At 68.7% G+C, this 57,671-nt stretch carries 52 protein-coding genes (2 of these 52 only partly in view); 19 read left to right on the top strand and 33 right to left on the bottom strand.

Features of this window, described 5'->3' with window-relative positions:
• Positions 1–366, top strand: the 3' portion of a protein-coding gene (locus FQ137_RS14065; RefSeq protein ID WP_255584375.1) for a phosphodiesterase. Its footprint begins 363 nt before the window's first position; 366 of the gene's 729 nt are visible here — the last part of the coding sequence; its start codon lies off the left edge, out of view; it ends in the stop codon at positions 364–366.
• Between the two features lie 6 nt (positions 367–372).
• On the opposite strand, the gene FQ137_RS14060 is transcribed toward FQ137_RS14065, so the two are convergent.
• The 6 genes from FQ137_RS14060 to FQ137_RS15610 form a co-directional block, all read right to left on the bottom strand.
• Complete coding sequence (locus FQ137_RS14060; protein WP_149293211.1) at positions 373–1,326, bottom strand: siderophore-interacting protein; 954 nt, start codon at positions 1,324–1,326, stop codon at positions 373–375.
• The gene (locus FQ137_RS14055; protein WP_149293323.1) at positions 1,323–2,159 is read right to left on the bottom strand and encodes an ABC transporter ATP-binding protein; all 837 of its coding nucleotides are present in this window, start codon (positions 2,157–2,159) and stop codon (positions 1,323–1,325) included. Before FQ137_RS14055 ends, FQ137_RS14060 begins: the two co-directional genes overlap by 4 nt.
• A gap of 44 nt (positions 2,160–2,203) precedes the next feature.
• A complete protein-coding gene (locus FQ137_RS14050) occupies positions 2,204–3,280 on the bottom strand; it encodes an iron chelate uptake ABC transporter family permease subunit (RefSeq protein WP_149293210.1) in 1,077 nt (358 codons plus the stop codon).
• Positions 3,277–4,392, bottom strand: a complete 1,116-nt coding sequence (locus FQ137_RS14045) for an iron ABC transporter permease (RefSeq protein ID WP_149293209.1) — start codon at positions 4,390–4,392, stop codon at positions 3,277–3,279. Before FQ137_RS14045 ends, FQ137_RS14050 begins: the two co-directional genes overlap by 4 nt.
• 20 nt (positions 4,393–4,412) lie before the next feature.
• Positions 4,413–5,519 (bottom strand): iron-siderophore ABC transporter substrate-binding protein, encoded by a 1,107-nt coding sequence (locus FQ137_RS14040; RefSeq protein WP_149293208.1) that lies wholly within the window; start codon positions 5,517–5,519, stop codon positions 4,413–4,415.
• 242 nt (positions 5,520–5,761) lie between these two features.
• Positions 5,762–6,016: a hypothetical protein gene (locus tag FQ137_RS15610; protein WP_255584374.1), complete on the bottom strand. Its 255-nt coding sequence runs from the start codon at positions 6,014–6,016 to the stop codon at positions 5,762–5,764.
• On the opposite strand from FQ137_RS15610, the gene FQ137_RS14035 reads away from it, so the two are divergent.
• From FQ137_RS14035 to FQ137_RS14025, 3 genes are read left to right on the top strand one after another with little or no spacing between them, the layout of a single operon-like run.
• Positions 5,927–7,312, top strand: coding sequence for an aspartate aminotransferase family protein (locus tag FQ137_RS14035; RefSeq protein ID WP_370452406.1), 1,386 nt, complete (start codon positions 5,927–5,929; stop codon positions 7,310–7,312). The genes FQ137_RS15610 and FQ137_RS14035 overlap by 90 nt on opposite strands.
• Positions 7,309–8,679, top strand: a complete 1,371-nt coding sequence (locus tag FQ137_RS14030; RefSeq protein ID WP_149293207.1) for a lysine N(6)-hydroxylase/L-ornithine N(5)-oxygenase family protein — start codon at positions 7,309–7,311, stop codon at positions 8,677–8,679. Before FQ137_RS14035 ends, FQ137_RS14030 begins: the two co-directional genes overlap by 4 nt.
• Positions 8,676–9,125, top strand: coding sequence for a GNAT family N-acetyltransferase (locus tag FQ137_RS14025; RefSeq protein ID WP_149293206.1), 450 nt, complete (start codon positions 8,676–8,678; stop codon positions 9,123–9,125). The genes FQ137_RS14030 and FQ137_RS14025 overlap by 4 nt, the downstream gene beginning before the upstream one ends.
• A 74-nt stretch (positions 9,126–9,199) precedes the next feature.
• Here FQ137_RS14025 and FQ137_RS14020 read toward each other — a convergent pair whose 3' ends face one another.
• Complete coding sequence (locus FQ137_RS14020; RefSeq protein WP_149293205.1) at positions 9,200–9,718, bottom strand: hypothetical protein; 519 nt, start codon at positions 9,716–9,718, stop codon at positions 9,200–9,202.
• A 345-nt stretch (positions 9,719–10,063) separates the two neighbouring features.
• Here FQ137_RS14020 and FQ137_RS14015 point away from each other — a divergent pair, with 345 nt between their 5' ends.
• Both FQ137_RS14015 and FQ137_RS14010 read left to right on the top strand, forming a co-directional pair.
• Positions 10,064–11,719 (top strand): HNH endonuclease signature motif containing protein, encoded by a 1,656-nt coding sequence (locus FQ137_RS14015; protein ID WP_149293204.1) that lies wholly within the window; start codon positions 10,064–10,066, stop codon positions 11,717–11,719.
• Between the two features lie 88 nt (positions 11,720–11,807).
• Positions 11,808–12,953 (top strand): alkaline phosphatase family protein, encoded by a 1,146-nt coding sequence (locus FQ137_RS14010; protein ID WP_149293203.1) that lies wholly within the window; start codon positions 11,808–11,810, stop codon positions 12,951–12,953.
• 22 nt (positions 12,954–12,975) lie between these two features.
• On the opposite strand, the gene FQ137_RS15605 is transcribed toward FQ137_RS14010, so the two are convergent.
• Positions 12,976–13,878: a hypothetical protein gene (locus FQ137_RS15605; protein ID WP_255584372.1), complete on the bottom strand. Its 903-nt coding sequence runs from the start codon at positions 13,876–13,878 to the stop codon at positions 12,976–12,978.
• 682 nt (positions 13,879–14,560) lie between these two features.
• On the opposite strand from FQ137_RS15605, the gene FQ137_RS14000 reads away from it, so the two are divergent.
• Positions 14,561–15,742, top strand: a complete 1,182-nt coding sequence (locus FQ137_RS14000) for a zinc-dependent alcohol dehydrogenase (protein ID WP_149293202.1) — start codon at positions 14,561–14,563, stop codon at positions 15,740–15,742.
• A gap of 49 nt (positions 15,743–15,791) precedes the next feature.
• Here the strand turns inward: FQ137_RS14000 and FQ137_RS13995 are convergent, their stop codons facing one another.
• From FQ137_RS13995 to nadA, 3 genes are all read right to left on the bottom strand, one after another.
• A complete protein-coding gene (locus tag FQ137_RS13995) occupies positions 15,792–16,316 on the bottom strand; it encodes a hypothetical protein (protein ID WP_149293201.1) in 525 nt (174 codons plus the stop codon).
• A 64-nt stretch (positions 16,317–16,380) separates the two neighbouring features.
• Complete coding sequence (nadC, locus tag FQ137_RS13990; protein ID WP_370452403.1) at positions 16,381–17,268, bottom strand: carboxylating nicotinate-nucleotide diphosphorylase; 888 nt, start codon at positions 17,266–17,268, stop codon at positions 16,381–16,383.
• Positions 17,265–18,275 carry a quinolinate synthase NadA gene (gene nadA / locus FQ137_RS13985; RefSeq protein WP_188065083.1) on the bottom strand — a complete coding sequence of 337 codons (1,011 nt, stop codon included), beginning with the start codon at positions 18,273–18,275 and terminating at the stop codon, positions 17,265–17,267. The genes nadC and nadA overlap by 4 nt, the downstream gene beginning before the upstream one ends.
• A gap of 182 nt (positions 18,276–18,457) precedes the next feature.
• On the opposite strand from nadA, the gene FQ137_RS13980 reads away from it, so the two are divergent.
• A complete protein-coding gene (locus FQ137_RS13980; RefSeq protein WP_149293199.1) occupies positions 18,458–19,165 on the top strand; it encodes an NUDIX domain-containing protein in 708 nt (235 codons plus the stop codon).
• Between the two features lie 7 nt (positions 19,166–19,172).
• On the opposite strand, the gene FQ137_RS13975 is transcribed toward FQ137_RS13980, so the two are convergent.
• The gene (locus FQ137_RS13975; protein ID WP_149293198.1) at positions 19,173–19,766 is read right to left on the bottom strand and encodes a hypothetical protein; all 594 of its coding nucleotides are present in this window, start codon (positions 19,764–19,766) and stop codon (positions 19,173–19,175) included.
• A gap of 142 nt (positions 19,767–19,908) precedes the next feature.
• Between FQ137_RS13975 and FQ137_RS13970 the strand changes: the two genes are divergently transcribed.
• From FQ137_RS13970 to treY, 3 genes are read left to right on the top strand one after another with little or no spacing between them, the layout of a single operon-like run.
• Positions 19,909–22,068: an acyltransferase family protein gene (locus FQ137_RS13970; protein ID WP_255584369.1), complete on the top strand. Its 2,160-nt coding sequence runs from the start codon at positions 19,909–19,911 to the stop codon at positions 22,066–22,068.
• A gap of 59 nt (positions 22,069–22,127) precedes the next feature.
• Complete coding sequence (glgX, locus tag FQ137_RS13965) at positions 22,128–24,272, top strand: glycogen debranching protein GlgX (RefSeq protein ID WP_255584368.1); 2,145 nt, start codon at positions 22,128–22,130, stop codon at positions 24,270–24,272.
• A 2-nt stretch (positions 24,273–24,274) separates the two neighbouring features.
• Positions 24,275–26,698 (top strand): malto-oligosyltrehalose synthase, encoded by a 2,424-nt coding sequence (gene treY / locus FQ137_RS13960; protein ID WP_149293197.1) that lies wholly within the window; start codon positions 24,275–24,277, stop codon positions 26,696–26,698.
• 44 nt (positions 26,699–26,742) lie between these two features.
• On the opposite strand, the gene FQ137_RS13955 is transcribed toward treY, so the two are convergent.
• Positions 26,743–27,108 (bottom strand): RNA-binding S4 domain-containing protein, encoded by a 366-nt coding sequence (locus FQ137_RS13955; RefSeq protein ID WP_149293196.1) that lies wholly within the window; start codon positions 27,106–27,108, stop codon positions 26,743–26,745.
• A gap of 98 nt (positions 27,109–27,206) precedes the next feature.
• Here FQ137_RS13955 and FQ137_RS13950 point away from each other — a divergent pair, with 98 nt between their 5' ends.
• A complete protein-coding gene (locus FQ137_RS13950; RefSeq protein WP_149293195.1) occupies positions 27,207–27,881 on the top strand; it encodes a nitroreductase in 675 nt (224 codons plus the stop codon).
• A 17-nt stretch (positions 27,882–27,898) separates the two neighbouring features.
• On the opposite strand, the gene FQ137_RS13945 is transcribed toward FQ137_RS13950, so the two are convergent.
• Together FQ137_RS13945 and FQ137_RS13940 are read right to left on the bottom strand one after the other, a co-directional pair.
• Complete coding sequence (locus FQ137_RS13945; RefSeq protein WP_149293194.1) at positions 27,899–28,138, bottom strand: hypothetical protein; 240 nt, start codon at positions 28,136–28,138, stop codon at positions 27,899–27,901.
• Positions 28,139–28,142: 4 nt separating this feature from the next.
• A complete protein-coding gene (locus FQ137_RS13940; RefSeq protein WP_149293193.1) occupies positions 28,143–28,817 on the bottom strand; it encodes a YigZ family protein in 675 nt (224 codons plus the stop codon).
• Positions 28,818–28,898: 81 nt separating this feature from the next.
• Between FQ137_RS13940 and treZ the strand changes: the two genes are divergently transcribed.
• Positions 28,899–30,713: a malto-oligosyltrehalose trehalohydrolase gene (gene treZ / locus FQ137_RS13935; protein WP_149293192.1), complete on the top strand. Its 1,815-nt coding sequence runs from the start codon at positions 28,899–28,901 to the stop codon at positions 30,711–30,713.
• 22 nt (positions 30,714–30,735) lie between these two features.
• On the opposite strand, the gene FQ137_RS13930 is transcribed toward treZ, so the two are convergent.
• Positions 30,736–32,400 carry a hypothetical protein gene (locus FQ137_RS13930; protein ID WP_149293191.1) on the bottom strand — a complete coding sequence of 555 codons (1,665 nt, stop codon included), beginning with the start codon at positions 32,398–32,400 and terminating at the stop codon, positions 30,736–30,738.
• Positions 32,401–32,674: 274 nt separating this feature from the next.
• Here FQ137_RS13930 and FQ137_RS13925 point away from each other — a divergent pair, with 274 nt between their 5' ends.
• From FQ137_RS13925 to FQ137_RS13910, 4 genes are all read left to right on the top strand, one after another.
• Positions 32,675–33,415 carry a hypothetical protein gene (locus FQ137_RS13925; protein WP_149293190.1) on the top strand — a complete coding sequence of 247 codons (741 nt, stop codon included), beginning with the start codon at positions 32,675–32,677 and terminating at the stop codon, positions 33,413–33,415.
• A gap of 44 nt (positions 33,416–33,459) precedes the next feature.
• Positions 33,460–34,164 carry a hypothetical protein gene (locus FQ137_RS13920; protein ID WP_149293189.1) on the top strand — a complete coding sequence of 235 codons (705 nt, stop codon included), beginning with the start codon at positions 33,460–33,462 and terminating at the stop codon, positions 34,162–34,164.
• 149 nt (positions 34,165–34,313) lie between these two features.
• Positions 34,314–34,919, top strand: a complete 606-nt coding sequence (locus tag FQ137_RS13915) for a hypothetical protein (protein WP_149293188.1) — start codon at positions 34,314–34,316, stop codon at positions 34,917–34,919.
• Between the two features lie 355 nt (positions 34,920–35,274).
• The gene (locus tag FQ137_RS13910; RefSeq protein ID WP_149293187.1) at positions 35,275–35,769 is read left to right on the top strand and encodes a hypothetical protein; all 495 of its coding nucleotides are present in this window, start codon (positions 35,275–35,277) and stop codon (positions 35,767–35,769) included.
• A 126-nt stretch (positions 35,770–35,895) separates the two neighbouring features.
• Here FQ137_RS13910 and ilvA read toward each other — a convergent pair whose 3' ends face one another.
• From ilvA to lspA, 6 genes are all read right to left on the bottom strand, one after another.
• Positions 35,896–37,170: a threonine ammonia-lyase IlvA gene (gene ilvA / locus FQ137_RS13905; protein ID WP_149293186.1), complete on the bottom strand. Its 1,275-nt coding sequence runs from the start codon at positions 37,168–37,170 to the stop codon at positions 35,896–35,898.
• A 42-nt stretch (positions 37,171–37,212) separates the two neighbouring features.
• Positions 37,213–40,767 (bottom strand): DNA polymerase III subunit alpha, encoded by a 3,555-nt coding sequence (gene dnaE, locus FQ137_RS13900; RefSeq protein ID WP_149293185.1) that lies wholly within the window; start codon positions 40,765–40,767, stop codon positions 37,213–37,215.
• Positions 40,768–40,800: 33 nt separating this feature from the next.
• The gene (gene rarD / locus FQ137_RS13895; protein WP_149293319.1) at positions 40,801–41,685 is read right to left on the bottom strand and encodes an EamA family transporter RarD; all 885 of its coding nucleotides are present in this window, start codon (positions 41,683–41,685) and stop codon (positions 40,801–40,803) included.
• Between the two features lie 135 nt (positions 41,686–41,820).
• Positions 41,821–42,630: a hypothetical protein gene (locus tag FQ137_RS13890; RefSeq protein WP_255584366.1), complete on the bottom strand. Its 810-nt coding sequence runs from the start codon at positions 42,628–42,630 to the stop codon at positions 41,821–41,823.
• Positions 42,627–43,553 carry an RluA family pseudouridine synthase gene (locus FQ137_RS13880; RefSeq protein WP_149293182.1) on the bottom strand — a complete coding sequence of 309 codons (927 nt, stop codon included), beginning with the start codon at positions 43,551–43,553 and terminating at the stop codon, positions 42,627–42,629. Before FQ137_RS13880 ends, FQ137_RS13890 begins: the two co-directional genes overlap by 4 nt.
• A complete protein-coding gene (lspA, locus tag FQ137_RS13875; protein ID WP_149293181.1) occupies positions 43,546–44,166 on the bottom strand; it encodes a signal peptidase II in 621 nt (206 codons plus the stop codon). Before lspA ends, FQ137_RS13880 begins: the two co-directional genes overlap by 8 nt.
• A 70-nt stretch (positions 44,167–44,236) precedes the next feature.
• Here lspA and FQ137_RS13870 point away from each other — a divergent pair, with 70 nt between their 5' ends.
• Complete coding sequence (locus FQ137_RS13870; protein ID WP_149293180.1) at positions 44,237–45,250, top strand: hypothetical protein; 1,014 nt, start codon at positions 44,237–44,239, stop codon at positions 45,248–45,250.
• Between the two features lie 28 nt (positions 45,251–45,278).
• Here the strand turns inward: FQ137_RS13870 and FQ137_RS13865 are convergent, their stop codons facing one another.
• A complete protein-coding gene (locus FQ137_RS13865; protein ID WP_149293179.1) occupies positions 45,279–45,773 on the bottom strand; it encodes a hypothetical protein in 495 nt (164 codons plus the stop codon).
• Between the two features lie 162 nt (positions 45,774–45,935).
• On the opposite strand from FQ137_RS13865, the gene FQ137_RS13860 reads away from it, so the two are divergent.
• On the top strand, positions 45,936–46,982 hold the full coding sequence (locus FQ137_RS13860; protein WP_255584365.1) for an asparaginase: 1,047 nt from the start codon (positions 45,936–45,938) through the stop codon (positions 46,980–46,982).
• Positions 46,983–47,166: 184 nt separating this feature from the next.
• Here FQ137_RS13860 and FQ137_RS13855 read toward each other — a convergent pair whose 3' ends face one another.
• The 10 genes from FQ137_RS13855 to FQ137_RS13810 all read right to left on the bottom strand — a co-directional run.
• Positions 47,167–48,609 carry a DNA polymerase IV gene (locus FQ137_RS13855; protein ID WP_149293178.1) on the bottom strand — a complete coding sequence of 481 codons (1,443 nt, stop codon included), beginning with the start codon at positions 48,607–48,609 and terminating at the stop codon, positions 47,167–47,169.
• Between the two features lie 13 nt (positions 48,610–48,622).
• Positions 48,623–51,844 carry an isoleucine--tRNA ligase gene (gene ileS, locus FQ137_RS13850; protein ID WP_188065042.1) on the bottom strand — a complete coding sequence of 1,074 codons (3,222 nt, stop codon included), beginning with the start codon at positions 51,842–51,844 and terminating at the stop codon, positions 48,623–48,625.
• 283 nt (positions 51,845–52,127) lie between these two features.
• A complete protein-coding gene (locus FQ137_RS13845; RefSeq protein WP_149293177.1) occupies positions 52,128–52,340 on the bottom strand; it encodes a hypothetical protein in 213 nt (70 codons plus the stop codon).
• A gap of 125 nt (positions 52,341–52,465) precedes the next feature.
• Positions 52,466–53,428 carry a DivIVA domain-containing protein gene (locus FQ137_RS13840; RefSeq protein ID WP_149293176.1) on the bottom strand — a complete coding sequence of 321 codons (963 nt, stop codon included), beginning with the start codon at positions 53,426–53,428 and terminating at the stop codon, positions 52,466–52,468.
• Between the two features lie 131 nt (positions 53,429–53,559).
• Complete coding sequence (locus FQ137_RS13835; protein ID WP_149293175.1) at positions 53,560–53,859, bottom strand: YggT family protein; 300 nt, start codon at positions 53,857–53,859, stop codon at positions 53,560–53,562.
• Between the two features lie 72 nt (positions 53,860–53,931).
• A complete protein-coding gene (locus FQ137_RS13830) occupies positions 53,932–54,627 on the bottom strand; it encodes a cell division protein SepF (protein WP_149293174.1) in 696 nt (231 codons plus the stop codon).
• A gap of 78 nt (positions 54,628–54,705) precedes the next feature.
• Positions 54,706–55,434, bottom strand: coding sequence for a YggS family pyridoxal phosphate-dependent enzyme (locus FQ137_RS13825; protein WP_149293173.1), 729 nt, complete (start codon positions 55,432–55,434; stop codon positions 54,706–54,708).
• A 46-nt stretch (positions 55,435–55,480) separates the two neighbouring features.
• Positions 55,481–56,203 (bottom strand): peptidoglycan editing factor PgeF, encoded by a 723-nt coding sequence (pgeF, locus tag FQ137_RS13820; protein WP_149293172.1) that lies wholly within the window; start codon positions 56,201–56,203, stop codon positions 55,481–55,483.
• A gap of 11 nt (positions 56,204–56,214) precedes the next feature.
• A complete protein-coding gene (gene ftsZ, locus FQ137_RS13815; protein ID WP_149293171.1) occupies positions 56,215–57,420 on the bottom strand; it encodes a cell division protein FtsZ in 1,206 nt (401 codons plus the stop codon).
• Positions 57,421–57,653: 233 nt separating this feature from the next.
• Positions 57,654–57,671: the end of a cell division protein FtsQ/DivIB gene (locus FQ137_RS13810; RefSeq protein WP_149293170.1), read on the bottom strand. It continues 822 nt past the right edge of the window; only the last 18 of its 840 coding nucleotides appear in the window; its start codon lies beyond the right edge, outside the window; its stop codon occupies positions 57,654–57,656.

The raw sequence follows: 57,671 nt of genomic DNA, 5'->3' as shown, positions 1-57,671 counted from the left end.
GCCGACCGGCCGGTGGATATCCTCCTCGCCAGCACCGGCACGGGCCCGCTGAGCCGGTACGTCCTCACCACGGGGTGGCGCACGATGGGCCGCACCATGACGTCCATGTTTCCGGTGCTCATCGCCGGTCGCCCGCTCCTGCTGGCGGCGTTCCCCACGGCAGAGGGCGGCACGTGGACCCTCCAACACGCCACCCCGCTCGGCAAGTGGAAGACGCTGGGCCGGTTGACGGTGGACACGTGGGAGGACGACGACGAGAACCTGCATTTCGATCCCATCGGTAACCGTCTCCCCGGCTCGCACTACCCGCACGTCCTCAGGGCACTGCGGGACCCGTCGTACCCTCCGGCCGACCGTGGCGCCTAGGACCGGTCAGCACTCCGCGACGCCGCGCCGCCAGTAGCCCATGAACGCCACGGCCCCCTTGGGGATTCCGGCGGCGTCCACGGCGAGGCGGCGCATCGCCCGGACCAGCCCCGCCTCCCCGGCGAGGAAGACGTAGGGTTCGCCCGCGGAGACCGCGGTCGCCGGCTGCCACTCGCGCTCTGCGGGTCGGCGCCCACCCAGGACGGTTCGCACACACCCTTCGCCCAGATCCAACACGCCCGCCAGGCGACGGGCCACCGCGGTGCCGGGCTCCCCCTCTCGCGGCAGCACGGTGACGAAGTCGGGGGCGCCCTCTGCCAGTTCCACGGCATCGCGGCGGGTGGGCACCTCCACGATAATCTGCACCTCACGCCGTGTCACCGCCCCGCCCGACACCGAGCCAGCCGCGGACTGTTCCGCGGCGAGTTCCTCGGCGATTGCCAGCAGCGCCGGCGCAGCGGTCTCGTCACCGGCGCACACGACACGCACGGCGCGGCCGGGCGCCCAGGCCGCCCACGGCGGGTGACCGCGGCCGGGGCCGGCGATGTGCACGATGTCGCCCGGCCGTACGGACCGCGCCCAGGCTGATCCCGGCCCCTCGTCGCGACCGGGGTGGACCACTATGTCCACCGTCAGTGCGGGAACGTGTTCCCCGTCCAGCGCGACGGTGTCCGCGCGGCGGACGGTGTAGGTGCGCATCCAGCCGCGTTCACTCTCGGGCAGTGCGAGCCAGTCGCGGATCGCGTCGGCGTCGGGGATCGCGCCGCCGCCGCCCGTCGGGGGCACGATGACCTTGATATAGGCATCACGGACAGTGCCCGGGTCCACCACGTCGGCGGACCACCGCAGTAGCTCGGGCCCGGCCACCACGAGGCGGACATATGACTCACCCAGCGGGCGGGCATCGATGACGCGGGTCTGCGAGACGACGATCGGCGCCTCTACGGATACAGCTGTCATGTGGTCCTCTTCCGTCGTCCCCGTGGGAGTACCACGGGGTGGCCGGTGGCCGGGTCGGTGATGATGTCGGCGTCCAGGTCGAACACGCGACGCAAGGTCTCCTGGGTGATCACCTGGTCGGGTGGGCCCGCGGCAACCACGCCGCCCTCTGCGACCGCCACCAGGTGATCGGCCACCCGCGCGGCTAGGCCGAGTTCGTGCAGTACCGCCACCACGGTGCGGCGGCCGGTACCGTGGTCGCAGTGGCCGGCGGGCAGCGGCAGATCGCGAACGAGATCGAGCACGTCGAGCTGGTGCGCCAGGTCGAGGAACGAGCACGGTTCGTCGAGCAGGAGAGTCGGAGTTTCCTGTGCCAGCACTAGTGCGACCCAGACGCGTTGCCGTTGGCCGCCGGACAACTCGTCGACCCGTCGATGGGCGAATTCGGCGGTGCCGGTCATCGTCAGAGCCTCGGCGACGGCCGTGTCGTCGTCGTCGCCCCTTCCCCACCACCGACGGTGTGGGTGCCGGCCGCGCGCGACAAGCTCGGCCACGGTGAGTCCCTCCGGCACCAGCGGGGACTGCGGCAGGAACGCCACGGACCGCGCGTGCTCGCGGGCGCTGACCTCGGACAGTCTGCGACCGTCAGTCTCGATCGACCCGGATAGCGGGCGCAGCTGTCGCCCCAGGGCGCGCAGGATCGTGGACTTGCCACAGCCGTTGGCCCCGATGAGCACGGTGGTCCGTCCGACGGGGAAGTCCAGGTCGAGGTCCCGGATCACCGGTTCGGCACCGTAGCCCAGGGTCAGGCCGCGCATGCGGAAGGCGGCGTCGGGACCGGGTCCGAGGTCCATGGGCAGGACCGGGGTCACGCACGCGGCGGGCGCGGGAATGCTCATCAGGCCACCTTTCTCGAGCGCAGGAGGATCCACAGCATGGCGGGGGCACCGAGGGCACCGGTCACCACGCCGGTGGGCAGGTCGACGGTGCCGAGGGCTTCGGAGGCGACGATGTCGGCGGCCACGACGATCACGGCGCCGGTCAGGGCGGCCGCCCCGATGTGAGGCCGCCCGCGACCGAGCGCGGCGGCGACAGGGGTGGACAACAAAGCGACGAACGCGAGCGGGCCGGCCACGGCCGTCGCGACGGCGGCGAGCAGGCTCCCCACCCCGAGCGCGGCGGCGCGGGTGGGGATCGGGCGCGATCCGAGTCCGACGGCGAGCTCGGGCCCCAGCTCGGCGGGCCGGAGAGCGGCGTGCAGCCACATGCCCGGCGGGAGCAACACCACCAGCGCGACGGCGAGCCAGGCGATGCGCTCCCCCGACGCCCCGGACAACGACCCGACGGTCCACACGGCCGCTTCCTGCGCTCCGGTCAGCGGTAGCCGAGCGATGAGCTGAGTGACGACGGCGGTGCCGAGCGCTGCCACCGCCACACCACCGAGCAGGAAGCGTTGGCCGACGATGCCGGTGTGCCGTCCCGCGGAGGCCGCCAGGACGACAGCGAGCGCGGCGGCGGACCCGAGCAGCGCGGCGGGCACGACCCCGACCCCGCGCAGTCCCCACAGCGTCATCCCCGCCACGGCCCCCGCCGAGGCCCCGTGCGAGATGCCAAGGATGTCGGGGCTGGCCAGGGGGTTTCCCAGGACGCGACGGAACAGCGCCCCGGACGCGCCGAACGCCAGACCGGCGAGCGCGCCGAGGACCGCGCGCGGCAGCTTGTCCTCCATGACCACGAACGTGGCGCCGGGGATCGTCGCACCGCCGAGGATGGCGACGAAGTCGGGAATGGTCACCGTGTAGCGCCCCAGCAACACGCGCGCCGCCATCACCGCCAGTAGGGTGGCGCCGAGCCCGACGATCACGTGGAGCGCGTGCTTGCGCCGGCGGACCGACAGGTGGCGGACGACCTGCCCGGTCTCGGCGAGCTCCACGCCGGCGGGGTCGGCCGCGCGTTCGAGGACGTCGGGGCTCACGAGCCGCCCACCCCCCGGTTTGCGCGGAGCAGGGCGATGAGGAACGGCACACCGATCGCCACGGTCATGACACCGACGGCGATCTCTCCGGGCGGGGCGACCACACGCCCGACCGTGTCCGCGAACAGCAGGACCACTGGCCCCACGATCACCGACAGGCCCAGAACGACGCGGTTGCCCACCCCCACCAGCCGCCGCAACAGGTGCGGAACCAGCAGTCCGAGGAAGGCGATGGGGCCGGCGATCGCGGTGGCTACCCCGGACAGGACCACCACACCTGCCAGGACGACGGCACGCCCGACGACGGGTCCCACTCCCAGCCCGCGGGCCAGGTCGTCGCCGAGCGCGAGGGCGTCGAGTGTGGCCGCGCCGGCCAGGACGAGGACGAGCCCTAGCAGGATGAACGGCGCGGCGGCACCGATCTCGGGCGCGGACGCGCGGGATACTGAGCCCAGGCCCCAAAAGCGGAACCGGTCGAGAACGCCGGGGAGTGCGATGACCAGGGATGAGGTGACCGCGGTGCATCCCGCGGTGACGGCGGCCCCGGCGAGGACGAGTCCGGTGCCGGAGTCGGCGCCGAGCCGGCCGGCACACACCACCACCATGCCCGCGGCGAGAGAGCCGGCGACCGCGAACAACGCCACAGCTGACGGGCCCGCGGCGGGCACGAGGGCTAGCCCCAGCACGACGCCGAGTGCGGCGCCGGCGGTCAGCCCGAGCAGGCCCGGGTCGCCGAGCGGATTGCGGGTGGCGCCCTGGAGCCCGGCGCCCGCCACCGCTAGCGCGGCGCCGACGAGGATCGCGGTGATCGTGCGGGGAACCCGGGCGGCCACCACAACTTCGTCCATCCCTGTGCCCGACCCGGGGGCGAGGGTGGCCGTGAGGTCACCGGCGAGCACCCGCGAGGGGAGCGCCGCCAACACCGACCACACCACCGCCGGGTCGACGGCTCGCGCTCCCACGAATAACGACAGCGCCACGCCCACGACGAGCAACGTCGACGAGATCACCGCGCCGATCACGACACGGCGGCGCCCCTGCACGGTCGGTACCGCCGGCACCGCCGGCACCGCCGGCCCGCCCGCCGGGAGGGCGAGTGGCGCGGTGCTCATCGCGCAGCTGGTCACGCGCGTCAGGCCCGATCTGCAGCCGCGATGATGTCGGGCACGACGTTCTCCAGCGCCCACGGCAGGCTCAGCGGCGAGGAGGCGGAGATCGAGAGGACCTGCTGCTCATCGGTCTGGACGACCATCCGCCCTGCCTCGACAGCGGGGATGCGTCCGAGCAGCGGGTCCGCCTCGATGGCCCGGCGTACCTCCGGGGACGCGGCGTAGGTGACGAGGATGTCGGAGACCAGCTCGTCGGCGCGCTCGGGCGACCAGGTCACTGCGAACTCGTCGGGCGATCCGCTGGAGGCCTCGGCGATGACAGGTGCCTGCACCATCCCGAGCTGTTCGAGGAAGCGGGGCCGGTTGTCGACGTCGGTGAAGGCGTAGATCTTCTCCGCGGCGTCCGGGTCGACGGTGCCGTAGATGAAGGTCGTGTCGCGGATGCCCGGGCTGTCGGCGACGACCTGCTGGATCTGGCCCTCGACGTCGGCGATGAGCTCATCGGCCGCATCGGAACGCCCGAGGGCCTCGCCGATGAGCCGGGTCGAGTCCTGCCAGGCGGTGCCAAACGCGACGTCACCCTCCGGCATCGCGATGGTGGGAGCGATCTTGGAGAGGGTCTCGTACTCCTCCGCGGTCATTCCCGAGTAGACACCCAGGATTAGGTCGGGCTCGAGGGCCGCGATCGCCTCGGTGTTGATCCCGTCGGTCTCCGAGTAGAGCGTAGGCATGTCACCGCCGACCTCCTCCAGTTCCGCGTCGAACCAGTCGGTGGATCCGTTCGCGTTGGCGCCGAACGAGTTGCGGGGCATACCCACCGGAACCACACCCAGCGCCAAGGAGACGTCGGCGTTGACCCAGGAGATCGTGGCCACCCGCTGAGGCGCCTCGGCGATCTCGGTCTCGCCGTAGGCATGCGAGATGGTGCGGGGGAAATCGCCCTGCCGCTTCACCTCGCCTCCCGCGCCGCCTTCCCCGCTGTCGCCGACTGCGCCGGTCGAGCACCCGAACAGCACGGCCAGGAGCGGTGCGAATGCCGCGAGGACCACGAGGATGGCCCGGGCCCGCGGGCGCGCCGGGTCGTCGGGCCCGTCGAGCGTCAGCCGGGATCGTGCAGCGGGTGCGGTCATGGGGGGCTCCGTCTGGTGTGAATCGTCGCCCGGTATGAAACCAACCCGAGCGACTTAGGCTTGGCTTACCTTAGCGAACGTTACCGTAGCGACACCCGGGCGCCCAGCGCAATAGTTCCGCGGGAGGTTTCCACTCCACTTGCCCCGGAATGTGATTCATCCCACCCCGCTATTGTTTAGGTAAGGCTAACCTGCATAGCGTTCGGCTGCGCCACTGTCCCCGAGTAGGTCGGAGTCCCTGTTTACGATTCATTGCTGAGCAGCCGGAACCGGGAGGACCACGCTGCCGCCCTGGCTGCCGCGGCCGCCGAGGTGAGCCTGTATCTCGACAGTCGGACCGCCCCGCGCTCGTCCGCGTCGCGGTCGACGCTGGCCGCCCAGACGCCGCCGTCGATCTCACTTCGCCACTGGGCACGCTGGACGAGGCACTCGAGGAGGTCCGCGAGCTCTACCTCGACCACGCGGTCGGCTACCACCACCCGCGCTACCTCGCCCACCTCAACTGCCCGATCACCATCCCGGCGGTGGCGGCAGAGGCACTCGCGACGTCTATCAATACAGCTGTGGAGACATGGGACCAGGGCACCTCGGCGTGTCTGATCGAACAGAAGCTCGTCGACTGGGTCACCGACCTCATCGGTTTCGGCGTCACCCCTCGGCACTCCCGCGTCACCTCAAGTTCCGGCCCGGCCGCCCCTCGCCCGGACGGCGTCTTCACCACCGGCGGTACCGCCTCCAACCTGCAGGGCCTGTTCACCGCCCGCGAGGACCGTCTCGCCCGACCGGCCCCCGGGCGCCGGGTTGCAGGTCGGGACACGGACCGCGGCGCCCGACTGTCCCGGATGCGCATCGTCACCGGCGAACACGCGCACCTCAGCGTGATCAAAGCGGCCCGCCTGCTGGGACTCGCCCCGGACGCCGTCATCACCCTGCCCGGCGACGGCGATCGCATGGACCCCGCCACCCTAGACCGGACCCTGTCCGCACTGGCCGACGCCGGGGACGAGGTCGCGGCGGTCGTCGCCGTCGCCGGTACGACCGACCACGGAGCGATTGACCCTCTGCGGGAGGTCGGCGGGATCTGTCGCCGCCACGACGTCTGGCTGCACGTCGACGCGGCCTACGGCGGCGGGCTCCTGGTCTCCCCCACGCGCCGGGACCTGCTCGACGGGATCGAGCTCGCCGACTCGGTGACGGTGGACTTCCACAAGACCTTCTTCCTCCCGGTGGCCGCCTCGGCGCTGCTGTTACGCGACGGTTCGGGCTTCCGCCACTCCACCGTGAGCGCCAACTACCTCAACCCCGCCGACGGCGAGGACCACGCCGTGGACAAGTCCCTGCAGACCACCCGCCGTTTCGACGCTCTCAAACTGTGGATGACGCTGCGGGTGATGGGCGCCGACGGCATCGGGCGCCTGCTGGACGGGGCGATCGACGTCGCCGCCCGGATCGGACGGACGATCGACGCCGACCCGGAACTCGAACTGGTGCGCCGCCCCGACCTGTCGACCGTGCTGTTCCGTCCCCGCCCCGCGGTGACCGCGCCTGACCGTCCCGTTACCGACGACGAGGCCGATGCCCTCGTCCGCCCCGTCCGCGACGCGCTATTCGCGGAGGGGCGCTCGCTCGTCGCATCGACGGTCGTGGACGGCCGGCCCAGTCTCAAGCTGACGGTCCTCGATCCGAACCTGGAGGACGACGACGTGGACGCCGTTCTGGCCGACGTCCGCGACGCCGCGAGCTACCTCGCCGAGGGGATGCGACAGGCCACGACCGCGGGGGTGCTGACATGAGCGCGAGCGCCCCCCGCGCCCGGAGGTCCCGGCACCCCGAGCACGTCCACGACCTGCTCGGCGTCGGTATCGGGCCGTTCAACCTCGGCCTGGCCTGCCTGTCCGAACCACTCGGTCTCGACGCGGTCTTCCTCGATGCCCGCGACGGCTTCGCCTGGCACCACGGGCTCATGTTCGACGATGCCAGCATCCAGGTGCCGTTCCTCGCCGACCTGGTCACGTTGGCCGACCCCACATCGCCGTACTCGTTCCTCGCCTACCTCAAAGAGATTGGGCGCCTATATCCCTTTTACATCCGGGAAGACTTCCAACCACTCCGTGCGGAGTACGACGCCTACTGTCGATGGGCCGCGGACCGGGTCCGCGGCGTGCGATGGGGACGCGAGGTGGTCGATGTCCAAAGGGAGGAGGAGGGCGACGACGAGTCCTCCGTCTACCGGGTCACCGCCATCACCTCCGAGGGCACCGAGAACTATCGCGCCCGGCACCTGGAGCTGGGGATCGGCACCACGCCCTGGACGCCGATCGAGGTGGACCCGCTCGACGGTGGCGGCACTGCGGCTCTCCACGCCTCCGACTACCTCCACCGGCGGGAAGATCTGCTCTCACTCGGGTCGGTGACCGTGGTGGGTAGTGGCCAGTCGGCTGCGGAGATCTACCACGATCTGCTGTTCGCCTCCGGGGCGGCCGGCCCGCGGATCGACTGGGTGACCCGCTCGCCGCGGTTCTTCCCGATGGAGTACACCAAGCTCACGCTCGAGATGACCTCGCCGGAGTACATCGACCACTTCCACGCGCTGCCCCCGGACCGACGAGACCGGATGCTGCGGGAGCAGCGCTCCCTGTACAAAGGCATCGACGCCGAGCTGATTAACCTGATCCACGACCTGCTATACCGCCGCTCGGTGCAGGGCCTGGACACCGGGCTGCTGGCGGCCGCCACCGCCCTCGACGGTGCCAGCCGGGAGGCCGACCCCACCACCGGTGCCGCCCTTCGCCTGGACCTGCACTGCACCGACACAGGCAGGCCGTGGACCCACCACACGGAGGGGCTCGTCCTCGCGACGGGCTACTCCCCCACGCCGCCGCGATTCCTCGACGGGATCGCCGACGAGATCGACCGGGACGAGCGTGGCCGCTACCGCGTGACCCGCGACCACACGGTCGATCGAGCGCACGCGTTCATCCACGTCCAGAACGCCGAGGAGCACACCCACGGGCTCACCGCCCCTGACCTGGGCATGGGCGCCATGCGCAACAGCATCATCCTGCGCGGCATCTGCGGCCGCGAGGTCTACCCGATCGAGTCCTCGATCGGGTTCCAGCAGTTCGGCGCTCCCGCTGCCCGGCATCAGGAGGCACGATGACCACCAACGCACAGACCTATACCGACCTCACCTGCACCAGCTCCACCCGGACCAGCACCTTCCACTCTCCCGCCGGGTTGGTCACTCTCGAGTCCCTGACACTCGACGCCGACACCGTCCACACCCTCCACGCCTGGTTCGATCACCCTGGTTCGGCCTACTGGGGGCTGCGGGGCACGACCCCGACGCAGGTCGAGGCGTCCCTGTCCGACTGGTCGGCGAACCCGCACCGGTCCTTGCACATGGTGCGCATCGACGGCCTGCGCGTGGGCCTGGCGGTGTTCTACGACCCAGCCGTCGTCGAGCTCGTCGGTCGATACCCGCACGAGCCCGGCGATCTCGGGATGCACTTGCTCGTCGCGCCGGCCCGCACCCCGGTACCCGGGACGTCCGAGGCCGTGATGGGTGCGATCGAGCCGCACGCTTTCGGCCGGAGCCAGCGGTAGGTCCAGCCGCGACTGTGTCAGGCCCAGCCGCAGTCGCGATACAAGGCTCCGATACTCGGGAGCCGGGATCGGGGTCAGTTCTGCGGCGACAACGAGGTCTCGGCAAGTGACCCCAGCCGCTCACCCACCGAGCCCTCTACAGACTCCGTGGCGGACCCGGTATCGACCTGGCCCTCGAGCGAGGCGCCAACCAGCGGCACACCCGCGAGCACTGCGCTGACAGACCCCTCGACGTCCCCCTGGAGCAAGGCATCCGCGGACTCAGCGGCCGGGTTCAGAGCCATGCAGATGATGCCGACAGGCACCTGCATTGGCGCCCCCATAACGGTGGCGGCGGCGCCCGCCGCGGAACCGACGTTGCAGATAAGCGTGGCGGCGGACCCCAGCGGCCCGGTGGCGTAGCCGGGCAGAGAACCCGTGACGGAAGCGGGGGCCAATTCTCCGACCTGGCCCAAGAAACCCCCCTTGGATTCCATCGATCCGGGAACAGAGTTCGAGCCGGCGGCTCCTGAACCCTGGGCTGCTGCGCTTCCCGCCGAGACGACGAGAAGTGCGGTAGCGAGTGATCCGGCATACGTGAGGAACTTGGACATGGAACGCCTCCGAGGTTGAACTTCGCGGGGCATCCACCCCAAACCGTTAGGAAGAGTGCATCATACTTCCGGTCGAAGTGGGCGGTGTCTACTCAGGCGTTATAGCCCCATCGACCGTCAAAGCCCACTATGGGCTGACATTAATCTCAGGCGCTGTTCACCCTTGCCGTATCGGACCCCCGCACGTAGAATAGAACACCCATTCGATAGGGCAACGGCGGCACCGGAGGGGCTGGACTCGTGGGAGACAACGTTGATCACGCAACCAGTACCTCGTCCCCCTCGTCGTCGTCGTTCTCGTCGAGTCCATTAGCTGGCCTGCGTGCGGACGTGCGTGCGGGGTGGATGGCGGAGAATCGGGCGGCGGCGCAGCGGTTGGTGGCCTGTTACGAGTTGTTTCGCCAGTGTCAGCGTCAGGAGGAGTCCGGGGTGGGGGCGGGTGAGTGTCGGCCCGGGCATGCGGTGGTCGATCCGGTCGAGGTGGCGGTCGGGTATGTGGTGGCGGTGATGGCGGTCTCGACTAGGCGGGCCGAGGCGATGATCACCTTCGCGTTCGATCTGCATACCCGGTATCCGGCGGTGCTGGCCGCGCTGTCGGCGGGGCGGCTCGATCAGCGTGCCGCGCAGGTGCTGGCCTCGCAGATGGCCACCGTCCACGTCGACGTGCTGGAGTTGGTGCAGCAGCAGGTCGTGGAGGATTACCTCGCCGCGATCGAGGGCGGGATCCGGTTGGGGGAGAAAGCGGTCCGCGGCAACGTTGATGCGATCATCGCCCGCTACGACGCCGACGGTCTGCGCCTGCGCCGCCGGGAGGCCGCGCGCACCCGGGGCGTGCGGTTCCACAAAGGCATCGACGGGATGTCGAGTGTGTCGGCGACACTGGCCACCGAAGAGGCCGCCGTGCTGGCCGAGGCGCTGGACCACCGCGTGGCCGACCACAAGTACGCCGACGCCCAAGCCCGGGCCAACACCGCCGCCAACGTTGATGCGGCCACCGCCGGCGACGACGGCGCCGCCCGCGACAAGGACGAGGACTATTCCCTGGCCGAGCGTCGCGCGGATGCGCTGATGTCCCTGCTCTGTGGCGATACCGGCCTCACCGGTCCCCCCGGCGCTGCCGGTCGACCCGGCGCCGGCGGTGCTGCTGGTGTGGGATTGGTGCCGTTGCGGCCGCAGGTCACCGTCATCGCCACCGGCAATGATGCCCGCGATGAGGGTGGGGTGCGGGTGGAGTTCACCCGCACCGGTCAGGCCGCCCTGCAGGCGTTGCTGGACCTGCTCGCCGCCAGCGACGGCGCCAGCCTCGAGCGCCTCGATCCCGGTATCGGCGCCGCCGACGACGCCCGGGCCGCCCTGACCTACCGGCCCGGCGCCGCGCTGGCCCGCCGGATCCGGTTGCGCGATGGCACCTGCCGCCACCCCGGCTGCGCGGTGCCGGCCGACCACTGCGACCTCGACCATGCCGCCCCGTTCAACCACGCCGACCCCGACCGTGGTGGTCACACCGTCGAAGGCAACCTGGTGTGCCTGTGCCGGCGCCATCACCGGTTCAAAACATTCTCCGACTGGAGCTACACCCTCGCGCCCGACGGCACCCTGCACGTGACCACCCCGGACGGCTCCACCATGCGCACCCGCCCCTGCGGGCCGCTGGCGCAGTACCGGCGCGAGCAGGCCGATGCCGAGACCCAGGCATGGCAACGCCAACAACCCCGCAACCCCGACCCCACCGACACCGACCCCACCGACGCCGAGCCGACCTTCTGGTCCCGCCGCGCCACCCGCCACCGCACCGAACGCGCCCGCACCGAACACGCCCGCACCGCACCCGCGCCCACTTCAGGCACGAGCAACAACGACCCCGCAGCCAACCAGACCAGCCCCAACACCGTCAGTCGCTGGTGGGCCCGCAACACACCCCACCACAGCGACATCGAAAAGGGCATCCGAACCCTCCTCCACGACCACCTCGACGAACTCATCGACCCACCACCATTCTGACCTGACAAGAATCGTGGTTCTCCCCTGTCGACTACCGGCGTCGCCCGAGTCCGGCCCGACGCCACGCTGAATGGAGGATGGTGAAGGGATGACTCAGCTGCCCACCGCACCGACCGCACACTCCCTGGCGGATGTCATGCCCTCCATCGCCTCCGCGCTGGGCACAGACCAACGCAACCCACTGCATATAGCACCGGCGAAAGACGCGGTGCTCGTACTCATCGACGGTTTGGGCGCCGAACTTATCCGCCACTACGCCGACGAGGCTCCCACCCTCGCGGGGATGACCCGCCACATTATCTCTGCGGGTTTTCCCGCGACCACGGCCACGAGCCTGACGAGCCTCGCAGTAGGTGCACCGTGCTCGAAGCACGGGATCGTGGGATACAGCTTCCGCCTCTCGGACGATTCCGGGGGGCCGCCGACGTCGTTCAATCCGCTCCGGTGGACGCTCGAGTCCGCGGGCGGCCCCTCGGCGATGGATCGTTTCCCACCTCGCCAGGTCCAGCAGCAGCCCAGCCTCCTAGAACTGCTCGCCGATGACGGAGTCGACGTGACCTACGTGATGCGAGAGGATTTCCGCGATTCGGGTTTGACCCGTGCAGCCTTCCGAGCCCACGGCGACTACCGACCAGCGAACTCCCTTGACGAGATCCGGCGTGGCGTCCTCGACACCTTCAGCCGACCGTCGCGCAACCGACGGTTTGCTTACGGCTACTTCGGCGACCTCGATCTCATCGGTCATATACACGGTCCTGGATCTTCTCAGTGGCTGCAGTCCCTTCGCGACGTGGACGCATTCGTCGCAGATCTGGCCACTGACCTCCCCCGCGACTGTAGGTTCCTCCTGACAGCGGACCACGGAATGGTCACCGCTGAGACTGTCGTCGATATCGACACGACGCCGGCGCTGCTCGCTGGTGTCGAGTCCGTGGCCGGCGAGGCTCGCGTCCGCCACGTCTACTCCCGGCCGGGATCGACCGGCGACGTCCTTCTGGCGTGGCGTTCTGAGTTGGCCGACCGCGCCCGAGTCATCAGTCGAGACCAGGCCCTGGACGAACATCTCTTCGGCCCCGACCGCGACCACGCCAGCCGCCTCGGAGATGTGATCGCCATCGCTACCGGCGGCGTGATCCTCGCCCGAACGCAGGCCGAGAGAATGGAGTCTTCCCTGCTCGGCCACCACGGAGCCAACACCCCCGCGGAGCAGCACATCCCGCTACTGATCCGCTAACCCCAGACGGCCCGTCGCGGAGTCAGCAGACGACAAGGTCGGACGGGTCGCTCGTGGTGTCAAGCCACCGCCCGTAGGCAGGCGGCCCGGCCGCGCGCACATCACGGCACAACTCCTGGCGTGTGTAACCGGACGGTCGGTAGACCGCATAGATGACGTTCCCGTTCTCGTCCCGCGAACGCAGCGACGGACACGCCATGTCAGTGCGTAGATACGAGGCTCCAGGATTCACGTCCAATGCGGACGCGATCTCCTGTGCGTAGGCCCCCGGTGTGACGGCCGAGAACAGAACAACGATCCCGCGACCATCGCAGGCTGGCCTCGTCATGGGCGTAGACAGTCCCAGGTCTCCCGTCGCTCCCGACAACCGCGGGCACTGATTCAGAAGCGTCAACAGTTCGCCGGGCATACCGTCGCGTTCGGCGTCATCCCTGCAGACGCTCGAAGGAATGCTGGTGTATCGGCTCCACGCCCCATCAAGACGGCTGACGATGTACTGCGTGTCGCCAGCCGGTTCCCCTGGCGGGACGTAGACGTGAGCGAGCGCCCAGTCGCCCAGACACCGGTCGACATTGACGTTTCGCCGGTCGATTCCCGCGTCGTCCGCAATCTCGTCCGGGTCGCATGCGACGCCACCGACCGACCCGACTCGTGCGCTCTCTTCGGACGACCCCGGCGTTGGTGTCTGAGCGTCGGCCGACGGCGCCTCGGTTGACGAGGGTGGCGCGAACGCGGCCGTCGGCTGATCGTCACCGGCCGCGAGGAGATACCCGACGACGCCTGCAAGGGCGATCAGTAGCACCACGATGAGCGCCCCCATCGCCCACACGAGGGAGTTCCGGCGCGGGAGTTGCGCAGGCCCGCCGTACGGGGCCTGCACCCACTCGTCGGCGCCCCAACCGGGCCCGTTGGGAGGACTACTCATGGTCACCAACCATCTACGGGGCCGGGAAACCGACCTATCCGATCTGAATGATAGTTACTTTATCCGGGGTGGAGTCGCAGATTTCTAGCTTTGGCGTGGACCGGAACGGAACCCCCCGGGGGGTTCGTGCGCGTCGCACAACTCGCACGGAACGATCTCACGACGAGATGGCCACCACCGTTGCCAGGCGGGACGGAGACCGACGACGAGTGCAACCACAGCTCAAGCGAGCCCCGACCGGGTGGTCTCAACCGGCGTAATGACGCAATGCACTCGGTGCCGGGCGCGCATTGACCAAGCCGCTCCACATCTCTCCCGTAGATTTGGGGGATCTGGCTGGGCGGATCGACGACTACGGCGACAAAATCACCGCGATCGCACCGGAAAATGCGCTCATGACGATTGCATCAGAAGCGAGGGAAGCAGGCTTGCGACCGCCACCGAGGTGATCGTCGAATCGAATGCCCACGACGCGACGATGCTCGGCGGGGGTGCTCCGATGCAGATTCGCCTATCTGGCGCCCTCGCCTGGAACCCGGATGAGATCGAGTCGCAGCTGACCGCGGTCCGAGCCTGCATAGCCACGACGAACGCTCGCCTACCGGATGCGGACTGCGCCCGCCGTAATTACGGTCGGTGCCATGCGTGAACGCGCATGGCACGACCAGAGAGGGGCCGGCGTATGAAGGCAGTCACCTGGCACGGCAAGCGCGACGTCCGCGTCGAGGATGTCCCTGATCCCAAGATCCAGGAACCCACCGATGCGATCGTCAAGATCACGAGCACCAACATCTGCGGATCTGATCTACACCTGTACGAGGTGCTGGGCCCTTTCATGAACGAGGGCGACATCCTCGGTCACGAACCCATGGGAATCGTGGAGGAGGTCGGTGCCGAGGCGAGTGGCCTCACGCCCGGTGACCGCGTCGTTATGCCCTTCCAGATCTCCTGCGGGCACTGTTACATGTGCGGCAAGGGCCTGAACACCCAGTGCGAGACCACCCAGGTCAGAGATCAGGGCATGGGTGCGGCACTGTTCGGCTACTCCGAGCTGTACGGCAGCGTCTCCGGTGGCCAGGCCGAGTACCTGCGGGTCCCGCAAGCGCAGAACACCACCATCAAGGTGCCCCATGAGCACGCCGACGACCGCTACCTCTACCTGTCCGATGTCCTCCCCACCGCGTGGCAGGCGGTGGAGTACGCGGAGGTCCCCGACGGCGGGACGGTCGTCGTGCTGGGCCTCGGCCCGATCGGTGACATGGCCGCTCGGATCGCCGCCCACCGTGGACATCGAGTGATCGGCGTGGACCCGGTCCCCGAGCGCCGAGCACGCCAGGCCCACCGGGGCATCGAGGTCCTCGATCCGACCCACCTCCCCGGAGATCTGGGCGAGGTCATCCGCGACATGACCGACGGCCGCGGACCCGACTCGGTGATCGACGCGGTCGGCATGGAGGCGCACGGATCGCCGGTCGCGAGCGCCGCGCAGGCCGCCGTGGGCCTGATGCCGAAGATCTTCGGCAAGAAGATGATGGAGCACGCCGGTGTCGACCGTCTCGGTGCGTTCTACTCAGCCATCGACATCGTGCGCCGCGGCGGAACCATCTCGCTCTCGGGTGTATACGGCGGCACGGCCGATCCCCTGCCGATGCTGACGCTGTTCGACAAGCAGATCACCCTGAAAATGGGCCAGGCCAACGTCAAGCGGTGGGTTCCGGAGATCATGCCACTGCTCACCGACGACGATCCGCTGGGCGTCGACGACTTTGCCACGCATCGGCTTCCCCTGGCCGACGCGCCGCGCGCGTACGAGATGTTCCAGAAGAAGCAGGAGGGCGCGGTGAAGGTGATCCTCGAGCCGTAACCGTCACTCCCCTGCCCGGCGACGGTGGGCGGGTGCGCGACCGGACTGCCTACAGGGCGATCGTCTCGTTCGGGTGGTCGGAGTCCTTGAGCGGCTTCTGGGCCCCGCCGGACAGGGTGGTATCGCCGAGCCGGGCCTCCCTGTAGCGCTCCGCCTGGGCCTGGGTGATGGACTCGCGGGCGCCGTCCTTGGCGTAGCAGACCGGTAACCACGCGCCCTCGCTGTCCAGGCGGGCGACGATCCGCTGCCGGAGTCGGAACGGCTGGATCGCATCGGACCAGGCCACCAGCAAGTCGAGATTCGCGCCGCGGGCATCGGGCATCGAATCGGTGCTACAGAAGTGCTGGACGCTGCGCCACACTGCGAACTGCGCGCCGGACACTGCGAGCGGGTCGACGGTCGGGGCCTTGGCCCTGCGGGGGGAGCGCGCCGGCCGGGCTCCCTTGGGGGGAGCAGGCGGTGGGGGCGGCGAAGTGTTCTCCCCGGCCTCCACGCGGCGGCGGGCTTCCTCCATCCGCTGCAATCGCCGCTCCGCGGCCGTGCTCTTCTCGCCTGAGTCCCAGAACCCCGTCATGACTGTCGACTTTACGCGGACAGCAGCCGTCGGCCCGAGCCCGAAGGCCGCGGTGGGGCGGACCTCACATGTCCAGCCCCAGATCGAGGACCGCGACGGAGTGTGTCAGGGCCCCGACCGCAAGGAAGTCGACCCCGCAGCGCGCGTAGTCCGCGGCCGAGTCGAGCGTCAGGCCTCCGCTGGACTCGATCCGAGTGCCCGGCGAGACCTTGTCGCGACGCTGTACTGCGATCTGTGTCTGCCAGACGGGGAAATTGTCCAGCAGCACGAGATCAACTCCCGCGTCCAGCATCTGGTCGAGCTGGCCCAGGGAGTCCACCTCGACCTCGCAGGGGAGGTCCGGGAATCGCTCGCGTACCGCAGCCAGCGCGGGGAGAACACCGCCGGCGGCGACTACGTGGTTGTCCTTGACCAGCACCGCGTCGCCGAGGCCGAGGCGGTGGTTGACCCCGCTGCCGCAGCGCACCGCGTACTTCTGCAGCAACCGCATCCCTGGCATGGTCTTGCGGGTGTCACGCACAGCGCAATCGGTCCCGGAGATCGCATCGACCCAGGCGCGGGTCGCCGTGGCCACCCCGGACAGGTGACACACGAGGTTGAGCAGGGTCCGCTCTGCGGTGAGCAGGCCGAGCGTCGGTGCGCTGATCTCGGCCACCACGTCACCGGCCGAGACGCGATCGCCGTCGCGGGCGTGCAGCGTCACCGAGAACCCCTCGCCGAGCACCTCAGCGAGAACCATCTCGATCAGCGGCATCCCGGCCACCACCCCGTCAGACCGGGTAGCCAGGCGGGCCGTAGCGCGGGCGTCCGCGGGCACCGTCGCCAGCGAGGTGGCATCCGGGCCGTATCGCAGGTCCTCCTCGAGGGCACGACGGACCGCGACCAGGGCGTCGGCGCGCGTACTGGCGTCGAAGAATTCCTCGTCGTCGCCCCCGGACGTCGCCCCGCTCACTCCCCCGACCCCGGGTTGCCAATGGCGATCATCCGCTCGACGGACCCGCGCGCGGCCTCGGCCGTAACAGGGTCGACGTGCACCTCGTCGGCCCCCTCTACGAGGGCACGCAGCAGCGCAGTCGGGGTGATCATCTTCATGTACGGACAGCTGGCCTGGTCGTTGACCGGCAGGAAGTCGATCTCCGGCGCGGCCTTGCGCAGCTGGTGGATCATCCCGACCTCGGTCGCCACCAGGACCTCACGCGCACCCGAGGCGCGAGCCGCATCGACCATTCCACCAGTGGACAAGATCTTGACCTGGTCCGCGGGGACCGCGCCCTCCGTGGCCAGGTGCAGCGCGCTCGTGGCGCAGCCGCACTCAGGGTGAACGAACAGCTCGGCGCCGGGATGCGCCTCGGACTTCGCAGTGAGCTGGTCGCCGTTGATCGCGGCGTGGACGTGGCACTCGCCAGCCCACACGAGGACGTTGTCGCGACCGGTCTTGCGCCGGACGTGGGCGCCGAGAAACTGATCGGGCAGGAACAGCACCTCGCGGTCCGGGTCGATCGACTCGACCACATCGACGGCGTTCGAGCTGGTGCAGCAGATGTCGGTGAGGGCCTTCACCGCGGCGGTGGTGTTGACGTAGGAGACCACCACGGCGTCAGGATGCTCGGACTTCCACTCCGCCAGCTGCTCCGCAGTGATGGAGTCGGCCAGGGAGCAGCCCGCGGCCTCGTCGGGGATGAGGACCGTCTTGTCCGGCGAGAGGATCTTTGCGGTCTCGGCCATGAAGTGAACGCCGCAGAAGATGATGGTCGACTGTTCGGCTGCCGCGGCGATGCGCGACAGTGCAAGGGAGTCCCCCACGTGGTGGGCGATGTCCTGGATCGCGGGGACCTCGTAGTTGTGGGCGAGGATCACCGCATCTCGCTCGGCCGCCAGGCGGCGGATCTCGGAGGCCCACTCAGCGTCGGGCTCGACGCCTGTGTACACCGAGCCGTCATGGCGGATCTTCTCGGCCAGCGGCGAGTAGAGCCGGCCCGAGTCGACGTCCGGCCGCGGGGCGACCGTCGTGCCGTGATCGGCCGTGGTGCTGTGATCGACCGCAGTGCTGTGTCCTGTGGCAGTGCTCAACGCTGCCCCCTCCCGGGTGAGTCGTGCGGACCGGTACGCCACCGGCCCGTTTTCGACCTACAATCGAAAACATGAAGCAGTGTAACACCGGTCACGAGGTGCTCGTCGTGGTGACCCAGGTCCGGCCGGTCCCGGGCGCCACCTCGCCGGCACTCCACGTGCTTCTGTGGCAGCACTCCCTCGGGCCCGCCGCTGGCCGGTGGGCCCTGCCCGGTGGCGAGGTCCGCGACGACGAGGACCTGCCCACCTCCGCCACCCGGCAGCTCGCCGAGAAGGTCGATGTGCGATCGCTGAGTCATCTGGAATCCGTCGCCGAGTTCTCCGACCCAGCCCGGGTGCCCGGGCGTCGAGTGTTCGCCTCCGGATTCCTCGGCGTCCTCCCCTGCGACGCGGACCCGACCATCCCCGAAGACACCGCCTGGTTCCGGATCGACCAACTCCCCGACACCGCCTACGACCACTCCGAGATCGTCGATCGCGCCCGGGCACGCCTGGCGGCCAAGCTTTCCTACTCCACCCTGGGGTTCGCCCTGGCGCCCGAGGAGTTCACACTGTCCTTCCTCGCCCAGCTCTACGGCGCCGCGCTCGGCCACCAGGTGGACCCGACCAACCTGCAGAGGGTGCTGACCCGACGCGGTGAGCTCGTGCCGTGCGGGCGCAGCGCTCCCCCCGGGCCGACTGGCGGGCGACCCGCAGCGTTATACCGGTTCGCCGAGAGGCGGCTACGGATCACGGACCAATTCGCGACACTGCGTCCGCCGACCGGCAGTGGGTGGTGAGGGGCCGTCAGTCGTCGCGCAGCTGGACCGAGGGACTGGCGTACGCCAAGACCGCCACCGTGAATGCCGCGATCATCACCCCGAAGACCACCCAGTCGAGGCCTGGGGGGAACCAGTCCCACGCAGGGCCCGTCGTGGCAAAAAACATGCGGTCGAAGAACAGTTCCCCCGCCGCCGGGGCTTGACGGACCAGTTGACCGTAGGGGGCGTCCGTCGGCGGAGCGGCCAGCACGTGGGCTAACGGGGAGGCAGCCGCGGCGGCTACCGCGCAGGTCACGCCCGGCAACAGCGCGAGCGCGGGGACGCCCCCCGGCCGCCGCAGGTGCGGATGTCGCTGCCACAGGACCAGCACGGCGCACACGCTCGCGAAGCCCATCAGGACGCTCAGCGTGAGCAACTGGCTGCCGCCGTCCGCCCCCGACTCCGGTAGACGGATGCCCCGACCGTCGCCCACCGACAGGAGCTCCGCGCGGGGCGCAGCGACGATCCAGAGCAGCACCGCGACGAGGAAGGGGCCCACCACGCCGAGTAGGGAGAGCGCCGCGCGCGAGACCGCGCCGCCCGGGTGGGCGGCAGAGATCGACAACGACGGCCTGGTCATGCGCACGGACTGTACCAATGCCCGTGGTATCGACCCGTTGTGGTCTAATCGGACCCGGCTCCGCCGGCCTACGGCACGGTGCCCGATCGCCGGGCCGGGCCCCAACCGACCAACCGGACGACACGTCAGGGAGTACCCGCCAGTGGCCACCATCTCTCCTCCAGCGCCGGCCAGCCGGCGTCGTGGGAAGATGGCCTACCGTCACGATATCGACGGTCTCCGGGGCCTCGCGATCGCGCTCGTGGTGGTCTTCCACATCTGGATGGGCCGGGTTTCCGGCGGCGTGGACGTCTTCCTCTCTCTGTCCGGCTTCTTCTTCGTCGGCTCGCTCCTGCGCGGCGCTGGCGACCCGGGCAGCTCGGTCAACCCCTTGCCGCACCTGAAGAGGCTGGTCCGCAGGCTCTACCCGGCCCTGGTCGTGACGGTCGCCGCCACCGTGCTGGGCACGATGCTCATCAAGCCGCCCACTCAGTGGTCGGCGATCTTCGAGCAGACCGTCGCCTCGCTGCTGTACTACCAGAACTGGAAACTCGCGCTGACCGCAGCGGACTACGCCGCTGCCGACGCGACGATCTCGCCGCTGCAGCACCTGTGGTCCATGTCGGTCCAGGGGCAGTTCTACCTAGTGGCCCTCGCGGTGATCCTGGGCGGGACCGCACTGTGGCGTCTGGTCATCCGCCGAGGTAGCCCGAAATGGCTGCTCGTGGGGGTCGTCGCGGCAGGAACCGTCGCATCCGCGTGGTGGGCCGTCCTCGGGCAGGCCAGCAACCAGGCGTGGAATTACTATGACACCGGCGCCCGTATGTGGGAATTGTTGGTCGGTGGGCTGGTAGCCATCGTCCTCGCCGGGGTCGTCTTACCCTGGCCGCTACGCCTGCTCACCACGGCCGCCGGACTATTCCTGGTGGTGAGCACCGGCTTCTTCTTTGACGGCGCCAGCTACTTCCCAGGCCCACTCGCCTGGTACCCCATCGGCGGAGCACTTCTCATCGTCCTCGGGGGCAACCTGCCGCCCGGCCAGCGAGCCACCCCGTGGAAGGACCCGGTCACCTGGCTGCTGTCCGCCCGGGGGTTCCGCCGGCTCGGAGACATCTCGTACTCGCTCTACCTCTGGCACTGGCCACTACTCATCCTGTGGCTCTCCCACGACCGCGACGCCGAGATCACACTGGTCTCCGGAGTGACGATCGTCGCGATCTCGATCGTGTTAGCGCTCATCACGGAGAAGTACATCGAACGCCCGGTGCGGATGGCCAGCCGGGCGCGGGGAGGCTCCACCCCGGCCGCCGCCGAACGCGATAAGCGCCGGGGCGGCCCGGTCCGGTCGGCCCGTGAGCAGAAGCGGTTCGTCGCCGCGAGCGTGCTCGTCGTCGTCGCCGCCGTCGCCAGCCTCGGCACCGTCGGCTGGTGGGGCGCCACGTCCGCCTCCCGCTCGGCCGTGCCCTACGTCGACTCCCTCACCGACCCCGACCACCCCGGAGCGCGGGCGTTCTTCGAGGACGTCCCCGTGCCCGACGACGTCCCGTACGTTCCCTCCCTGCTCCAGGTCGGCAACGACCTGCCGGCGAGCACGCTGGACGACTGCATCTCCGACTTCGAGTCCACCGAAGTCAAGATGTGCGTGTACGGCGACGTCACCTCCCCGCGCACCGTCGCACTGACGGGCGGTTCCCACGCCGAGCACTGGATCAGCGGACTCGACGAGGTAGGCCGGCACTACGGTTTCCGGGTGGTCACCGTCCTGAAGATGGGCTGCCCGCTCACCCTGGACGCCTCGGTTTCCGACGCCGACGAACCCCTGTACGAGAGCTGCGCCCAGTGGACCCCCGAAGCGCTCGCCGCCCTCGTCGGGCTGGGACCCGACTTCGTGTTCACCACCGCCACCCGGCCCGTCGGCGTCGTGGGCCCCGATGTCACCCCGCGCCAATACGTGGACCTGTGGCGCGCACTCGGCGACCAGGGCATCGGTGTCCTGGCCGTCCGAGACACCCCGTGGCTCAACAGGGGCCGCGGCCCGATCCGCGCCGGAGACTGCCTCGGCGACGGCGGGAGCCCGGAAGAGTGCGGAATGCCCCGGGAGCGCTCGATCTCCCCCATCAACCCTGCCGCGCTGGCCGGAGCGGGCATCGACTCGGTACGCCTGCTCGACCTCACCGACGGACTGTGCGACCCCGAGTTCTGCCCCGCCGTGGTGGGTAACGTGATCGTTTACCACGATTCCCACCACCTCTCGGGGTCGTGGGTCCGGTCCGCCTCCGGCGAGCTGGCACGTCAGATGGGCTCCGCCACCGGCTGGTGGTGACCCGCTCCCGCCTGCGCAGCGACTCACTCGACGCCGGATAGGCACTACCCTTGGGCATCGTGACCCAAGACGACCTGACGCAGTCCGCCCCGGAGCTCATCCGCGCCTGGCCCGGAACCCCCTACCCGCTGGGGGCCACCTACGACGGCACCGGCACTAACTTCGCCCTGTTCTCCGAGGTCGCCGACCGTGTTGAGCTGTGCCTCATCGACGAGGACGGCACCGAGCAGCGGGTCGAGCTCACCGAGGTCGACTACCACATCTGGCACTGCTACCTGTTCGGGGTGACGCCGGGCCAGCGGTACGGCTTCCGCGTCCACGGACCATACGATCCCGACAGCGGCCTGCGTTGCGACGCGTCCAAGCTCCTGCTCGACCCCTACGGCAAAGCGTTCGACGGGACCTTCGACGGTCACCCGAGCCTGCACAGCTACGACCTCGACAACCCGGACGAGCGCAACACCGACGACTCGCTCGGACACACCATGACCACCGTCGTGATCAACCCCTACTTCGACTGGGGCAACGACCGCGCCCCGGGACACGAATATCACAACACGGTGATCTACGAGGCGCACGTCAAGGGCATGACCGCTACCCACCCCGAGATCCCCGCCGAGATGCGGGGCACATACGCGGGAATGAGCCACCCAGCGATCATCGACTACCTCACCGACCTGGGCGTCACCGCGATCGAACTGATGCCGGTCCACCAATTCATGCACGATCAGCCATTGATCGACAAGGGTCTGCGCAACTACTGGGGTTACAACAGCTTCGGGTTCCTCGCACCGCACAACGAGTACGCCTTCGCCAAGCAGCCCGGCGACGCCGTGAGCGAGTTCAAGGCCATGGTCAAGGCCTTCCACGAGGCCGGCATCGAGGTGATCCTCGACGTGGTCTACAACCACACCGCCGAGGGGAACCACCTGGGGCCCACCATCGGTTTCCGGGGCATCGACAACCAGGCCTACTACCGGCTGGTCGAGGGCGACGAGAAGTACTACATGGACTACACGGGCACCGGGAACACCCTCAACGTCCGGCACCCACACTCGCTGCAGCTCATCATGGACTCCCTGCGGTACTGGATCCTCGACATGCACGTCGACGGGTTCCGCTTCGACCTCGCCTCGACCCTGGCCCGCGGCCTGCACGAGGTGGACCGGCTGTCGTCCTTCTTCGACCTGGTCCAGCAGGATCCGATCGTCAGCCAGGTCAAGCTCATCGCCGAGCCGTGGGATGTCGGCGAGGGCGGCTACCAGGTAGGCAACTTCCCTCCCCTATGGACCGAGTGGAACGGGCAGTTCCGCGACACCGTCCGTGACTTCTGGCGCGGCGAGCCCGCAACGCTGGGCGAATTCGCCTCCCGGCTGACCGGGTCCTCGGACCTCTACGAGGCGACCGGCCGACGTCCGACGGCGTCGATCAACTTCGTCACCGCTCACGACGGGTTCACCCTCAACGACCTGGTCAGCTTCAACGACAAGCACAACGACGCCAACGGCGAGGACGGCAACGACGGCGAGAGCCACAACCGTTCCTGGAACTGCGGCGTCGAGGGTCCGACGGACGACCCGGACGTGCTCGACCTGCGCCACCGGCAGCGGCGCAACCTGCTCACCACGCTCATCCTGTCGCAGGGCACGCCGATGATCGCCCACGGTGACGAGATCGCGCGCACCCAGGGCGGAAACAACAACGTGTACTGCCAGGACAACGAGATCTCCTGGATGAACTGGGACCTCGACGCGGAACAGGAAGATCTCCTCGAGTTCACCCGCTCACTGCTCACGCTCCGCAAAGACCATCCCGTCTTCCGGCGCCGCCGGTTCTTCGGCGCCCCCGTCCGCGGCGAGGAGGATCCTCGGGACATCGCATGGTTCGCGCCCGACGGCTCGGAGATGACAAGTAAGGACTGGGACTCCGGGTTCGGCAAGTCGCTCGGCGTCTACCTCAACGGCGAGGGCATCCGCGAACCGGACGAGCGCGGCCAGCGGATTGTCGACGACTCGTTCCTCATGCTCTTCAACGCCCACCACGAACCCATCGACTTCGCACTGCTCGGCGCCGACTACGCGGACGCCTGGGAGAAGGTCCTCGACACGGCCAGCTACGTGGGCGAGCACAACGGGGAACTGCCGGCCGACGGCGCGGTCTCGGTGGCCGGCCGCAGCACCGTCGTCCTCCGGAAGCTGCGCTGAGCATGAGCGGCCCGTCGCGGATCGACCGGGTGTCCAGCACATACCGGCTCCAACTACGCACCCCCGCCTCGGATCCCGACGGCCATGGCTTCACCCTGGCCGACGCCGAGAACCTTGTGCCCTACCTGTCCGACCTGGGCGTGGGCGCGGTGTACCTCTCACCCATCATGACCGCCACACCCGGATCCACTCACGGCTACGACGTCGTGGACCCCACCACCGTCTCGGCCGAGCTCGGCGGGATCGACGCACTGCGTTCACTGCGCGCGGCGTGCCGGGCCCACGGGCTGGGTCTGGTCGTGGACATCGTTCCCAATCACCTCGGCGTGGCCGAGCCGGCTGCCAACCCGTGGTGGTGGGACGCGCTCCGGCGGGGCCCCGACTCCCCGTACTTCTCGTTCTTCGATTTCGATACCGAACCGGAAAACGGGGCCGACGGAAAGATCGCCATCCCTGTTCTGGGATCTCCGGACGACGTGGCCGACCTCGTCGTCGTCCCCCCGTCTGACACGTCCGCGGCCAAGGCCGAGCTGCACTTCTACGACCACCGGTTCCCGGTCGCGCCGGGCACCGGGGACGGCACCGCCCAGCAGGTCCATGACCGCCAGCACTACCGGCTCGTCCACTGGCGCGAACCGCTGCTGGGCTACCGGCGGTTCTTCACCGTCACTGGCCTCGCGGGGCTGCGCCAAGAGGACCCCGAGGTCTTTGACGCCACCCACACCGAGGTGCGTCGCTGGTGCGAGGAGGACCTCGTCGACGCCATCCGGGTCGATCACCCGGACGGGCTCGCCGACCCCGTCGGCTACGCGCGTCGCCTACGAGAGCTCGCCGGCGACGACCGCGTGCTGCTGGTGGAAAAGATCCTCGCGCCCGGTACTCGTACAACCCCGCCCGAGGTGCTCGAGCCGGCCATGCCCGTCGACGGCACCACCGGGTATGACGCCCTCCGGCTGATCGACCAGCTGATCGTCGACGAGCGTGGCGAGGGCCGGCTGTCGGAGCTGTCGCGACGGTACAGCGGCGGCCCCGGCGACGAGGAGCAGGTCCACGCGCAGTCCGCCGAACTCAAGCGGCAGATCGTTGCGGAGGACTTGGCGCCTGAGTTGGCTCGCTTGGCGCGCGCAGTGCGCCGCGAGGCCGCGACGGAGCATGACGGGTCGGTGAGCGACGACGTCGAGGAGTCCCTGCTCCGGGAATCGCTGATCTCGGTGATCGCCCACACGCCGTTCTATCGCGCCGACTACCCCGTCCTGCGCGGCACCCTGCCCACGATCCTGGCGGAGTTGCGCCGGCAGCGACCCGAACTCGGGCCCGCGCTCGTGCTCGTGGCCGGATCGCTGGCCCGCGGCGGGGAGGCGTCGACCCGGCTCGCGCAGGTGACCGGCGCCGCCACCGCCAAGGCAGAGGAGGACCGGCTGTTCTACCGGCTCGGACGTCTGGTCTCGCTCAACGAGGTCGGCGGTTCGCCCGGGCACATGGGTCTGCCGGTCGAGGCGTTCCACCTGTCGATGGCCGAGCGTGCGCGCGTCACCCCCCTGGCGATGACGGCGCTGAGCACCCACGACACCAAGCGGGGCGAGGACGTTCGTGCACGGATCTCGGTGCTCTCGCAGGTCCCCGACGAGTGGGCCGACCTCGTCTCGCGAGTGTTCGCCGAGTTTCCCCCGCCCGCCGAGGACGCCGGGTACTTCCTGCTCCAGGTGATCGTGGGCGTATGGCCCGAGCTGGGCGGCCCGACCGACGGGTTGAGGTCGCGCCTCCACGACTACGCCGACAAGTCGCTGCGCGAGGCCGCCGTTCACACCACGTGGACCGATCAGGACGCCGACTTCGAGTCCGGAATGCACCGGTGGATCGATACACTGGTCAACTCCGGCGGGCGTATTCTCGGTCCGTTCGTCGAGCGTATCGCGCCGGCGGGGCGGGACAACTCGCTGATCGCCAAGGCCGTGCAACTGCTCGGCCCCGGAATCCCGGACGTCTACCAGGGCACGGAAGTGTGGGAAGACTCGCTGGTCGACCCAGACAATCGGCGGTTCGTGGACTATGGCACATTGCGCTCCGGCGCCGTCGCCCGGGCAGGACACCCGAAGTTCGTGCTGGTCCGTGAGCTTCTTCGGCTGCGCCGAGCGAATCCCGCGGCCTTGACCTCAGGGGCGTACGTGCCGATCCCCGTGCACGGCCCCGCCGCCTCGGACGTGGTGGCGTTCACCCGGACTGTCGAGGGCCGGGCTGGTGTCGGCATGATCGCGCGACGCCGCACCGCAGTGCTGTCCGCAGAGGAGTTCACCGGAACCGCAGTGCTGCTGCCGGAGGGGTCGTGGTCGGTCCGTCCGGACGGGGCGACGGTCTCGGGGCGCGTCGATCTCGGCGAGTTGTTAGCCGAGTCCGCCGTGGTGGTGATTGTCCGCGAGGACGATTGACGCCGCCCCCCCCTGGGGCGACTGAGACCCGGCCGGCGGGACCGTTACCCGCGACCGAGCAAGCGGTCGGTCTCGCGCCGCTCGCGCTTGGTGGGGCGCCCGGTTCCCCGGTCGCGTCGCGGCTGGGAGGCCAGTACCTCCTTGGGCGGTGGCGGGGGTGAATGGTCGATGTAGCAGGTCGCGGCCACCGGGGCGCCGACCCGCTTACTGACAGTCTGGACCACCTCAAGGATACGGATCCGTCCCAGAGTCCCGGTTACCTGCACACGGTCGCCCGGCACGATGCTCTTCGACGGCTGCACCGCCTCGCCGTTGACCTTGACGTGACCGCCCCGGCAGGCGGCTGCCGCCTTGGTCCGCGACGGGAACAACCGCACCGACCACGTCCACGCGTCCACGCGAACACCCATGGCCCGAGGATAACCGCAGTCGCGGCCTCCCCCGGGCCGGTGCGGGCCTCGTGGAAGACTGGGCTCACACTTTCCGTGAGTTTTACCCTGGAGGGCCCATGACCGACGCCGCCGCCACGCTCGAGCAGCTCCTCAACGACCGCTACAGCTGTCGGGGGTTCACCTCCGAGCCGGTTCCGGAGGAGACGATCGAGCGGATCCTCCGGATGGCCCAGCGCACGGCGTCGTGGTGCAACTCCCAGGCCTGGCAGGTCGAGCTGGTAACGGGCCAGGCGACGGCCGCATTCGGCAAGCACCTCACCGACCACGTGCTCTCCAACGGCATGCGCTCGGACCTGCCGGCTCCGGAGCGCTACGACGGCGTGTACGCCGATCGCCGCCGGGCCAGCGGCCTGGGCCTCTATTCGGCCCTCGGGATCGAGCGGACGGACAAGGAGGCGCGGCTGCATCAGATGTTGGAGAACTACCGTTTTTTCGGCGCCCCGCATGTCGCGGTCATCACCTCGGACGCGGGCTTGGGCACCTACGGGGCGGTCGATTGCGGAGGCTACGTGTCGACGTTCCTCGCGGCCGCCACGTCACTGGGGGTAGCCACCTGCGCGCAGGCAGCGATCGCCCTCTACTCGGATGCGGTTCGCGAGCACCTGCACATCCCCGAGGACCGGCTCATCGTCTGCGGGATCGCTTTCGGCTACGCCGACGCGGACCATCCGGCCAATACTTTCCGAGCCGAGCGCGCGGACCTGTCGGACGTCGTGCGCCGCCACGGTTGACCCGGGCGGTGGCCGGATCAGTACAGTTCGCGGTTCTGGTTCGGCTTGCCTGAGATGGCCTTGCGGACCTTGTTGCCGTTGTAGATCGCGACTATGGCTGCCAGGATCGCCACCACCGTAAAGAACGAGCTCGCGAACAGCGCGATCGGCAGCGACACAGCCGTCACACCCAGCGCGATCGCGGTGGTGCGCGCATCCTTGCGGACCTGCTGCTTCTGCTGCTCGATCGAGTTGTGCTGGTACGGCTGCATGCTCATGCAGTCAGGATCCCATATCCCGGCGTCCAGCCGCGTTCTCGCTGGTGGCCACGCCGGCTGCCTCCCATTCGACCCCGCCCGAAGTGCGGGCCGCCAGGATCGGGCCGAGGACGTCGAGCTCGCCGGCCACGGTCAGCGTCACCCGCCGCCCGTAGTCGACACCCATCACCCGGGCGCCGGCCGAGCGCAGCGCCCCCTCGAGTCCACCAGCCACGGCGTGGTCGACCTCGGCCGTCCACGAGGGGGTGCTGGCCACCTCCACTACACGACCGTCCCGCCACGCCGCGTCGACCGCCTCGGACACTGCCGCCGAGTAGGCCCGGGCGAGCCCTCCGGTCCCCAGCTTGGTGCCGCCGAACCACCGGACCACCACTGCGCACACCCCGGTCAGGCCACTTCCCCGGAGGACGTCCAGCATGGGAGTGCCGGCGGTGCCGGACGGTTCGCCGTCGTCGTTGCTCCGCTCGATTCGGCTGGCTCCGGGGACGTCCACGATGAAGGCGCTGCAGTGGTGACGAGCGGACGGGTGCGCTGTCCGGAGTTCAGCGATCAGGGCGCGGGCGTCGTCCTCGTCGTCGCACCGTCTCAGCACGGCCACGAACCTGGAGCGCTTCTCCTCGTACTCCCCCGTCACGTCCGGTCCGGCGGTGAGCCGGAGCACGCGGGGCGAATCGGTCATGTCCCAAGTATCGCTGCCGGTGGCCGGTGGGCGCCGGCCACCCTCTCCCCGGGGCCGCGCGATTTCCCTACGCTGGACGCTGTGACCCCACCGAGCCACTCGACCCCGACCGCCACCGCCGCTCCAGCGCCAGCCGACCCGCACGAGGGGGCGTTCTCCGTCTGGTCGCCAAAAGCCCGTGCGATCGGGCTCGTCCTGGACTCCCCCGACGCCGACCCGGTCCCGATGCGCCGCGCTTCAGGCGGCTGGTGGACATGCGAGGTCCCCCGGGAGCAGGGCAGGGACTACGGGTTCGTGGTGACCGGCGACGACGACGAGGTGAGGCCGCCGCGGCCCGACCCGCGGTCGCCGCGCCAACCGAACGGGGTGCACGGACTGTCGCGGGTGCATCGCCTCGACCCGTCCCGCTGGACGGACCAGGCCTGGACGGGGCGGCAGCTCGCCGGGTCGGTGATCTACGAGCTACACGTGGGCACCTTCTCGGCCGGCGGGACGCTGACCAGCGCGATCGATCATCTCGACGAGCTGGTGGACCTGGGCGTGGACATGGTCGAGGTGATGCCCGTCAACGCGTTCAACGGCGAGTACGGCTGGGGCTATGACGGGGTGGCGTGGTTCGCGGTGCACGAGCCCTACGGCGGGCCGGACGCGTTCCAGCAGTTCGTCGACGCCTGCCACGCCCGGGGTCTCGGGGTGTGCCTGGACGTGGTGTACAACCATCTGGGCCCGTCGGGGAACTACCTGCCCGAGTTCGGGCCGTATCTTTCAGCGGCCGACGGGCCATGGGGGTCGGGGCTGAACCTGGACGGCGAGCATTCGGGTGAGGTGCGGCGCTACATCATCGACAACGCGCTGCGCTGGTTCGACGAGTTCCATGTGGACGCGCTGCGCCTCGATGCGGTGCACGCCCTGCACGACGCCTCGGCCGTGCACCTGCTGGAGCAGCTGACGGTGGAGGTGGAATCCCTGTCCATCCATTTGGGTCGGCCGCTGTCACTGGTGGCGGAGTCGGATCAGAACGATCCGCGGCTGGTCACCGCGCGCGAGGGCGGCGGTCTGGGGCTGGACGGGCAGTGGGACGACGACGTGCACCACGCCATCCACGCCGCAGTGTCCGGGGAGCGGCAGGGCTACTACGCCGACTTCGGGTCGCTCGGGGCGCTGCGGCACGTGCTCACGGGTGCGTTCCTGCACGCGGGGACGTTCTCGACGTTCCGCGGGCGCGTGCACGGGCGACCGCTGGACGTGGACCGCGTGCCCGGTAGCCGGTTTGTGGCGTACACACTGACCCATGACCAGGTGGGGAACCGCGCGGCCGGCGATCGGCCGTCGATGAACCTCACCCCGCAGCAGCAACTGGCGAAGACGGCGATCGTGCTGTGTTCGCCGTTCACGCCGATGCTGTTCCAGGGCGAGGAGTGGGGCGCGCGGACGCCGTTCTGTTTCTTTACCTCGCACCCCGAGCCCGAGCTCGCCGAGGCGGTCCGCCGGGGACGGACCCGCGAGTTCGCGGCAATGGGATGGGATCCGGACTCCGTGGCGGACCCGCAGGACCCGGAGACGTTCCGCCGCTCCGTACTGGATCGGTCGGAGCAGGCCAAGGATGAGCACGCCGAGATCCTGCGGACGTACCGCGAGCTAATCGCCCTGCGCAAGGCCGAGCCGGAACTGAGCGATCCATGGCTCGGTGCAGTGCGCGTGGAGATCGGCGCCGAAGTCGACGACGACCGCTGGCTGGTGGTCCACCGCCGGTCGCTGGCGCTAGTCGTGAACCTCGGCACCGAGCCATGCCGGGTCCCGCTCGCCGGCGAGGTGGTGTTCGCCTCGGGCGCGGTTGCCGACACGGACTCAGTGTTCTGCCAGGCGTTCGGGTTCGCGGTGGTGAGAACCGGCTGAGCGGCCTTCTTCGCCGCCTGCGCTACTTGCCCATACTGACGGACAGGGTGCCCATCTCACCGACGCTGCCACCGATAGCTTCCCATGCCAGTTCGGGGATCTTGAAGAAGTTGGTGAGGTCGAGCGATCCGTGGCCACCGCCGGGCAGTGGCGATCCCGGGTTTGTGCCGGTAACGATCGCGGCGACGGACACGGCCGTCTCGCCCGCGTATCGGTCAAGGTCGTTGATGATGACCGGCGAAAGTTTGGCCGTGTACTTATAGGTCGTGGTGTTGCTCGCCTGGGGTAGGTTGTCGACGGGGAACTGGATCTGCTTAGTGGACCCCCCGGCGGTGATCGCGATCGGCGCCCGGTACTCGACGCCGTTGCGATAGAGCTGAACGCTCATTCCTGCGGGGAAGGTCTTACCACCGGGCAAGGCCAGATCAGCGGTGAGAGTGACGGGCATCGATGCGGGCGTGCCCGAGATCTGACCGTTAGTCGACTTCAGGCTGACGGCAGCGTTGATCTCGTTGTAGCCAACGGAGTAGGTCGTGGGCGCGGACGTGCTGGGCTCGATGTCGTTTGGTCGACCGGTGTACGTGGCGGAGACCTCATACTCATTACGGAAGCCTGGGCCAACGAGGTCCGGGAACGTGTAGGAAGCCGATGCGACACCATTGGTACCGATCGTCGCTGTCGGGGACGCCATGATTGCTCCAGTGGCCTTGTTCTTGATGTCGAATCTCATCTCGGCGCCCCCGCCGCGGACATTTGCCATGACCTCTTCATCGCTCGATACCTCTGCGCTGAGCGTCGCCGTACGGCCGGACCGCGGGAGGTGGGTGCCCTCGGACAATAGCCTGGTGGAAGTCTTCGCAAGGTACCGATCATTGGAGTCGGTGCTGACGACGGTCGGGGTCAGGGTCCTGGCATTGTTGGAAGAGCCGCAGTAGAAGCGTGCACTCCACCAATACGACCCGATCGTAAAGCCGGAACGGTGCGCACCTTGGACCGTATTCAAAGCTCCGTTGGTGGCGCTGCCGCTGGGATGAGTCCCAGCACCCTTGAGTCCCACAGCAATCGTGTTTCCCCCTTGGTTCACGGGAGCGCGCATCCGGATGGCCAGCTTCGGGAAGCGGAATGTCTTGCCACCGCGCACCCTAAGGCCTGCGTTCCAGTAGCCGGTTTCAATGATGCCTGTAGTCGCACTGCTGATCGGCACGCTCTCGCCCCCCCAGACACGGGCGACGGCGGTTGGGAATCCGTCGAGATTCGCATACTGGTCCACCTTGATCGGACTGGTGTCTGGCGAGAGTTCCGACTCGCCCCCGATCGACTGCACGCCGAGAATCACGGCGTCGGTCGGGAGTGCGATGTCATAAGACAGTCGGCCGGCTTGGTACCCGTCGCCGTTACCTGAACTAGTGGTCATCGGACCAGGCTGAACGTACGCAGTGAACACCTCGCCTTGTTTGACCTGTGGCGGGTATTCCACGTCGACCAAGTTCGCACCGCCCGGCCCCGTGCCCATCCCCATTTTGAACTGCTTTTCAACGTCAGTCCCGTTGAAGATTGTCTGACATGCGTGTGTAACTGGAACTACCCCTTTGAACAGCTCGGCGGCTGCAGCCTGCGGAATAGGTGAGACGATTCCGCCCACGAGCGCGACTGCGAAGAGGGCCGATGACTTTCGCCATTTGGCCATAACGGGCTCCTTAACGAATCTGTGATCAAAGGGATCTCTCACAACACGGCACCGGAACGCTCGGTGAGATACGGATCACAGTAACATTCCTGCCGACCAACTATCCCACCCGAGCCATTAGCTCGACGCTCCGACCTGCAACCTTGAGACAGTGGAGGGGCGCAGCCTTGCACGATTGTGTTTTTCGTCACCCAAGTGCATACTTCCCGTACCCCATCTGCGAACCAAGGTTTCGCTCAGGTTCGCGCGATACCGGAACTCAGGAGCTAGACGCATGCCCATTAGCCGGACCCTCGGTCGACTCGCGGCGACTGCTGCCATCCTGAGCGTTGCGGGGTCAGGCGCGGTTGCATCGGCGCAGCTTCCCGGAGTGCCACCAGGAAGGAGCGTCGTCGTAGTAGACGACACGACGGTTCAGATCGCTGTCGACGCTCCAGATCTCACTGCAGGAACGGTGGGGGTGAGCTTGCAGAACAACTCAGCCACCACCATCACTTGCAGCGGCATGAGGGGCGAGACCGCCGATTCGATGACGCGGGGAGGCACCGTCACCACGGCTGAAATCGTGGCCCGCACGGTGGACTACTACGCCAAGCACCTCCACACATACGACGGAGTACTGCCCGTCAACGTCGGCAGTGGCGCAACGAACATGGGCATCAAAGTCGGTTTGGGCAGTGTGACCGATCTTATTCCGGGCAGCCTGACCGGTGGACTCCGGCCGGAGTTCGGCGAGGCGGGCCGGCTGGGAGAGCTGTACACGGAAGCACGGCTGAACGGCCTCGTCGGCCCAGTTTCCTCGGTGTCCATCCCCGCTCGGAGCGGAACCACGCTCTCAGTGGTGCTCGGGCATTCGTCGACGGGTGAACGTCCGGCGGACTTCAGGCCTGCCGCAGTGTTCGCTTGCCAGCGTGGTGGACAGGACTACCTGTACTCCGGGTATTTCGGGGAGGACACGCCGAGCATCCCCCTCGGCAGCATCGCGTCCGCCGAGACCGGGCGCTTCGGCAGCTGACCCACCGACCCGCTGCCACGCCTCGCCGCATCAAGGAGAACACCGTGAGTACCTTTGCCCACCGCACATTCACCGTACTGGCCACCCTCACCATGGGACTGAGCGTCCCAGCGGTCGCGCACACTCAGATACCTGGCGCGATCGACACTGGGACGGTGGTCATCACCAACAGTGACCGACTCGTCGTTACCGTCAATCCCGCGTCAGCGACCGCAACCCAGATCACCGGAACTATCCGTAACACGACCGGAAACTCGTTCCGTTGCGCAGTTCCTGGGGTCCGCGGGAATGAATATCCGGGGCAAGTCACCGAGGCCAAGATCGTGGAGAGGTCGATGACCTACTACTCCCGAAACATCTTCCAGCCGATCGGTGGTGTCGAACTGGATGTTGACGGGCCGATCAGACTCGACCCACTCAACTTCGGAAGCATGCTGGACTACTTCCCCACCGGCAGCATGATCGAGCCGCTCGGTAACACCCGCGCGGAGTACATGAACATCCAGGCCGCCCAAGATGACGCCCGAATCAAGGGACACACGGGCGACCCACGAGTCGGGGGCGCCACCGTCTTCAACGTGAGCGCTAACGCAACAGTGAACTGGTCGGCCCAGCTCGGGACCCCAGCTACCGGCATCCGCACCGACTTCGACGCGGCCGCCATGTTCTATTGCAAGAACACGAGCGGCAGCCCGCAGCGAGATTACGTGTTCGCCGGCTACGAACCGGGCTACGTACCCACCACCTGATCGCCGTGACAGACGAAAGACATCCCATGAAATCGGTCACCCGCCTCACACTCGCCGCCGCCACCGCCTTATGGGTAGCCGCAACACTCCCCGCGACCGCAACCGCGCAGAACGTCATCCCCGGAGACCTCAATCCAGGAAACGTCGTTGTGACTTCGCTCCCCGGCGTCACGGTCACTGTCACCCAAACGAACCTCAGCCAGGTGACCGTCACGGTGGATAACTCTTCCGGCAAGAAGCTGACATGCGACGGTCCCGAGGGGGGTTCCGGCATCGGAGCGACCGTGACACCAGCCCCCGTCGCCCAAGCCGCGATCCAGTATTATGCGAACTTCGCCCATAAGCCCGAGCCCCTGGACCGATTCGGCAGTAGCGGCAACCTCGGGGCAGGCAACGGCGATCTCACGGTGGACATCGCTTGGAACCCGATCCTGGCATTCCTGCCGAGCGGCAGCGCCTCGCCCCTCCTCGGCGAGGCTTATGCCGCGCGAGACTGGATCGCCCGTCAGCACACCGCGGCGGTGACGAAGGGTCACGCTGGCGCCTCAACCCAGTTCACTGTCAACAACGCCAGCAACTTCTCGACGACAATCGACCTCGGACCTCCGAGCAATGGACCCCGGACCGACTTCAACGCTGGAGCATTCCTCGTGTGCACGTCCGGCAATGAAAAATTCGCGTTCGCCGGCTATGAAAACGGCCCTCCTGGCCCCAACGAGGGCGCACTTCCCATTGGATCGGTCGGACGGCGCTAGCTCGCACCACCGCACCGAAACCCTCCTGCAAACCCCACCGGTTTAGCGGGAGGGTTTCGTATTTTCTTAGATAACATTGCGGCCTCGCCGAACATCACGCCGGCGCGAGATCCTTAACAGTACGTGCCAGTTCGCACATAGTGGAGCACGGTCCGAACGGAACTGCGCGAACGCGGGCACTGTTACTGCTGTTCACTGCGCCGAATCCGCTGAAACCCGCCGATTCTGAGAGATGTGTTTGCAATCACATAGTTCATATGTAACGCTTAACGAGCGTCCAGTAAGTGGGGCGCATCACAGTCTCAGCCAGCGCGAGCTAAAGAGACATCCATCGCTTCCTGAAGGGGAAATATTCATGGCTTCTGCCACGCTTCGCTCGTCCCTGCGGACCGCCGTCGCCATCGGCGCGTTCGGCGCCCTGGCCGTCTTCGGCACCGCTGCTACCGCCGGCGCCCAGCCTGCTGTGGTCGAGGCACCGTCTTTCGGCAGCCTCGGCTCCCTGACCGACCTCGTCTCCGATGAGAACTGGGGCAACCTCGGCGGGTTCTTCGACGGCTCTGTCGGGGAGACCGGTTCCATGACCGGCTCAGTGGGTTCGGTGTCGGACTCTGCTGGCGAGCTCGGCTCGCAGCAGGAGGCGGTCGACGCCCTCGAGGCGGGTTCTTCGACCGGGTCGGCAGGCTCGGTGGGCCAGATCGCCGGGAACATCGACCCCGACGGGCTCGAGGAGGCCAACACTGGTTCCACTGGCATGTCATCCGACCTGATGGGGATGCTCACCGGGGTGCAGCCCGGTTCGGTCGGCGGCATGATCGACTCGGCATCCGACGGGCTGGCCAACCTGAAGTAGCGCCACGCACTGGGCTCCCGACCTTCGCCCCCATGCGACTGACCGGCAGAACCCCTGCAGGACGAGAGATCGCCCGGCAGGGGTTCTGTCGTGTCGGCGGTTGGAGAGGCGGTGGCCGCCCGCCCGTCAGGTCAGGTACTCGTACGCGGCGGTGCCGGGTTCGAGCCGCTCGCAGTCGATCCGCGAGGCGTCCATCCGCTCCAGCAGCGAGTGCAGCCCGGTGGCGGATCCGAGCTCGATGCCCACGAGCGCCGCGCCGTATTCGCGGTTATTGCGCTTGAGGTACTCGAACTGGGTGATGTCGTCCTCGGGCCCTAGGACCTCGTCGAGGAAGCGACGCAGCTGGCCGGGTTCCTGCGGGAACTTGACCAAGAAGTAATGCTTGAGTCCCTTGTGGACCAGGGAGCGTTCGATGATCTCGCTGTACCGCGAGACGTCGTTGTTGCCGCCCGAGACCAAGCAGACGACCGTCGCGCCCTCGTCGATCTCGAGCTGCTCCAGCGCCGTCACCGCTAAGGCCCCGGCGGGCTCCGCGATGATCCCCTCGTTCTGGTAAAGCTCCAGCATCTCGGTGCACACCGCGCCCTCGTCCACGGTGAGGACCTGGATCCGCTCGGTCATCGAGGAGATGACACCGAACGGGAACTCGCCCAGCCGCGCGACCGACGCACCGTCCACGAAAGTGTCGACGGTATCGAGAGTGACCGGCTCCCCTGCCTCGAGTGCCCGTGTCAGGGAAGCGGCACCGGTGGGCTCGACCGCGATGATCTTGCAGTCCGGCGCGTACTCGGCGAGGTAGGTGGCGACGCCACCGACGAGCCCGCCGCCCCCGACGGGAACCACCACGGCGTCCGGGGCCTCATCGAGCTGAGCCAGGATCTCCGCGGCAATGGTGCCCTGCCCCGCCATGGTGTCCGGGTGGTCGAACGGCGGCACCATGGTCGCCCCGGTGCGCTCGGCGTCCGCGCGCGCTGCCGTTTGGGCTGCATCAAAGTTCATCCCCGTCACCACGAGCTCCACCCAGTTGCGCCCGTGAGCAAGGATTCGGTCCCGCTTCTGCTTGGGAGTGTTGGTCGGCACGTAGATCCGGCCATTGATGCCCAGCACCCGGCAGGCGAATGCGACGCCCTGGGCGTGGTTGCCGGCACTGGCCGTCACCACGCCGGCGCTGCGCTCGTCGCTGTTCAACTGCGCCATGAGGTTGTAGGCGCCGCGGATCTTGTACGAGCGGACGTCCTGCTGGTCCTCCCGCTTGAGCAGGATGCGCGCCCCGGTCTGCTCGCTCAGACGCTCACTGACCTGGAGGTCGGTGCACCGAACAACGTCGCCGATCCGGCGGGCGGCAGCATCGATGTCGTCGGGGGTGACGACCTGGGTCGTGGCGGAATCGGTGACGGTCACAACCACCAGTGTCCCACCGCGCCCGCGATCGCCGCCAACCGGTCAACCAGTGAGGCACCCGGGGCCGAGTAGCGCCTTGAGGTCGCCCATCAGTGAGGACGAGGTCTCGACCCGCAGGTGGTCGTCCAGCCGCAGGACGGTCGACGAATTGCCGTTGACCAACCGCAGATGCACGTCCGACGGGCCGGGATGCCGGCCCAGGACCTGCTTGAGCGCGGTAACGGTCTCGATGGTGCACATTCTCGTCGGCAGCGTGAGCGCGAGGGGCGCCCCGTTGCCGCCGACGACCAGGTCCGGCACCTCGAGCGTGTCGCCGAACACCGAGACGCGATCCTCACGAATATTGATGCGTGCCTTGACGAGGACCACCGCGTCCTCGGCGATATCCATTGCCGCGAGACGGTAGGTCTTGGGGAAGAACAGCACCTCGACACTGCCGTTGAAGTCCTCGATGCTGACGATCGCCCACGGCTCACCGTTCTTGTTGACCCGTCGGTCGACCCCGGAGATGATCCCGCCGATCGTCACCGCGGTGCCGTGGGCGAGTTCGCCCTCGTGAATCGTCGCGATCGTGGTATCGGTCTTGGCCTCCAGCGCGGCCTCGAGCCCGTCGAGCGGGTGCCCGGACACGTAAAGCCCCAGCATCTCGCGTTCCAGCGCAAGCTTCTGCTTGATGTCCCATTCCTCATCTGGGACTCGGACGGCGAAGACGTCGTTGAAGGTCGACTCCGCACCCGTGTCGTCGTTATCTCCCCCACCGAACAGGTCGAACTGGCCCACGGCCTCGGCCTTCTTGGTGGACATCACCGATTCCACCGCATCAGCGTGGACCAGGAACAGGCCCTTGCGCGGGTGGCCGAGCGAGTCGAAGGCGCCGGCCTTGACGAGCGACTCCGTCACCTTCTTGGTGCAGGCGATCTGGTCGATCTTGGCCAGGTAGTCCGAGAAATCGCTGAACTCGCCCTTGGCCTCCCGGGCCGCGACGATCGAGTCCACCACCTGGGCGCCGACGTTGCGCACCGCGCCCAACCCAAAGCGGATGTCGGTGCCCACAGAGGCGAAGTTGGTCAGCGACTCGTTGACAGACGGCGGCAGGACCTTGATGCCCATCTGCCGGCAGTTGGAGAGATACAGGGCGGCCTTGTCCTTGTCGTCGCCGACGGAAGTCAGAAGCGCCGCCATGTACTCGGCCGGGTAGTTGGCCTTGAGGTAGCCGGTCCAGAAGGACACCAGGCCGTAGCCGGCCGCGTGCGACTTGTTGAACGCGTACGAGGCGAAGGGCTCGATGGTGCCCCACAGCGCGTCGACGGCATCCTTGGAGAAACCGCGCTCGAACATGCCGCCGGAGAACTTCTCGTACTCCGCGGCCAGCACCTCGGCCTTCTTCTTACCCATGGCTTTACGGAAACCGTCGGCCTCACCGGCCGTGTATCCCGCGAGTTCGCGGGAGATGGCCATGATCTGCTCCTGGTACACGATCAGGCCGTGGGTTTCACCGAGGATCTCCTTGAGCGGCTCCTCGAGCTCGGGGTGGATGGGCACCAGTTCTTGCTTGCCGTTTTTGCGGTCGGCGTAGTTCCAGTGCGTTCCCATGCCCATCGGGCCGGGCCGGTACAAGGCGAGGGCGGCCACGATGTCGTTGAAGCCGGTGGGCTTCATCCGCTTGAGCAGCTCGCGCATCCCGCCGGAGTCGAGCTGGAACACGCCTAGAGTATCGCCGCGGGCGAGCAGTTCGTACGTGGCGGGGTCGTCGGTGCTCAGGGTGTCGAGGTCGATGTCCTCGCCGCGATTGAGCTTGATGTTCTCCAGACAGTCGCCGATCACCGTGAGGTTGCGCAGGCCCAGGAAGTCCATCTTGAGCAGGCCGATGTCCTCACACGACGGGTAGTCCCAGCCTGTGATGATGGCGCCGTCCTGGGCGCGCTTCCACATGGGGATCACGTCGAGCAGCGGCTCGGAGGACATGATCACCGCACACGCGTGCACTCCCGCCTGACGGACCATGCCCTCGAACCCGCGTGCCGTGTCGTAGATCCGCTTGACGTCGGGGTCGGTCTCGATGAGCTGACGGACCTCGGCGGCCTCGCCGTACCGCTCGTGCTTGGGGTCGGTGATGCCCGACAGCGGGATGTCCTTGGCCATGATCGGCGGCGGCAGCGCCTTGGTGATCCGGTCGGCGATCGCGTAACCGGGCTGGCCGAAGTTCACGCGCGCGGCGTCCTTGATCGCGGCCTTGGTCTTGATGGTGCCGAACGTGATGACCTGGGCGATCTTGTCCGCGCCCCACTTGTCGGAGGCGTAGCGGATCATCTCACCACGGCGGCGGTCGTCGAAGTCGATATCGATATCCGGCGCAGACGGGCGTTCGGGGTTGAGGAACCTCTCGAACAGCAGTCCGTGCTCGATCGGGTCGATGTTGGTGATCTTCAGCGCGTACGCCACCAGGGCGCCGGCAGCGGAACCTCGTCCCGGGCCGACCTTGATGCCGATGGAGCGGGCGTGCTCGATGAGGTCGCCGACCACCAGGAAGTAACCCGGGTAGCCCTTGCCCTTGATGACCTCGAGCTCGAACGCCGCCCGGTCGAGGTACTCCTGCGGCACTCCGTCCGGGAAACGCCACTGGAGTCCCCGGTGGACCTCCTTGGCCAGCCAGGTGTCCTCCGTATCGCCCTCGGGGACGGGGAACTTCGGCATCCGGTCCTTGGGGGCCCAGATGTCGTCGTAGGGCTGGACGCGCTCGGCGACCCACAGTGTGTTGTCGCAGCCGCCCGGGACCTCGGAGTCCCACTGCGCCCGCATCTCCTCGGCGGATTTGAGGAAGTAGCCGTCGCCGTCGAACTTGAAGCGGTTCTCGTCGGCCAGCGTCTTGCCGGTCTGCACGCACAGCATGGCCTCGTGCGCATGGGCCTGGTCGCGGGTGACGTAGTGGCAGTCGTTGGTGACCAGCGGCGGCATGCCGAGGTCCTTGCCGAGCTTGATGAGGTCCTCGCGCACCCGGCGCTCGATGTCGATGCCGTGGTCCATCAACTCGAGGAAAAAGTTGTCCTTGCCGAAGATGGACTGCCACTTCTCGGCGGCCTCGTAGGCCTCCTTCTTGTGGCCCAGCCGCAGCCGCGTCTGGATCTCACCGGACGGGCAGCCGGAGGTGGCGATGATGCCCTCCGCGTGCTCGGCGAGGATCTCCGCGTCCATGCGGGCCCACTTGCCGAGCTGCCCCTCGTAGGAGGCGAGCGAGGACAGCAGGAACAGGTTGCGCAGACCGGTGGCGTTCTCGGCGACCATCGTCATGTGGGTATAGGCGCCCGAGCCGGCGACATCGTCGCTCTTCTGGTGCTTCTCGCCCCACAGCACGCGCTTTTTGTTGAACCGCGAATCCGGGGCGACGTACGCCTCGATACCGATAATCGGCTTGATTCCGGACTTCGTGGCCTGCTTATAGAAGTCCGACGAGCCGTACATATTGCCGTGGTCGGTCATCCCGACCGCCGGCATCCCGAGCCTGGAGGCCTCCGCGAACAGCGGGTCGATCTGCGCCATCCCGTCGAGCATCGAGAACTCGGTGTGATTGTGCAGATGCACGAACTGGGATCCGCCCACGCAGCATTCCTCCTCGAACTGGTCCGCCCCAGTCTAGGTCGGATCCCCGACAGTCCCCGAAACCCCAGCGCGGGCCGAGCGTGGCTGCCTGCCGGTCAGCGTGAACGCGATCACCGCGACCCAGATCAGTGCGAACCCGACCCACTGCACCACGTCGAGTCGCTCGCCCACCACGAGCAGCCCCCAGGCCATCTGCAGCACCGGGACGATGTACTGCAGCATGCCGACGGTCGCCAGGGGGATGCGCTGCGCTGCCACGGCGAACAGCAGCAGCGGCACCACCGTGACCAGGCCCGACGTCGCCAGCAGAGCTGAATGGCCTACGCCCTCGGTGGTGAACGTACCCGCGCCGGTCGCACCCAGCCACACGAGCAGGGCCAGCGCGAAGGGGGCGATCACCAGTACCTCGCCGGTCATCCCGATCACCGGGTCCACGCGCAGTTTCTTCTTCAGCACGCCGTACATGCCGAAGCTCAGCGCGAGGATGACGGACAGGTACGGGAAGTGGCCGTATCCGGCGGTGAGGACCCCGACGGCGACGACGGCGAGGGCCACCGCGAACCACTGTGGGCGGTTCAGCCGTTCGCGGAAGATGATCACCCCCAGCAACACGCTGACCAGCGGATTGATCGTGTACCCGAGGGCGGCTTCGGTGACCCGCTCCGAATTGACCGTGTACACGTACACGCCCCAGTTGGCGGTGACGAACACCGCGGCACCAGTGATCCGGGCCCAGGAGAAACGGTCGACTGCCCACAGGTCGCGCCACCGCCGCAGGACCGTGAGCACGACGGCCATGACGACGAGGGACCACACGATCCGGTGGCCGACGATCTCGACGGCTCCGGCCGGCTCGAGTAGCGGAAAGAACGCGGGGAAGAACCCCCACAGGGTGTACGCGGCGATCCCGGCGGCCATCCCGCTGGCGACGGACTTATCAACCGCAATCGGTTTCCCCTCGGCGTTCACCTGCTCGCCGCCGCCCTGCCCACCGCTCACCCGTGTCTCCCGTTCACCGGCGCCACCCTAGCCCCGCGCGCAGACGGGCGACGATCAGGCGGGGGGCACGGGGGCGGTGTCGGGCAGCGGGGCCGCAACGTCAACCTGCTGTGGCTGAAGGGGACGGACGGCGAAGCGGTCCCACACGGCGTCGGGGGGCAGTGCCTCCACCGACCGCACCCGCGGCTGGTCGGCCACCGCGCGAAGTTGCCCGGTAGTGCCGCGGGCGAGCAGGCCGATGATCGCCGGCTCCCCCGCCCGGATACGGGACGCCGTGAGGCCGGCGGTCGCCGCGGCGCGATCCGCGCCGGGGGCCCCGTTATCGCCCGGGGACCCGTTCGCGAGACGGACGGCCGCCTGCTCGAGTCCCCGGCCGAAGACCGTCGCGCGCCCGGGCTCCCCCACCACCGGCTCGGCCACGGTCACGTCGGTGACAGGCATCGCGACCCCGTCGACGGGAATCTGCACGTACAGGCCGGAGACGCGCGGCAGACCCCGGACCACGTCGGCGGCCTCGGTCGCGGTCCACGCCGCCGCTGCGGTCACGAGTGCCCAGCGGGGCGCCTCGGGGCCGGTGCCGTAGTCCTCGTCGTCGTACCTAGTGTCGTGGTACCCGGTGTCGTGGTACCCGGTGTCGTCGTCCCCTCCGCCCACTTCGGCCACTGAGGCGGCCGCGCGGGCCAGGTAATCGTCGACGCGCTCGCCCGGCTCGGGGCCCAGGGCATCGGTCATCACCCCGGGGCTCCGCGGGAGCTCGGTGCGCAGCGCGGTGAGAATCGCGACCAACGCCAGCACGATCACCACCCCCACGCCGGCCACCTTGAGCACCCGCAGCGGCAGGAACGCTCGCGCCGACGAACTCACGCCGAACGCAGGACGTCGATCGCGTGCTGGAGATCGTCGGGGTAGGTGCTGGTGAAGTCCACCCGCGTGCCGGTCCCCGGATGCTCGAACCCGAGCCCCACCGCGTGCAACCACTGGCGCTCGAGCCCCAACCGCCGGGCCAGCACCGGGTCCGCACCGTAGGTGAGATCGCCGGCGCACGGGTGGTGCAGCGCCGAGAAGTGCACGCGGATCTGGTGGGTGCGCCCGGTCTCGAGGTTGACCTCGACGAGCGTCGCGGCCTGGTGCGCCTCGAGCGTGTCGTAATGGGTGATCGAGTGCTTGCCGTCGGAGGTCACGGCGAACCGCCAGTCCGACGAGGTGTGTCGGCCGATCGGCGCGTCGATGGTGCCCGACAACGGGTCGGGGTGGCCCTGCACCAGCGCGTGATAGGTCTTGTCGACCGTCCGGTCTCGGAACGCCCTCTTGAGCATTGTGTACGCCCGCTCGGATGCCGCCACGACCATCAGGCCGGAGGTCCCCACGTCCAGGCGGTGGACGATCCCCTTACGCTCCGGAGGGCCGGAGGTGGAGATGCGATACCCGGCGGCGGCGAGGCCTCCGATCACCGTGGGACCGGTCCATCCCACCGACGCGTGCGCAGCGACACCGACCGGTTTGTCGACGACGACGATGTCCGCGTCCGAATACAGGACCGCCATCCCTTCGACCGGCTCGGCGACCACGGCCGGCTCGGCCCGCGGTGCGGGCATCTCCACCTCGATCCAGGACATCCCGGTGAGCTTGTCGGACTTGCCCACGGTGCGCCCGTCGAGCAGAACCTTTCCCTCGCCTGCCAGATCAGCGACCGCGGTCCGCGAGATGCCCAGGAGGCGGGAGACACCGGCGTCAACCCGCATGCCATCGAGCCCGTCAGGCACGGGGAAAGTGCGGACCTCACCCATCGGCGGGGGCCCTCTTCTCGACGGCGAGCGTGTCGGACACCCGCGAGCCGGTGACGTCGACATTGCGGAACACGGCGACGGCCACGACGATCACCCCGGCGACCAGACAGGAGTCGGCCACGTTGAACACCGGCCACCAGCCGACGGACACGTAGTCCACGACGTGTCCCTGCAGAACCCCGGGTGCGCGGAAGTAGCGGTCCACCAGGTTGCCGGCCGCGCCGCCCAGGATCAGGCCGAGGCCCCACGCCCACCACCGGGAATGGACCCGGCGGGAGAACCAGATCAGTCCCGCGACGACGACGGTGGCGATGACGGTGAGCACCACTGTGAATTCCGTGCCCATGGAAAACGCCGCGCCCGGATTGCGCAGCAGGACCAGACGAACCGTGTCCCCGATGAGCTCGACGGGCTGCGCCTTCTCCAAATTCGCCACCGCCAGCACCTTGGCGATCTGGTCAATGGTGACGATCACCGCAGCGACCGCCAGCATGACAACCGGCCCGGCCCGAAAATAGTGGGGCGCGGTGCTCGCAGGCGATGCGCCCTGTGGCGCCGCGGTACCGGGGGTGGGCCCCGGCGCGTCGGGCGGCGTCCCGTTGGTCTCCGTCATGGTCACCAGTATCCCTGATCCCGCCGCGGGTCCGGCGGCGCCGGGTGGGCAACCCTCTAGGCTCGGTGCCGTGGACCCACGATCGACCCTCTCCCCCACCTCTTTCCGACCCGCCCGGCACGGTGGCCGATTCCTGCGCGCTGCGCTGGCAGCTGCCCTGGTCGCCGGGACCGCGGCATGCGGCGGCGAGGACGCCACGGGCCCCGCCGCCACGGGTGACTTGGGCTCCACCACCTCGACGGAGACGCAGGCCCTCGAGCCGGCCGTGACAGTGGACCCGGGCCCCGCCCCGGTCGTCGACCTGATCGACGCCGGCGAAGGCGAGCGGCGGGTCCTGGCGTATGCGCCCTCCCGGAGGCCGGCGGTCGTGGCCGTCACCCGCTCCGGTAGTGCCAGGACCGCGGTCCCTGGATCGGCGCCGCGGACCGACGACACCCCGGCGCAGACGCTCACTGTGGAGGGGCGATCGGAGCCCGACGTCGACGGTGCGCAACGCGCCACCGTCACGGCGCGGGAGTTCACCTCCGTCGACGAGCTCCGCCGCGCCCAGTTCGCCACCGCTGTCGGGTTCACGGTCACCTGGACTCGTAGCGCCGACGGCATCGTCCGTGGGGTGTCACTGGCGGCACCTTCGGGAGCCACCGACGCCGCCCGCGCAGGCGTGGAGATCACCGCCAACGCGGTGTCGGACGCGACCGTGGCCTTCCCCACCGACGAGATCGGTGTCGGCGCCCGCTGGACCGTTACACGACAGATCGACGACGCGGTGGCCCCGACGCGGGTCGTCAGCTACGAACTGGTCGGGCTCGACGGCGACGTCGCCACCGTCCGCTCACGCAGTAGCGCCCCCAACCCGGCGGGCGCTCTGACTGCCCCGGGGTCCGACGGCGGGCCCGGCGTGACCCTCGACGTGGAGTCCTACGAGGTCGAAGGCTCGGGCGAGCTCATGGTCGACCTGCGGGCCGCTCTACCGGTGGGTGGGACGACCGAATCCTCGACGCGGGCCGTCTACGTCGATCCCGACTCGGGACGACGGACGACCTACGACGAGGACTCGGTGCTGCAGTTCCGCAGCGTGAACTGACGCCCGATCAGGCGGGCATCGCGCGCCGTCAGACTCCGGCGCAGGTGGCCGGCGGCTGCAGACCGGCGTTGGTAATGAGCGCGCAAGCGAACGCCTTCTGCAGCTGCCACTGACCACCCTGGTTGATGAACTGGGCCTGGACGTTGATGTCCTCCTGGCCCGGCTGGGAGATCACCGCGTTGGCGATGAGCGTGCCGGGGATGTCCCCCTCCGCGGCGCCGGTGATCGTCACGTCGGCGCCCTGCTCTGCCTTGAGGGCGGCGATCTGGTCGAAGATCTCGGGCGCCTCCGCGCCCCCCTCCACCAGATTGACCTTCTCCTCGACCGGAACCGCCGGGTCCGAGGCCCGGGCGAGCAGCTGCGTCAGCTCCTCCGCGGTGGGGATGGCGGTCGCCTGCGAGCTGGTCGTGGTGGGCGCGGGGGCGGTCTCACGTCCGCCGTTGTCATCTCCTCCGCAGGCGGCGAGGCCTCCCAGGGCGAAGGCGGATAGGGAGACTGCGGCGATGGTTCGTCGAAGACTCACGCGGGGTCCTTTCGTCGAGGTGTAAGACACCGGGCATGCGGTGCCGATCCGTGCATGGCGCCGGGCCGGGCCACCGGCCCAACGAACACCGATGCGCCATTGTTCCATCGTCTGCGGCCGCGAGGGTTGACGACGAGCCGCCGGCCCAGCACTGTGGACCGGGTGACCACCGCCGAGACCAGCACCGATACCCCTCACATCGTGATCTGCACCACCGGGGGCACGATCACCGCCTCCACGACGCCCGAGGGGGCGGTCGTGGCTGGCGACTCCGACCCCGCGACGCAGGCGATGCTCGACGAACTCCGAGCAGTGCTGCCGGAGCAGATCCGCGTGAGCGCGCGAGCCGTGATCGACGCCGACTCCTCCACGTTCGGCCCTGCCGAGTGGGATCTGTTGGTCGACGCGGTGGCCGACGTGCTGTCCGATCCGGGAGTCTCCGGAGTGGTGGTGACCCACGGGACCGACACTCTCGAGGAGACCGCGATGGCCCTCGACCTGCACCACGACGATCCGAGGCCCGTGGCCATCACCGGGGCGCAGCGCCCCGCCGACCATCCCGAGGCAGACGGTCCCGCCAACCTGCTGGACGCCGTCCTGCTGGCGGCCGACCCCGTCTCCCGCGACCTCGGAGTGCTGGTGGTCCTGGGCCGGGCGATCCTGCAGGCCCGCGGCGTGCGCAAGTGGCACACGACCGATCCCGTCGCGTTCGCCCGCAACTCGCCCGAGCACCCCGTAGAAGACCTGCCGCCCGAGCTCGAGCGGCCCACCCTGCCCGGCCGGGCCCGGTTCGCCGACACCCGGGTCGACGTGATCGCCTGCCCACCCGGCGCCGACGCGGTCGCCGTGCGTGCCAGTGTCGACGCCGGTTCGCGCGGTCTGATCCTGGAGGGGTCGGGGTCCGGCAACCTGCCACCCCTCGTCGCCGACGCGGTCGCCCAATTGGCGGACGACCGGCCGGACATCGTCATGGTGGTCTCCAGCCGGGTACCGCGGGGCGAGGCGACCCCGGCCTACGGCGGTCGGGGTGGCGGCGCCGAACTCGCGAACCGAGGCGTGCTGAGCAGCGGATACCTGCGATCGGGGCAGGCCCGGGTCCTGCTCGCCGCGCTCCTGTCCGTCGCCGATCAGGCGCCTGCAGACGATGCGGCGGCCGCTGTTGCGACGGAAATCCGCCGTTCGTGGCCGAAGTACCACCTCTACAGCTGATACACGACTCCACCCGACACAGGCCACGGGGCGGACAGCATTGTGTGGTGGATCCGGAGGCTCTCCACGAAGGCACCGGCGACTTGCGTGCCCCCTTTGCCCGAATCCAGCCCGAGTGCGCTGCGGGAGTGGACCAATCCGGACGCGCAAGTCTGGGGAGGGGGGAAGGCGGGCGGCTGGCCGACTACCAGCCCAGTGAGTCGAGGGGGTCCGCCGGTTCGAGGTCCGGGTCGCCCTCCGAGAACGTGCGCATCCGCCCCGGACCCGTCGCCGCCGTCTCGAATCGCACCGACACCCGACCATGGCCGGATCCCTGAACCCAGCCGTGACCGAACTCGGGATGCCACACGTCCGACCCCGTCCGAAAACGCGTCATCTCGCCTGCCCGCCACGCGCCGATCGCCGGAACCGCCTCGGGAGCATGCTGGTCCACTGCCTCGGCGTCCGAGGCCGCGGGATCCCGGTCGTCGGTGGTCACGGTGGTACCCACGCCGACGATGTCGGGCAGGTCCTCGTCGTCGTCACCCGGGCCGGACCGCCCCTCGGGCACGAATTCCTGCTCGAACAGGGCGTCTTGGTGGAACTCCGTCAGCCCCGACACCCCCACGCCGAGCAACCTGATCGCGCCGAAGTCGACCGGATCCGGAGCGAGCGAACGAGCCACCGCGATAATCGTCTCCAGCGACGTGGTGCCCTCCGGCAGGGTGTACGAGCGGGTGATCGAGGTGAAGTCGGTGCGCTTGACTTTGACCGTCACGGTGCGGGCGGCCCGGCCGTCGGTGAGCAGCCGTCGATGCGCTGCCTCCGCCGACCGCCGGACGGCGCCCGCGACCTGACCAGCTGTAGTGAGGTCGGCCGCGAAGGTGCTCTCCGCGCTGATCTGCTTGGCCTCGGCCCGCTCGTGGACCGGTCGGTCGTCGTAGCCTCGCGCGATCCGGGCGATCGCCGGCCCCACGGTCCGCCCGAGAGCCTGGACCACGTCGTCGTCGTCCATTGCGGCCAGGTCCCCGATCGTGGCGATACCGAATTGCGACAGCCGCTCCCCCGCCACAGGGCCCACCCCCCACAGGCTCCGCACCGGCAGCGGGTCCAGGACCTCTGCATGGTCGCGGCGGGCGACCACCGCGATCCCGTCCGGCTTGGCCAACTCGGAGGCAATCTTCGCGTACTGCTTCCCCGCCCCCGCGCCCACCGAAGCCGGCAACCCCGTGGCCTCGCGGATCGCAGCACGTAACTCCTGCGCCCACCGACGGGTGCGCTCCGCGTCCGCACCGCGCAGCTCCGGCGGCTCGAGGAACGCCTCGTCCACCGACACCTGCTCGACCACCGGCGCGTGCTCGGCGAACACCTCGAAAACCCGGCGGCTCAGAGCGCGATACACCGGCATCCGGGGCGGCAGGAACACCGCCGAGGGCCCCACCAGCCTGCGCGCCTGGTGCGATGGCATCGCCGACCGGGCGCCGTACGCCCGCGCCTCGTACGAGCAGCCCGCGACCACACCGCGGCCGCCCGTGCCGCCGACGAGCACCGGCCGACCCCGCAGGGTCGGCCGGGTCAGCTGTTCACAGGACGCGAAGAACGCGTCCATGTCCACGTGCAGAACCCACCGGTCCTGCCCGTCACCCATGACGAGCCGCCGGTCAGACCCGAGCCAGCGTCATCCGGACGCCCTCGGCGAGCTCAACCGGTGTTCCGTCGACCGGATCCAACGTGTCGACCACCTCGAAATCGGTGGCCAGTACCTCGCCGGCGATGAGCTGCGCGTGGCGGTCCGCCCACTCGCGGCGCGTGGTCGGCACCTCCATGCGCACCCGGATGCGGTCGGAGATGTCGAAGCCAGCGGCGCGACGGGCCTCCTGGATCTCCCGGATCCGGTCCTTGGCCCAGCCCTCGGCCTCAAGATCCTCGGTGACGGTCAGATCCAGCACAACCAGGCCAGCACCACCGGGGAGCGCTGCCGTGGATTCGGGATCGGCGGCCACGAGCCGGTTCTGGTACTCGCCCTCCTGCAACTCGATCCCGCCCGCGGTCACCACCCCGTCTACCTCGGACCAGTCCCCGGTCTTGGCGGCCTTGATGCACACCTGTACGTCCTTGCCCAGCCGCGGCCCGGCGGCGCGGGCGTTGACCGCCAACTCCATCCGGCCGTGCGCGGCCACATCGCTGGTCAGGCGCACCTCCCGCACATTGACCTCGTCGGCGATGAGACCGGTGAACGGCTCGAGCCGCTCGGCGTCGGGCATCGCCACCGTGAGCGAGTTGAGCGGCAGGCGAACACGCAGGTGCTTGGCCTTGCGGATCGACGACACGGTCGAGCACACGTCGCGCACCGCCTCCATCGCCTCGACCAGGGCGGTGTCGCTCGGCAGCTCGTCGGCGGCCGGCCAGTCGACCAGGTGCACCGACTCCTCGCCCGTGAGCCCGGTCCACACGACCTCGCTCATCAGCGGCAACAGCGGCGCCGCTAGCCGCATAGTCGTCTCGAGCACCGTGTAGAGCGTGTCGAACGCATCAAGGGAGTCCTGCCCGCTGTCCTCACCGGCCCAGAACCGCGACCTGGACCGGCGCACGTACCAATTGGTCAGGGCGTCGGCGAACAGTCGCAGCTCATCACAGGCCGCCGCGATGTCCGTCGTGTCCAGTGCGTCGGTCATCGCGTCACGGGTCGACGCCAGGCGGGACAGGATGTAGCGGTCGAGCACGTGCTGGGAGTCCGTGCGCCACGTGGCCCGACGGGCGGCGTACAGCTGGAAGAAGCTGTACGTGTTCCACAGCGGGAGCATGGCCTGACGTACACCCTCGCGGATACCCTGCTCGGTCACCACGAGGTTGCCGCCCCGCAGGATCGGTGAGCTCATGAGGAACCAGCGCATGGCGTCCGAGCCATCGCGGGCGAACACTTCGTTGACGTCCGGGTAGTTGCCCTTGGACTTGCTCATCTTGAGCCCGTCGTTGCCCAGGACGATCCCGTGGGCGGCGACGTGCGTGAACGCGGGCCGGTCGAACAATGCGGTGGCCAGCACGTGCAACGTGTAGAACCAGCCGCGTGTCTGGCCGTTGTACTCGACGATGAAGTCGCCCGGATTGTGGGTCTCGAACCACTCCTTGTTCTCGAAGGGGTAGTGGACCTGGGCGAACGGCATCGACCCGGACTCGAACCAGCAGTCGAAAACATCCGGGATGCGACGCATCGTGGACTTGCCGGTCGGGTCGTCCGGGTTGGGCCGGGTCAGCTCGTCGATGTAGGGGCGGTGCAGGTCGGTGGGACGAACCCCGAAGTCCCGCTCGAGTTCGTCGAGGGAGCCGTAGACGTCGACGCGCGGATAGGCGGGGTCGTCGGACTCCCACACCGGGATCGGCGCGCCCCAGTAGCGGTTGCGGTTGATGTTCCAGTCGCGCGCACCCTCGAGCCACTTGCCGAACTGCCCGTCACGGACGTGTTCCGGCATCCAGGTGATGTGTTCGCGGTTGAGCTCAACCATGCGGTCGCGGAAGGCGGTGACCTTGACGAACCACGCGGGCAGGGCCATGTAGATGAGCGGCTGCCCGGAGCGCCAGGAGTGCGGGTACGAGTGCTCGATGGTCTCGTGGCGGATCAACCGGCCCGCTGCCCGCAGGTCCCGGGAGATGGGGGCATTGGCGTCAAAGACGAGCTGTCCGGCGTACGGCGGCACCTCGGAGGTGAACTTGCCGTCCGGGCCCACCGGGATCACCAGTTCGATGCCGGCGGCGTCGCAGGCGTCCTTGTCCTCCTCACCGAAGGCCGGGGCGAGGTGCACCACGCCGGTACCGGAGTCGGTGGTGACGTAGTCGGCCGAGAGCACGACGTGGGAATTTGCCCGGCCAGAAAAGAAGTCGAACGGCGGGGTGTACCGCAACCCCACCAGCTCCGAACCCTTGACGGTGGCCACGACCTCGGCGTCGTCACCGAATTCGGCAGCGTAGATACCGCGGCGGGCCTCGGCCAGCACGAACACCCGGCCGGCGAACTCGCCGGAGTTGACCCGGACCACCGAGTAGTCGATCTCCGGGTGCACTGCGGCGGCGAGGTTGGAGGGCAGAGTCCAGGGCGTGGTGGTCCACACAAGTGCCTCGGCGCCGTGGAACAGGCTGTCCTGCGGGGCTTCGAGGGGTAGTCCGACCGTGACGGCCGGGTCCTGGCGCATCTTGTAGGCGTCATCCAGGCGGGTCTCCTGGTTGGACAGCGGAGTCTGCTCGTACCAGGAGTACGGCAGCACGCGAAAGCCCTTGTAGATCAGCCCCATGTCGTAGAGCCGCTTGAAGGCCCACAGAACCGACTCGGTGAAGTCGATGTCGAGAGTCTTGTAGTCGTTCTCGAAGTCCACCCAGCGGGCCTGGCGATGGACGTAATCCTCCCACTCGTCGGTGTACTGGAGGACCGACCGGCGGCAAGCATCATTGAACTCGGCCAGACCCATCTCGAGGATCTGCGACTTCTCGGTGATGCCCAGTTGCTTCTCGGCTTCGAGCTCGGCGGGCAGCCCGTGGCAGTCCCATCCGAAGCGACGCTCGACGAGGTACCCCTGCATGGTGCGGTAGCGCGGGATCACGTCCTTGACGTACCCGGTGAGCAGGTGGCCGTAGTGCGGCAGGCCGTTGGCGAACGGCGGGCCGTCGTAGAAGACGTACTCCTCCGCCCCCTTGCGGTTACGGATGGACTCGCGGAATGTGTCGCGATCGTCCCAGCGGGCCAGGACCGTTTCCTCAAGTGCGGGGAACGACGGCGTCTGGGCCATGGTCCCGTCGGTGAGGTCGAGTACGGGGTACGCGCTGCCGGCGGCGGGCTCACCGTCGGCTGCGTCGCTATTCACGGACTCCCGGTTCACGGACTCGGTGCTCATCTCGGCGGACTCCTCGCGTACGGGGCCCACACGAGTTCGCATCCGTGGGGCCGTCAGGCCTGCGCTCGGGGACGATCCGGAACGCGTCTGGCGCGTTCCGTCCGCGGTACCACCCCGTTTGGCGACGACATGCGACGCCCACTCGTGGGTCGGGCTGTGACGGGCTCCCCCGTTCGGTTCTACTGAGCGTCCCCGAGGGTCAAGGGTCCGCCGTTCTTCCGAGCGCTCCCCGGTGATAGCCGGATCGCTGCGCGTCCGGCTCGCGGCCGGACTGACGTCGATGTTACCCCTCGGTGCGGGCGTTCGCCTCTTCCGAGGTAGCCCGCAGTTCGCGGTCGCGGTCGACGCGTTCACGGACCAGGTCGACCACCAGCAGTACGAGACCCCCGGCCCCGACGGCGATGCACGCCCACGCCCACGCGATCTGACCGGTCGCGACGGCCGCCACGAGAAAGGCGAAGCCGAGAATCGTCAGTCCGAGCGCGGCGACGAGCATCCAAGCCTCCTGGTGCTGTGCGATGTGGGAGCGGTGCGCACTGTCGGCGGCTCCGTACTCCCAAATATACGTCGGTCCCCGCACCCTGGGCGGGGGCGGGGACCGGACGCGTCAGTCCGGGTGGATCACTCGGCTCGGTGGCCGCCGTCCTTCTTGGGTGCCTGGTCGGACGAACCGCCGGCTTCAGCGGGAGCGACCGGGGCTGCCGACCCGGTCTTGCCGAGTTCGGAGAGCTGGTTCTCGAGGTAGCTGGTGAGGCGGCTGCGGTAGTCCTTCTCGAACGTCCGCAGCTGGTCGATGCGGCTCTCGAGGACGCCTCGCTGCTGGTTGATCGTCGCCATGATCTCGGTGTGCTTGCGCTCGGCATCGGCCTGCAGGGCGTCGGCCTTGGTCTGCGCCTCCTTGACCTGCTGCTCGGACCGGGTCTGGGCGTCCTTGACGATGCCGTCGGACTTGCTCTTGGCGTCGGTCAGGATCTTGTCGGCTTCCTTACGGGCGTCGCCGACCATCTTCTCGGACTGCTGCTTGGCGTCGCCGACCAGACGATCGGACTGGGACTTCGCGTCCCCGACGAGCTTGTCGGATTCGCTGCGGGCCTTGGCCATGAGTCCGTCGGACTCCTTCTTGGCCTCGCCGGTGAGCCGATCTGCCATCTCCTGGGCCATCGCCAGGACTCGGGCGGCGCGAAGGTGGGTCTCGTTGTTGGCGGCGCCTCCGTCCTCGCTCTTGCTCAGCGACGGAGTCGCGGCGGCGGGAGCCGGGGTGGTCGGCGCAGATGCAGCAACGGGTGCCGGGGTCTGCGTCGGAGCCGGGGCGGCCTGCTGCTGAGCGGCACCAGTCCCACCGGCGACGCCCGCGGACTTCCCGGCGGACTTGCCGGCCTCGTCGGCTGCCTTGCGCGCCTTCTCGAGTTCGCGGGTCAACTCCTCCACACGCTGGCGAAGGTCTTCGTTATCCGAGACGAGTTCCGCTAGCTCAGTCTCGACCAGGTCGAGGAACTGGTCCACCTCGTCCTCGTTGTAGCCCCGCTTACCGATCGGCGGCTTGGAGAACGCGACGTTATGCACATCGGCTGGTGTCAACGGCATGGGATACCCCTCGTGGTCGTCTCGGGTGCCGGCCCGGCGATCTCGCACCGGACCCACGACTTCATTACTACCTTAGCGGTGGCCAATCTAGTCACAATCAGCCCGCGCGTCACCAGCGGGCACGGCCGGGCTCACGCGACGCTCATCATCAGGCCACGCAGGATCACCTGGATGACGATGATGATGACGAACAACACCAGCACCGACAGGTCCAGCGAGACCTGCCCCAAACGAACGGGTTTGATGACCTTGCGGAGCGCCTTGACCGGCGGGTCGGTGATGGTGAACAGCCACTCCAACACCACGGCGAGGACGCCGCGCGGGCTCCACCCGCGGGAGAACGACGCGATCATCTCCACCACGATCCTGGCAAGGAGCATGTACCAGAAGACCTGGGTGATGATGTAGAGGACCAGCAGGATTTCACGCACGGCTCAACCCTACTGGTCCACCGCAGTCCGACGTCACGGACGCCCTGTCGGTTCTGGTCAAGGAGGTGGCCGTCAGCGCCGGAAGGCGCCGTTGACGGCGTCGCGGACCTCGGCCTCGGTGAGGTCCATCCCGGCCGGTTGCAGGAGGAAGGTGCGCTCGCGATCGGCGACCTTCTCCATGCGTCCGTCGAGACCGAACACGAGACCGGCGGCGAAATCGACCATGCGGCGCGCATCGCCGGAGGCCATCGTCGACAGGTCCAGGACGACGGCGCGCCCGGCGCGGAAGTGCTCACCGAGGCTCTTGCCGTCCCCGAAGCCGCGGGGCCGTTCAACCACGGTTTCGGGCACGGTCACCAGCCCGTCCTCGACAAACTCTTCCTCGGTCGCGAGCGCGACAGCGCCCCGGGTGGGGGGCACCCCGCGCAGCGTGGCGCGGGCCCCGGCCTCTGCGGCGTGGTAGCGACGCGGCCGGGGAGCCGGCTCGTCGACGGCGTCGCGACGCGGCGCGGCGCCACGATCGTCGATCGGGTCGATGTCCCCGACGCGGGCACGGGGAGCGGGCTCCTCCATGTACCGGTCGGCGGCGTAGCCGTAGTCGTCCCGGCGATCGCGGACGATCGGGCCGAGGTCGTCCGTTTCGTGGATGCCGCGGGGGGCACGCATGTCGTGGTGGACGGGCCGGTCGTAGTCGTCGAGGTACTCGTCGTCATACGCCGCGACCGGCGCCATTCCGAAGTACTCCTTGAACCGGGCGATTGCGCTCATCTTCCGGGACCTTCCTGATAACGGGGTCGTCGCGGGCGTGTGTTCTTCGCGGGAGACGTCCCCCCGCGAGGCTGGATCTCAAACTACTGGTCGGGGGCCGAGTATCGCCGTTCCGACACGCACGCAGGTGGAACCTGCGGCGATCGCCTCCTCCAAATCCCCAGACATGCCGGCGGAGAACTCAGTTGCGTGGGGGTGATCACGTCGCAAAGTGGCCGCCACCTCGGCAGCGTCGGCGAAATGGGCGCGTGCCTCACCCTCGAGCGGGGGGATCACCATGAGCCCGGCCAGGACCAGGTGGTCGAGTCCCGCCACGTGATCGGCCAGGGCGGGCAGGCCCTCGGGAGCGACGCCGCCGCGGGAGGTGTCACCATCCAGACTCAACTGCAGCAGGACGGGCAGCGGGGTGACGCCTTCCCGCTCGTCGGCGGCGCGAGCGCGGCCCTTCTGGAGCCCGTTGGCGACCTTGATCGAGTCAACGGAGTGAACGCGGTCGGCCCACCCCGCCACCGCGGCGGCTTTGTTGGACTGGATGTGACCGATCATGTTCCAGCGGATAGCTGCGGAGAGCTCGGCGTCGGCGGCGGCCAGGGCCGATACCTTGGACGCGGCTTCCTGGACGCGGTTCTCGCCGACGTCGTGTACGCCGAGTCGGGCGAGTCGGACCAGGTCGGCGACGGGGTGGAATTTGGTGACGACGACGAGGTCGACCTCGTCGATCCGTCCCGCGGCCGCCCGGGCCGCGTCGAGTCGCCGCCGGGTCTCGGCCAGTCGGGTGGCGAGTTCCTCCGCCCTGGGATCGGTCATGTCCCCTCCTTCGTGTCCGGCCACGCGGGCCCGCCGGTCGTGCCGTCTATTCCTGCCGCCAGATCACACTGGCCTGGCGCCCGGTCCGGCCCTGTCGACGATACGAGAACAGGGACTCTTCGGCGATCGTGCAGCGCGGGTCGGAGTCGACGCGCGTGACACCGAGCCCGGCGAGTTGTCGGGTGAGGCCTTTGCGCAGGTCCACCCCGGTGGTCCCCGCGACAGTCCGGGTGAGACTGCCGGGCAGGGCGGCCTCGACCTCGTCGGCCAGTTCCGCGGGCAGCTCGTAATGCTCCCCCGCCGCGGCCGGTCCGAAGAGCACGGTGATGCGGTCCGCTCGCGCGCCCAAAGAGGTCATGGCTCCGATGAGCGAGGGGACGATTCCCCCGACCGCTCCGACCCGGCCCGCGTGCACGGCCCCGATCACGCCGGCCTCGGAGTCCGCGGCCAGTACCGGCACGCAGTCGGCGGTGAGCACCGCCAGCGCCAGGTTCGGCCGGTCGGTGACCAGACCGTCGGTGGCCGGGACGGGGCCACCTGTCGCGCGGGTCACCCGGGCGATGCGGGTGCCGTGCACCTGGTCCATCCACACGACATCCGTGGCCGGTAGGCCGAGTCGGCGGGCGAGCCGGGCCCGGTTGGCTGCCACCGCCGCCGGGGCGTCCCCGACGTGGTCACCGAGGTTGAACGAGTCGAAATCTCCGGTCGACACCCCACCGCGGCGGTCTGTGACCACCCGGCGGACGCGCCCCGTGCCTTCTGACGCCATGGTTCGGGGCGTCAGTGACGCATGAACGGCGGCACGTCGATGTCATCGTCCTCGTCGCGGCGGCGGGACGAGGACGACGTCGAGGAGGAGTCTCCCGACGAGGTGGCGGGACCGGAGTAGGCCGACTCCTCGCGACGGCGGCCGTCGAGGGGGGTCGATCCGAGCTCCGAGGCGCCGCCGGTATCGCCGGAGGCGCCGGGGACCAACTCGTCGTCGTCGAGGTGATGACGGCCGCGGCGCGGCTGGCCGGAGCCGGCCGTGACCGGACGGGATCCGCCGTCGAACCCGGCGGCGATGACGGTCACGCGGACCTCGTCGCCGAGCGAGTCATCCACGACCGTGCCGAAGATGATGTTGGCGTCGGGGTGCGCCTCCTCCTGGACGAGCGTGGCGGCCTCGTTGATCTCGAACAGCCCCAGGTCGCTCCCGCCCGCGATGGACATGAGGACACCCTTGGCACCCTCCATCGTGGTCTCCAGCAGTGGCGAGTTGATGGCGGCCTCGGCGGCCTTGTAGGCCCTGCCCTCCCCGCGTGAAGATCCGATGCCCATGAGGGCACTACCCGCACCGGACATGACGCCCTTGACGTCGGCGAAGTCGACGTTGATCACGCCCGGGGTGGTGATGAGGTCGGTGATGCCCTGGACGCCGTTGAGCAGGACCTCGTCGGCGGTCTTGAAGGCCTCCATCATGGACACGCCCGCGTCGCCGAGCTGGAGCAGCCGGTCGTTAGGGATCACGATGAGCGTGTCGCAGGCCTCGCGCAGCTGGTCGATACCGCTGTCGGCCTGGCCGCCGCGGCGCTTGCCCTCGAAGGAGAACGGGCGCGTCACCACGCCGACCGTCAGGGCACCGAGCTTGCGGGCGATCGCGGCGACGACGGGCGCGCCGCCGGTACCGGTGCCACCACCCTCACCGGCCGTGACGAAGACCATGTCGGCACCCTTGAGGACTTCCTCGATCTCGTCCTTGTGGTCCTCGGCGGCCTTGCGGCCGACCTCCGGGTCCGCGCCGGCACCGAGCCCTCGGGTGAGCTCACGGCCAACGTCCAGCTTGACGTCGGCGTCCGACATGAGAAGCGCCTGCGCGTCAGTGTTCACGGCGATGAACTCGACGCCCTTGAGGCCCTCGTCGATCATCCGGTTGACCGCGTTGACGCCGCCGCCGCCGATCCCGACGACCTTGATGACTGCGAGGTAGTTGTGCGGTGAGCTCATCGAGGCCCGGCCTTCCTATGGGGGTGTCGTGCTCGGTTTGCATGCTGTCTGGACGAAAGTTCCGCGAGCCTAAAGTCTCACCCTCAAGTTGAGGGTTAAACTTGCTGGTCAGAGGCCGTTTTCGCCGTCTGCACACACGGTAGGGGTAGCGGCGCCGCGCGTCCACGAGGCTCGCGGGCGTGTCGTGTCCACCGGTGTCGCCCCGCCGTCCGATCCGGACCCCGGGGGGCTGTCTAACGCGAGGCCGGCAG

Source organism: Dietzia sp. ANT_WB102, from assembly GCF_008369165.1.
Taxonomy (GTDB): Bacteria; Actinomycetota; Actinomycetes; order Mycobacteriales; family Mycobacteriaceae; genus Dietzia.
This window is presented reverse-complemented; position numbering and strand designations above follow the sequence as displayed.

Bases quoted from the DNA above. Each gene is read 5' to 3' on its own strand.
- FQ137_RS14030 (WP_149293207.1), top strand. From the start codon at position 7,309: ATGAGCGCGAGCGCCCCCCGCGCCCGGAGGTCCCGGCACCCCGAGCAC.
- FQ137_RS13855 (WP_149293178.1), bottom strand. From the start codon at position 48,609: ATGGGTGACGGGCAGGACCGGTGGGTTCTGCACGTGGACATGGACGCG.
- FQ137_RS13980 (WP_149293199.1), top strand. From the start codon at position 18,458: ATGAAGCAGTGTAACACCGGTCACGAGGTGCTCGTCGTGGTGACCCAG.
- FQ137_RS14010 (WP_149293203.1), top strand. From the start codon at position 11,808: ATGACTCAGCTGCCCACCGCACCGACCGCACACTCCCTGGCGGATGTC.
- treY (WP_149293197.1), top strand. From the start codon at position 24,275: ATGAGCGGCCCGTCGCGGATCGACCGGGTGTCCAGCACATACCGGCTC.
- FQ137_RS13955 (WP_149293196.1), bottom strand. From the start codon at position 27,108: ATGGGTGTTCGCGTGGACGCGTGGACGTGGTCGGTGCGGTTGTTCCCG.
- ftsZ (WP_149293171.1), bottom strand. From the start codon at position 57,420: ATGAGCTCACCGCACAACTACCTCGCAGTCATCAAGGTCGTCGGGATC.
- FQ137_RS14055 (WP_149293323.1), bottom strand. From the start codon at position 2,159: ATGGACCTCGGACCCGGTCCCGACGCCGCCTTCCGCATGCGCGGCCTG.
- FQ137_RS14040 (WP_149293208.1), bottom strand. From the start codon at position 5,519: ATGACCGCACCCGCTGCACGATCCCGGCTGACGCTCGACGGGCCCGAC.
- FQ137_RS15605 (WP_255584372.1), bottom strand. From the start codon at position 13,878: ATGAGTAGTCCTCCCAACGGGCCCGGTTGGGGCGCCGACGAGTGGGTG.
- FQ137_RS13825 (WP_149293173.1), bottom strand. From the start codon at position 55,434: ATGACCGATCCCAGGGCGGAGGAACTCGCCACCCGACTGGCCGAGACC.
- FQ137_RS13925 (WP_149293190.1), top strand. From the start codon at position 32,675: ATGCCCATTAGCCGGACCCTCGGTCGACTCGCGGCGACTGCTGCCATC.
- FQ137_RS14045 (WP_149293209.1), bottom strand. From the start codon at position 4,392: ATGAGCACCGCGCCACTCGCCCTCCCGGCGGGCGGGCCGGCGGTGCCG.
- FQ137_RS14000 (WP_149293202.1), top strand. From the start codon at position 14,561: ATGAAGGCAGTCACCTGGCACGGCAAGCGCGACGTCCGCGTCGAGGAT.
- FQ137_RS14060 (WP_149293211.1), bottom strand. From the start codon at position 1,326: ATGACAGCTGTATCCGTAGAGGCGCCGATCGTCGTCTCGCAGACCCGC.
- FQ137_RS13945 (WP_149293194.1), bottom strand. From the start codon at position 28,138: ATGAGCATGCAGCCGTACCAGCACAACTCGATCGAGCAGCAGAAGCAG.
- FQ137_RS13880 (WP_149293182.1), bottom strand. From the start codon at position 43,553: ATGGGTGAGGTCCGCACTTTCCCCGTGCCTGACGGGCTCGATGGCATG.
- rarD (WP_149293319.1), bottom strand. From the start codon at position 41,685: ATGGCCGCCGGGATCGCCGCGTACACCCTGTGGGGGTTCTTCCCCGCG.
- ileS (WP_188065042.1), bottom strand. From the start codon at position 51,844: ATGAGCACCGAGTCCGTGAACCGGGAGTCCGTGAATAGCGACGCAGCC.
- FQ137_RS13845 (WP_149293177.1), bottom strand. From the start codon at position 52,340: ATGCTCGTCGCCGCGCTCGGACTGACGATTCTCGGCTTCGCCTTTCTC.
- lspA (WP_149293181.1), bottom strand. From the start codon at position 44,166: ATGACGGAGACCAACGGGACGCCGCCCGACGCGCCGGGGCCCACCCCC.
- FQ137_RS13975 (WP_149293198.1), bottom strand. From the start codon at position 19,766: ATGACCAGGCCGTCGTTGTCGATCTCTGCCGCCCACCCGGGCGGCGCG.
- FQ137_RS14020 (WP_149293205.1), bottom strand. From the start codon at position 9,718: ATGTCCAAGTTCCTCACGTATGCCGGATCACTCGCTACCGCACTTCTC.
- FQ137_RS13940 (WP_149293193.1), bottom strand. From the start codon at position 28,817: ATGACCGATTCGCCCCGCGTGCTCCGGCTCACCGCCGGACCGGACGTG.
- FQ137_RS13950 (WP_149293195.1), top strand. From the start codon at position 27,207: ATGACCGACGCCGCCGCCACGCTCGAGCAGCTCCTCAACGACCGCTAC.
- pgeF (WP_149293172.1), bottom strand. From the start codon at position 56,203: ATGGCGTCAGAAGGCACGGGGCGCGTCCGCCGGGTGGTCACAGACCGC.
- FQ137_RS13840 (WP_149293176.1), bottom strand. From the start codon at position 53,428: ATGCCGTTGACACCAGCCGATGTGCATAACGTCGCGTTCTCCAAGCCG.
- FQ137_RS13995 (WP_149293201.1), bottom strand. From the start codon at position 16,316: ATGACGGGGTTCTGGGACTCAGGCGAGAAGAGCACGGCCGCGGAGCGG.
- FQ137_RS13910 (WP_149293187.1), top strand. From the start codon at position 35,275: ATGGCTTCTGCCACGCTTCGCTCGTCCCTGCGGACCGCCGTCGCCATC.
- FQ137_RS14015 (WP_149293204.1), top strand. From the start codon at position 10,064: ATGGCGGAGAATCGGGCGGCGGCGCAGCGGTTGGTGGCCTGTTACGAG.
- FQ137_RS13930 (WP_149293191.1), bottom strand. From the start codon at position 32,400: ATGGCCAAATGGCGAAAGTCATCGGCCCTCTTCGCAGTCGCGCTCGTG.
- FQ137_RS14025 (WP_149293206.1), top strand. From the start codon at position 8,676: ATGACCACCAACGCACAGACCTATACCGACCTCACCTGCACCAGCTCC.
- FQ137_RS13830 (WP_149293174.1), bottom strand. From the start codon at position 54,627: ATGAGCGCAATCGCCCGGTTCAAGGAGTACTTCGGAATGGCGCCGGTC.